Source organism: Tenacibaculum geojense (assembly GCF_042676005.1).
GTDB classification, from domain to species: Bacteria; Bacteroidota; Bacteroidia; order Flavobacteriales; family Flavobacteriaceae; genus Polaribacter; species Polaribacter geojense.
Genome location: NZ_JBHTJR010000022.1, coordinates 58,311 through 115,981, shown reverse-complemented (window position 1 = coordinate 115,981; position 57,671 = coordinate 58,311). Strand labels below are relative to the sequence as shown.

The window sequence follows — 57,671 nt, the reverse complement described above, 5'->3', positions numbered from 1 at the left end:
AGTTTGCCCCTTTTTGGTTAAAAGATCATCCTAATTTATCAGCGGAAGATATGTACACAAATAAAAGTCCAATTTTTTCACATTTAGGAGTTTCATTAGCTACAGTATCCTCAGATACTTTAACTTTTATTTCAAGTGGAATTAGAACTCGTATTTTTCAATCATATGGAAAAAACAAAAAAAAGTTAAGTACCATAAAGGCTAACTTAGAAAATGCACTTTCGTCAGACCTCTCAAATCCAGAAACTATAGAAACCATAGAAACATTAAGAAAACAATATGTAGATTTAATTGAAAAACCTTTATTTAATATTGATATAGCTGCAGCAATAGGAGCTAGTGCAACTAATAATTCATACAGCAATCTTTCTTTAAATAGATGGGCCATTTGGACTTCTTTTAATTTTAGGCCAAAGGGTGATGATTTCTATTTTACTGCAGTAACTAGATATATTAATAGTGATAATTTTGAAGGAGCTGAAAAATCGGTTGATATTGTTGATTTAGGCTCTCGATTTAATTATGATATTTCAAAATTTACAGTATCTCTGGAATATATTCAAAGATTTAATACCACTTTTAACCGTAATGATAATTTTAGGATTGCTACAATTGGAAGCTATAAATTATCCGACAATGTATTCATAACCGCAACCTTTGGTAAAAACTTCAATGAGGTAAATAATATTATTGCTTTAGCTGGTGTAAACTTTGGCTTTTCTAAAAAGAAAGTACGTGCATTTTAATTACTAATCTACTATGAAAAATATACTAATTACTGGTGGGTTTGGTAAAATTGCTCAACATTTTATTAAAAACAACCATCAAAAATATCAAATAACTGCTGCAGATATATCAACACAAAACAATTTTTATGATGAAAATGTAATTGTAAAAAATGCCGATTTAAATAATTATAATTCTTGTCTAGAACTTTGTAAAAACATAGATACTATAATTCATTTGGCAGGTATTGTAGATCCAATTTCTGAATCTGAAGACGTTTTATACACCAATATTAAAACTACTCAAAATATATTTAAAGCTGCTGTTGCTACTAACTGTAAAAAAATAATTTTTGCGAGTAGTGCACAAACTATAGAGAGCTATGCTACTGACCTACAAATACGAAATAACATGATGGTTAAACCTAAAAACATTTATGGAGTATCTAAATGTTTTGGGGAAGCTTTGGCTGCATATCATGCATATAACAATGGAATAACTGCTATTTGCTTACGTATTGGTGCCTATGAATTTCCTGAAGACTTTACTGAAATGAACGCACGAGATTTAAGCGCTTATTTACACCCCGATGATTGCAATCAACTTTTAAATAAATGCATTAATACTGATGGTTTACAATATGAGATATTTAACGCCATTTCTAACAACCTATATAAACGCTTGGATCTATCAGAAACCATCAGTAAACTTGGATATAATCCAAAAGCAGATGCATTCACTCTTTTTAAGTTATTAAAAGAATAACTAAGTAATTTAATTATTCATTAAAAAAACTTTTATGTAATTAGTACTCAAAACAGGATATTGAAAATGAACAGCATGTCCAGAATCTGGTAAAATAATATGCTGAATTGTTTTTGCTTTATTTAAAAGTGGAAACCAATTTTCTGTAGCATATGAAATATCATTATCTCCAGAAATTACTAAAATTGGTGTTTTGGTTGTTATCAACTTACTTCTGTAATTTTTAACATCTTCTGTTACAGCTGGTGCTGCTGCAAAGTATCTTTGAAACTGTTCTTGAGTATTAGGTATTTTGGAAACATCTAATTGCTCCTGAATTCTTTGATAAGATATCAAAGCTGCTTTTTTACTTTGTTTTGATGTAGGCTTATAAAACAAAACCAATTCATCATCAAAGTCATTATAAGGCTTTAAAGCTCGCTCAAAAAATTCAGCTTGAATTGGAATTTCATTTTTACCTACCGGATTACTTCCAATAATTACTGTTTTCAAAACGTTTTCATTGTACATATGCATAAAATACTGAGCAACCCAACCTCCATATGACCATCCTAGTAAATGAAATTGATTTAACTGTAACGCATCAGTTAAAGCTTTAATTTGATGAACTATTATTGAAAGATCTTCTGATAATACACCCTCTGAATACCCTATTCCTACATAGTCAAATGTAATTACTGTATTTGTTTGAGATAATAGGTTTATAAATAATGGATCCCACGTATCTAAGGTACCGCGAAATCTATTTGCTAATACAATAGGAGTTCCATTTCCTTGTTTTCGATACCCAATTTTGTAACCATTAACTAAAACATAATTCGTTAAATCTTTTTTACTTTTTTCCATAATATAAATTTTAAATTGTAATTTCACTTGCAAAACACAAGTGTAAATATATAAATTCACTTGCATTTTACAAGTAAAAAACAAAACAATGAATACTAATAAAAAAAGATCTACATGCCCTGTAAGTTCTTCATTAGATATTTGGGGAGATAAATGGTCACTCCTAATCATTAGAGACTTAATGTTTAGTGGAGAATGTACTTATGGTGATTTTTTGAAATCGGAAGAAAAAATTTCAACCAATATTTTAGCGGCTAGACTAAAACATTTGGAACAACATGATATTATAAAAAAATTAGAGCATCCAAAAAGTAAATCTAAAGTGTTATACAGACTTACTAATAAAGGAATTTCTTTAGTTCCAGTTATTGTTGAAATTAATATATGGTGGCACTCGTTTAACGAAGACGTTTCTGAAAAGTCAGAATTAATATTAAAAAAGGTAGCTAATGATAAACTAGCCTTTATTGAAAACACCATGAATAAACTCGAACAACTTAATAATAATAATGAACAAAAATAAATCTGAGCTAAACAACTATTTTCATTCTTTATTTCCTATTGACGAAAATGTTGTTTTAGAAATTACGAAAACATTTGAGCCTTTTGACTTAGCTAAAAACGCTGTTCTTTTAAGTGAAAATAGCATCAGTACTCAAACATATTTTTTGGAAAAAGGCTTCATGCGTTCATACATTTTAAATGAAGATAATGAGGAGGTTACAACTAATATTTATGCGGCTCCTTGTTTTGTAAATGATTTCTTGTCGTTTTTTAAAAAACAACCCACAACAGAAATATACGAAACCTTAACAGCGTGTAGTTTTTGGCAAACTAGTTTAGAAAACGTTCAGAAGAATTTTCATAATATTCCAGAGTTTAGAGAGTTTAGTAGATTACTATTTGTTATAAACTACTATAAATTAAATGATAGATTGATTGAAACGGTTAGTAAAAAAGCGGAAACTAGATACATCAACTTACTTAAAAAACAACCTCATATTTTTCAACATGTACCGTTAAAAATAATAGCTTCTTACTTAGGAATTACCGACAGTACTTTGAGCAGAATTAGAAAAGATATTGCCAATTTATAATTTCTTGACATTTATCAAGTAGAAGAAATACTAAAACCCCTCATTTTTGTATTAAAAACTAAATATGACTACTAAGAATATAGCAATAATTGGCTTAGGCGGCGTTGGAGGTTACTTTGGATTTAAAATTAACCAAGCCAATCAGCAATTAAATATGAACAATCATATTACTTTTGTGGCTCGTAATGAAACTTTTAAACAAGTTTCTAAAAACGGTTTAACACTTCTATCTCCTGAACACTCTGAAAACACAACACATCCTAATGAAATTGTTTTTGAAATTAGTGAATTAAAAAATCCTGATTTAGTTCTTATTTGTGTAAAAGAATATGATTTAGAAAATGTTTGTCAACAACTGGCTAACGTAATTACACCTAACACCATTTTACTACCAATGATGAACGGTGCAGATATTTATGATAGAATTAGAACTAAAATCCCTTTAAATACCATTTTACCTTCTTGCGTATATGTTGCTTCTCATATTAAACAGAAAGGAATAATTGAACATAAAGGAAATTCTGGCAAACTGTTATTTGGTAAAGACTCTAAAAATCCATCAACAGATATTAATTGGATAATTGATCTTTTTAAATTAAGTAAAATCAATTTTGAATGTAAAGAAAATGCTGATGTTGCCATTTGGACAAAATTCATTTTTATTGCAAGCTTTGGAATGATTACGGCAAAATACAATTCATCAATCGGAGCTGTTTGCACTGACAAATCACAAAAAGAGGAAGCTAAAGAGATAATGATGGAAATTCAAAATATTGCATTCAAAAAAGGTATTGAATTACCACAAAATATTATTGAACTTACTTTTAAAAAAGCTGCCACTTTTCCTCCATCCACACCTACCTCTTTACAGATAGATTTAAACTCAAACAAAAGTAATAGTGAATTAGAGCTATTTGCAGGTGCCATCATTAACTATGGCAAACAAACTAAAACATCAACTCCTAATACACAAAAACAATATCAGTACTTAAAAAGCAAACTTAACTAAAAGCAATAAAAACAACATTAACAAGTGTTTAGCTAAATTCTTTTTCTATATTTATATGTAAAATAGGATTTGCAATGGAAAACCTAAAAAAACTAGAACTCTTTACAAAAGCTTTTGAAGATTTACCAATTGGCGTTGGAATTTTTCACGTACCCGATTTAGAAGATATCAGAAGTATTGAATATGTATTTATGAATAAAATCATATTACATGAAATGCAAAAAAGTAAAGAAGAAGTTTTTGGTAAAAGAATCATAGAGGTTGCTCCCGAAGCTTATCAACATGAAGGCGGTCTATTAGTTATTAAAACCTATCAAAGAATAGCAAAAGAAGGCGGAAATGTTAACTTAGGTTTGGTTGAATATTCCAATCATTTAACTGAAGGAACTTATGAATGCTCAATACATCATTTAATAGACAATTATGTGTATATAATGCTAAGGAATGTTACCGACCTTGAACAGGCTAAAAATGAACTTGAGTTAAAAAATAAAGAGTTAAAACAATTCGCGTACGTTGCTTCACACGATTTAAAACAACCATTAGTTACCATTTCAAACTTTGTTAATGTACTCCAAAAAAAGTACGAAAACACATTCGATGATAATGCTACACAAATGTTCAGTTTTATAACGGATGCTACTGAACGTATGAATCAATTAATAAATGATTTACTAGACTATGGGAGTTTAGGACAAAAAGAAAAAATGACATTTATAGATTGTAATGAAATTTTAAAAGAAGTTCAACAAGATTTATCGGTAGCAATTAAGCAATCTAACAGCACTATAATTATTGATCAATTACCCACCATTAAAGGTTATAAAACTTCTATACGTTTACTTTTTCAAAACTTAATTAGTAACGCAATTAAATTTAAAAAACCTGATACACATCCTATTGTTAAAATTAGCGCTAGCGAAGATATCTATTGGACATTTAGTATTGAAGATAACGGAATTGGTATTGCAGAAGAGAATACTCAGAAAATATTTAATGTTTTTAAAAGGTTACATAATAGAAGCGAATATAAAGGTACTGGGATTGGTTTAGCGCATTGTAAAAAAATTATTGATTTGCATAAGGGTAAAATTTGGGTAACCTCTACAGTTGGTAAAGGAAGTACTTTTGTTTTCACCATACCAAAAAATAAATAAAGAAACTCATCTAAAACAATAAATTAACCTACTACTATAAACAAGTTGAAACTATATTTATATATTTAAAAACTTTATATAAAAACGCAATAAAATGTATCAAAAAATTGATGAAGAACTCAGGCAGTATAAACTTTTTAAAATTCAAGAAACTGAAAATAAACTAAAAAAATATAACAAGGTTTATAATGAAATTAAACAAAATAATATACTTAAACTTTCAAAAAACGCCTCTTCTAATATAATAGTATTACTAAGTTATGGAGTTGCTCTTTTTACTTTAATTCTTGCTATTTGTTTTCTTTTTCCAGACGCTATTATGGAAGCATTAGAAATAGAATTTTATAATGAATATGAAAGAAAAGAAGCTTACATGGTATTTAAAATCTTAGCTATTACATTATTTTTTACATGTCTCATTTTTTCAATTGTTGGTATATTATTAAGAAAAAACAACAAAAAAAGAAATCATATATTTAACCTTTCTGTATTGTTAGAAGACGTAATGGCTTTCATGGAAAAATCGTCTTACGAAGACAAAAGAAAGTACGAATATTTTGTGGACAGCATTGCTGAAAGAGAAAAAGTAGCTAATCAAAATTAAAAACATACTATTCGAAAAAAAATTACCTTATGAAAAATTGGATTATTGATGAAAATGAGAATTCACAAACCTATTTAATTGCATCAGAGAAAGCTTTTAGGATTTCCGAACAACCTAAAAACACAGATATTCAACAACTTATTCAGAACAACAACCTAAGTAATGTTAAAAGTATTCCGTACAAAGAACTTAAAGAAATTGTATTAATCGATACTACTAATACCCTACAACTTAATTACAAGGACGCTAAAAAAAACGATAAAGAATTTATATTAACTGAAAGTATTTACACTGAAATTCGATCTTATTTAAAAAATAATTTAAAAGGTGTTCAGCTAAAAAACTATTCTGTTTTAAAACAAGTAACATCGCAATTACTAATTTTATTTATTGCATCAGTTTTATCTGTAGTAACTTATATTACAGCAACTAATATAGAAGCTGGAAAAACTATTAATTTTTCTGGTAGAAGAGCTTGGTTGAAAAAACTAATTGCAACTATCGCCGAAATGTTAGGTAGCACCGGATCATTAATTGTTGGTACTTTATTGGTAGGAGGAATTAGCTATTTAGTTATTAAAAAAATACAAAACCCTTTAAAAGGTGAAGTTTTAAAGATTAGTAAATCACCTCAACTAAGTATTCATTAAAATTACTTATAAAAAATCATAAAAAAACCGTCCGAATTATCAGACGGTTTTTATTTTAATTATGTTTATTATTGTTTTACTAAGCGTTGCTTTAAAACTAATTTATCTTTTTGTTTTAACGTAACTATGTAAATACCAGACGCAATGGTAGGATTAAATAACTTTGCTTCTCCAGTATTGGATACAAAATAAGAAGTGTACACCTCTTTTCCGTTAGTATCTAAAATTTGTAATTGTAAAAACTTTCCATAATACTCAGCTCCTACTTTTACTTTTAAATTTTCAACAAACGGATTAGGAAACATTACAGAACTGTTTGCCTTTGTATTTGGTGGATAGTTAATTTTTGAACTTTTAGCTGATGAACTTCCACAAGTACCTATAAAATCCCAATTATCTACTGTTTTTTCAAATAAATTACCATTATACACTACTCTATCTCCTGCATAATATGTAACACCACTTTGCCAATTTGCTTCACCGTCACATATATCATCAGAAGTACCTCCACCATTTGTTGTATAATTAACAATTAAACGAGGTGCTTTACTTGCTCCACCTTCATAAGAATCTGCTACCCTTTTTGCAGATGTACTACTTGCACTTGTACCTCTTCCTGTAATAATAAAAGCAGCGCTATTTCCTGAATTCCATCCAGAAGAATTTACTAAACTTTGCACCATATTTTTTAAACTAGGTGTTCTTTGTGAACTTCCAGATTGCCCACTACTCCATGAACCTGGTTGCCATCTTACTTTTGAAGAAAAGGTAGCTCTACTAGATACGTTATTACTGTTAGAAAATGCAGAAGCATTTGCACTGTTTTGTAAACTAATTTCTAAATCTGTTGCAGCACTATTACTTTCATCTGCTGTAAATTGAATATAAGCATTAGTAATTGTAGCATTTTTAGGTAAAGTAACATTAGTAAAACGTAAGCCTATGGTTTGAAAACTATTATTATTACTAGAGTCATAAACCAACTCTAAATCACTACTATTTTCATACAATGTTCCGTTTTTATCTTCCTCTACATCGTCGCCTCCCTCAGCAATAGCTATATCAATACTACCACTTCCAGTATCTCCTCCATCTCCATTATCATTACTATTGGTGATGGTAACAACACTTCCGTTAGAAGGATTCCAGATATCTAAGTTAGCAGGAATTTGAAATACGTTATTGTTAGAAACCTCTCCAACAGATGAAGCATTATCTACTTGAATCGTGCGAGTTTCAATTTTATTTTCATCAACAAAAATCCATTTAAACTGATTAAAACTTCCTGAGTTTCGAGTCCAATTTTTATTATCGCTGTTAGAACGAAGAGGAGCACCCCAACATCCTTCTCCTACATAAACAGTTCCGTTAGCATTGTCTCTAACAAAACCCTCATCACTACCTGAACTGTATGACGGACGAACAGGCCAAGTAGTTTTTACAGTGTGAGCATCACATTCTACCACTAACTGAACTTTATTATCATAAAAAGTTTGTGCCCAATTACTGTATTGACTATTTCCTTCAGATTTATAAGAAACATGCGGACGCATTGGTTTATGGTACTGTGCAATTTTCCATGTAGTATTTGCATTGGCACTTAAATCACTACGTAACCAACTCGTTTGATTACCAGAAATTGAAACTTCTGTATTTAACGTGTACGTTCTTATTAAATTATTTCCAAAAGTTATAGCATAATACACGCTTGAAGAAGGTGTGTCAAATAAATTATAAATACTGTAATTACTTCCTTCATGATTACCTCTTGCTGCAATGATAGGAAACATTCTTCCGTCATCAGCAATTGTTAATTGCCAATCATTAAACCAAGTTTGCCATTGGCTATTTGTGTCATCATCAGTCATATCCCCACCAAATAAAACAGCATGTGGTTTTAATTTAGAAACAAGTAAGTTAGCGTTTCTTCTTGGCGTACGATTATTTCTAGAGTCTCCTCCTGCAATAAAAGAAAGCCTGCTTTTGTCGTTCGGTGCTGTTTTAAACCACAAACGTCTGCTAGTTCCTTGGCTATCTCTAATAACAAAATAGTAAGCTGTACTAGGTTGTAAACCTGTTAATCTTACAAAATTGTTATTCATTCCTTTGTAAGATGATGTTCTGCTAGGTGCTGCAGAGTTCGGATAACTGTTATAGTTAGTTCCATAATCAGTAGTACCATAATACACTCTTGTATTAGAACCAGAAACTTGGTTCCATCCAATTACAATAGAAGTTGCAGGATTTCCGCGTAGTGATAAACGGTACTTGTCGGTTGTTGCATTTATGTTCATGCTAAAAATAAGCACAAACATTAATAGTAAGTAGTTTTTCATAATTCGGGGGAATTAGTTAGTTTAAATTTTGATGTAAATGTAAAAATAAAACCTATTAACTTCATAAAAATCAAAATGGTAACTATAAAATAAAGTTCTTAACAATTCGTTCAAGTAAACATAACTTTATATCCTTTTTAATCTAACATTCTTTACAGTTTTTTGCACGTATGAAAACAACTAATCTCCTTAAACTTTCTGTATTTTTAATATTTATTGGTCGTGCATGGCAACACATATTTTGGGATGCTCCGTTTCGTACCTTTTTTTGGAATGAATCTTTACTGAAACCATTTGTAGAAAAATATTTAAACATTTCTTGGACTAACTATGTAACCAGTCCACAAACAGATGCTTTTATACAAACTTGCATTCAAGCTAACGGTATACTTTATGCTATTGCCGCCTTTTGTGCTATCATTATTACCAAGAATAATAAAAAAGCTGTACAAATACCCATTTTTTTAGGAGGACTTGGATTAGTATTCTTATCGGTTTTATTGGCTAAAGAAAAATTTTATCATATAGCTCAGTTTTTTGAGCATAGTATTCAATTTGGATTACCTTTTTTATTGCTATACAGCTTGCATCATAACTTTGAAGTTAAAAAACTAGTACTAACCCTAAAAATACTAATCGCTATTACTTTTATATCTCACGGTTTGTATGCATTTGGTGTATATCCTGTTCCTGGAAAGTTTATAGATATGGTTATTAATATTTTTGGCTGTACAGAAAGTGTTGCTATAAGCTTTTTATACATTGCAGGAATACTTGATTTTTTACTAGCTATTTTAATTTTTGTACCAATCACCGCAAAATATGCATTGATGTATGCGGTTTTATGGGGAATATTAACTGCCATTGCCAGAATTGCAGCTAACTTTTATTGGGAATTTCCGTTGCAATCTTTACATCAACATGTATATGAAGTAGTGTATAGAATTCCCCATGGCTTAACACCATTAATGGTATTAACTGGTATTGTAATCTACTGGAAACAAAATAAGTTAGTTTCTAATGTAACTTAATGATAGTTGTTAAAAATGCAGTGTTTTATTACACATATATACTTATAAACCTAAACTGCTTTATAAATAAAAAAAAACAAAACGATTAAAGTAAGAAATTGCAAAAAACCTATTATTTTCAATTAAAAACTGTTTTTATAAAGGCTACATATTATTCTATGAAAATAATTATTCCAACAGAAAACAATATTTAAAACCATTTTATGTTATATTAAAACTAACTAAACAAAATACTAAACTATGGCATCACTTACCCCCCTCAGTGGTAACCTAGATTTAAGAAAAGCTAAACACTTACTTAGACGTGCTACCTTTAATTACACTAAAAATCAACTAGATGTATTTACAAGCATGTCTGCAACTGAAGCTGTTGATACTTTAACTATTGACGCTCCCTACGCACTTCAAGAACCTTACGACCCTCTTCCTGAAGGAAGTCCAGATGGATTTTGGACCTCCGCAACAACATTGCCTAGAGATTTTGAGGGACAGACTAGAAAACGTGCCCTAGTTGCAGGATGGTGGTGGTACAATGCCATAAATCAAGTTAGCTTAAAACATAAATTATCATTTTTCTTACACACTTGTTTTACCGTTTCAAAAGATGGCGGTTCTGGTGCTGCTACCTATTTTTATGATTATTTACGATTACTAGATTTTTATGCTTTAGGAAATATAAAAACTTTAGCAAAAAAAATCACCTTAGATAGTTCTATGCTGTACTATTTAGATAATCATAGAAATAATAAATACAACCCTAATGAAAATTACGCTAGAGAATATTTAGAGCTTTTTACTATTTTAAGAGGAGAGCAAATTGGTCCTGGAAATTACACTAACTACACAGAAGAAGATATACAAGAGGCCGCAAAAGTATTTTCTGGATTTAAAATAGAAGAAAACAGAAGTATCATTGACCCAGACACAGGAATTCCAATGGGTTATGTGAACTTTGAACAACATAATTCTGATAATAAAACATTTAGTAACGCTTTTAACAATCAAACTATTATTGGTAGAGAAACTACCACCGAAATATTTGAAGAACTAGATGATTTTGTTGAAATGGTTTTTGCTCAACAAGAAACTGCGAAAGCTTACTGTAGAAAATTATATCGTTATTTTGTAAAAAGTAAATGGGATGATGAGGTTGAAGCAGATATTATTACTCCTTTAGCAGACTTGTTAATTGCAAATGATTTTGAAATAGTTCCTGTGGTAAGAACCCTACTTTCTAGCCAACATTTTTACGATGCTGACGATAGTATTGCTACAGATGAAACGATTGGAAGCATCATTAAAAGTCCACTACAATTAGTATCTGAAATATGTTCATTATTTAATGCATCCATTCCAAATTCCAGCAATAATCCTTTAGAATATTATCATATTTTTTTCAAAAGGTTTATACATGATAACTATTTTGTTACATCAGGTATGGATCTTTTCAGTCCTTTTGATGTAGCTGGTTACCATGCATATTTTCAAGAACCCGATTTTGATAGATATTGGTTTTCGTCCAATACAATTATAGGTAGGTATAGTCTTATTGAAAGTTTAATTCAAGGAGTAAACACCATTAGTTCGGGTGAAATTTCCGCAACCATAGACACCGTTTTATTTGTAAGAAATAACATTACAGGCGCTCAAGACCCTAATGTATTAGTCTCTGAAATGGCCAATTTATTGTACCCAGAAGCTATTGATGCTGATAGAGTAAACTATTTTAAACAGTTTTTGGTAGAAGATGGCTTTCCAGATTATTATTGGACTGGTATATGGAATAGATATTTAAATGATAACGACAATTTTACTGTAAAAACACGTATTGATGCTTTAGTTACTGCCATGATTAATGCAGCTGAATTTCAATTAATGTAATTATGAAAAGAAGAAATTTTATAAAACTTTCGGCAACAGCTTCAGCAATTAGTTTAACACCATTCCAACTGCAGGCTGCATTAAAAACATTTATGCCATATGTAGATTGTCCAGATATTTCTAACAGAAAACTAGTACTCGTAAATTTATCTGGAGGAAATGATGGTTTAAACACCATTGTACCGCTAAATCAATATGATATTTACAGTAACCTAAGACCCAAAATAAAAGTTCCGGTTACAGGGAGTAATCAATACATTACATTAGACAGAACACTTGTAAATAATCAACAAATAGGGTTACATCCTGCACTTACAGGTATTAAAAGTTTATACGATAGAGGTTGGGTACGAATCATGCAATCTGTAGGATATCCATCACAAAATAAAAGTCATTTTAGGTCTAATGATTTATATTTAACAGGAAACGATGGAAATAGTGTTTTAAACGGATCTACCACAGGTTGGATGGGACGCTTTATGGAGCGTTATTATTCAAATTTAGTTACGCAAAACTTCCCTATTGCCATTGAAATTGGTGCGGTTAATAGATCGCTAGGTTTCCATTCTCAAGAAGCACATAATTTATCTTTAAACCTTTCGAGGCAAGATCCAAATAACTTTTATTCAATTGTTAATGGATTACTAGGTGAGCCTCCTGCTAATTATCCAGATTCAGACTACGGAGACCAATTACGATTTTTAACAGGAATCGACTCGTCTACAGACACGTATTCAGAGGCTATTTCTGCTGCCTTTGGAAGAGGTACCAATGCTACAACTTATCCAGATAATGACTTATCTAATCAATTAAAAACGGTAGCTCGATTAATTAGTGGCGATTTAAAAACCAAAATATACATGGTGCATATTCATGGTTTTGACACACATGATTCACAAGTACAAGGAGGTGGAGAAGTTATTGGCTCGCATTATAGTTTACTTTCAGAATTATCTGGTGCCATAGAAGCTTTTATGAATGATTTAAACAGCCAAAGTTTAGCAGACGATGTAGTTGGACTTACCTTTTCTGAGTTTGGTAGAAAAGCAGCAGAAAATGGAAATTTAGGGACAGACCATGGTGAAATTGCTCCTATGTTTATTTTTGGTAAACCTGTAAAAGGAGGTGTATCAGGAACCAATCCTGATTTGTCAGAAGCTACAAGCGCTAATAATTTTCAACTTACAACGGTTCAGTATGACTATAGGCAAACATTTGCAACGCTACTCCAAAACTTTTTAGGTGCAAGTGATGCAATTATCGATGAAACCTTTTTCAATCATACCTTAAACGACAGTTTTGTTAATTTAAAAGTAGGTGATATTTTAAAATCTGAGTTTGATATTTCACTAGGTTGTATTCCGAATCAAGATGATAAATTTCAAGAAAATAAAAAATGGTTACTATATCCAAATCCTTTTAAAAATACCATTAATTTATCGAGTATTGAATATCTAGAATCTGTTTCATATAAAATTTATGATAGCTCTGGAGCCTTTTTAATGAGCAGAACAGACCATTTAGTTAACGGTAAAGCAACTATTGATTTATTTAACCTAAGTAGTGGTGTATATTTCTTTGAAATTATGCTATCTAATGGTAGTAATGAAGTTCATAAAGCCATTAAAATATAATTGATTAATGATTATGAAAGCAATAAAAGTACTAGTAAAGTCAATCATTCTTATATTTTTAATATCCTCATGTAATGATCCGTATCTTCAATTTCCAAGTAATAGTCAAGTAGTAAATGATACTATTGATAAAAAATTATGGTTATTAAAACATAGAAGGTATCAAGAACCAGGAATATACCTATACAACGAAACTAATGGTTTATTAGAAAGGGAACTTGAGCTCCCGGAAAACCTTGAATCTCCACATGCAATGGCATACGATGGTGAGTTTTTATGGGTTGGTGGTATTGGTGAAGAAGAATCAATATACCAAATCGATCCGCAAACAGGTGCAATAATTTCTGAAATCCCAAACATTCGAACAGAAGGTATCGCGGTTGATAATGATTATATATATTATTCGGTCTATGAAACTAATATTATTAACAAGATTGAAAAAAACGGAACTTTTGTTGAAGAAATAGTAACACAAAATGCCTCACTTAGCATCCCTGATATAGCTATTCATGGTAATTATTTATACTATTTACGATATACAGTAACAAACCCTGTAGTAAAACTAAATTTATCTAATAAAAATGAAAGTGTTATTCCACTGGCTGGAAGTGTAGATACCTATTGTTTAACTACTTTTAATAATGAGCTAGTGGGAGTAACTTTAGTTAATGGTATTAGCCGATTTGAACAAAACTCTGGAAACTTAATTTCTTCTAACTTTACAGGTATTGAAGGATGGATAACCGCAATTGCACCGTATTATGAAACAATAGAATCGGAGTAATAAGTAAACTCTCAATAGTAAACCCTAATTAAATGACACAATCAGAACTTATTGTCGTAAATTTTAAAGAGATTAGGAGAAGAAGTATTAAACTTTGGGAGGGTTTACCTAAAGAATACTACCATTGGAAGCCCGATAATAAAGCAATGAGTGCTTCTGAAATGATAAGACATGTTTTAGAGGCAGATTATGGTTGGAATTTTATTATCAATAAAAAAGATGTATCAAACTTAAACTCTCCTTGGAAAAATAAACCTTTTATAAATTTAAAAGAAGAACTTGAGTTTGCTAAACCTTTCAGAGAAGCATTTCTAAAAACTGTTCTTAAGTTTTCTGATTCAGACTTAAAAAAAACCGAAATTATACACCCAGGAAATGGAGATAAGAAAAACCTTGCAAAATATTTATATCGTATTGGGTATCATGAATCTGTGCATACAGGACAGTTTTTAGCCTATTTAAGAACTATGAATGTAGATAGACCTTTGATTTGGGATTAAAAAATTATAATCCTTACTTAATAAGTAACTGGTTCCCTCTCCTACTACCGTAATATTTATTAAATTTACTAAACAATACAACTAAAAAAACATGCCACATTTTGTTATTGACTGTTCAAAAAATATTATTCAGTTAAAATCACCAGAAGAAATTATTCAAAAAGTACATGATACAGTTGAAGCTACCGAGCTTTTTGAAAAAGGAGATATTAAAGTGAGAATAAATCCTTTTGAATATTATACCATTGGTAATACTAAAAACGATTTTATTCACATATTTGGAAATATCATGGAAGGTAGAACCGCAACTCAAAAAAAGAACTTATCAGAAAGAATTATTACTGAATTAAAATTGATGTTTCCTCAAGTTCCTATTATTTCTATAAATATTAGAGATTTTGAAAAAGCAACCTACTGTAATAAATCAATGATTTAATAGTAAGTTATACACTCAGTAAACTTTATGATGTTTAACATCAAAAAACATAGATTACACTAAACCGTTAGTTAATAAAAATTGTAGTGAAAAATATAGAGAACCACAGAAATGATTTTACCATTTCTACAGATAAAAATAAGTTAGATATTAAACGTATTCATCAGTTTTTAGCTAATGAAACCGACTGGGCTTACGGAATACCCATTGAAACTTTAAAAACATCTATAGAGAACTCGTTAAACTTTGGTCTTTATCATCAAAATAAACAAATTGGCTTTGCCAGAGTAATATCGGATTACGCGACCATCGCATATTTAGGCGATGTATATGTTTTGGATGAATACCGAGGAAAAGGATTAAGCAAATGGTTAATTGAAGAAATAATGGAACACCCTAACCTTCAAGGTTTAAGACGTTGGATTTTATTAACCAATACTGCTGAATGGCTTTATAAAAAGTTTGGCTTTACTGAAGTAGCAAACCCAGAGTTTTATATGGAAAAACATAATCCAAGTGTGTACAAAGGAGTTCATAACAATAATTGAATTTATACTATTTATTTCTTTAAATTTATTGGATAGTTTAAAACAAAATTTATTTTAAAACAGATAAAAAAAATGGTTTTGAGCAACTCAATTATTAAAAAATGTGATAACTAAATATATTTAAATTTAACTAAATGCAGAATAAAGTTGAAACCATATGGATTGATTTAAATGAAGAATTGTATTACTTTATTTTTGCTAAGGTTAAAGATGAAAATTTGGCGCATGATATTTTACAAGATGTTTTTTTAAAAATACAATTAAACCTTGATCAACTCAAACAAACGTCAAAATTAACTTCTTGGGTCTATCAAATTACAAGAAATACCATTGTAGATCATTACAGGAGCCAAAAAAAGGTTTTAAGGCTATCTAAAAACAACAATTTAGCAGAAAATGATGTTGATGATTTTGAATATGCTAAACTCACCAATTGTATAAATGATAAAATTAAAGGGCTTACCAAAGAGTATCAAGAAGCTATTGTATTAACGTATTTAAAAATGCTATCACAGAAACAATACGCTGAACGAATACAACTTCCTTATTCTAGTGCAAAATCAAGAGTACAAAAGGCAAGAAATATTCTCAAGAAAAACATTCTCGATTGTCCAAATGTAGAATCAGATACTACTGGAACTGTAATCGATTTTCATAAAAAAATCAATTAAACTTCGTCTTTTTTTAAACTTTTTCGTCCATCTGCTAAACAATCTAAATTATTTACAATGGATAAAACAAAATCAATAAAAGTGAAAATCATTAATGCTTTTGCAGCAAATGATTTAGGTGGTAATCCTGCAGGAGTTGTACTTGATGCAGACCATCTTTCAAACGTAAACAAACTTGAAATTGCAAAAAAAGTAGGACTTTCAGAAACTGCATTTGTATCGAAATCTAAAACTGCCGATTTTAAGTTAGACTTTTTTACTCCGAAAAAACAAATTGCTCATTGCGGACATGCTACCGTGGCAACATTCTCATATTTAAAACAAATAGGTAAGCTTACTAAAAATGAATCCTCTAAAGAAACTATTGATGGTAACCGACTAATCAAACTTTCTGGAGAATTAGCGTTTATGGAACAGTCTGCACCTAAATACACAACAGTAAAAAATCATGAAAAACAAATTTTAAAATCGTTGGGAATTACTAATAAGCAACTAATAAAAAACGCTCCTATTCGATTGGTTAACACCGGGAATTCATTTATCATAATTCCTGTAAAATCAAGTAAAATACTAGCCTCAATACAACCAAACCATAAACTCATAAATAAAATTAGTGAAGATTTAGATTTAATTGGCTTCTATATATTTACTAACCAAATAGAAAATGAAAGTCTAGACGCTACCACAAGAATGTTTGCTCCTCGTTATGGTATTTTAGAAGAATCTGCAACTGGAATGGCTGCAGGGCCATTAGCTTGTTACCTATATGATATACTAAACAAAAAGAAAAATAAATTTAAAATTCAACAAGGAAAGTATATGAAAAAACCATCTAATAGTTTAATTATAGTAGATTTACATTTAAAAAATAGTAAAATAAAAAGCCTTATGGCTGGTGGAAAAGGTATACTTAAAGGTCAAAAAACACTTGAAATCACTTTATTTAACCCTGTAGATAACTTATAAACAAAAATTATAAAAAATTACACAAACTATTTATTTTGTTTTACAACTAACCCTTTTCTGAAATTACTTTTTGAGAAATCTTTTCCCAACTTTTAAAATTATTATATGCTTCTACGTAATGTATTTAATAACAAATAACCTACATTTTAACACAAAAACTCTATAACTATTAAAAAACACAATGTAGAAGCCTGTAATAGTATAAAATTAAAGATCTTACAACAAAAAAAATATTAATAATTAATTAAACCTAAATAAAATTTTTTTGTTTAATTATTATTAAAAAAACAATCACACAAAACAATCAAAACGCTGATTTACAATTAAATAAATATTGTTTTTTACTTATATATTCTATAAATTAGTTAACTTACTTATCAATTAAACTACTTTATTAAATTCTTTAATAGTGGTTTGTCTAACTAATGATTATGAATAATGAAACTTCCAAATTAAATTTAGAAAAACAAGCAATTGATAATTGTGAAAAACAAGTAATTAATGATGTTGGATATATACAGCCTTTTGGCTATTTGTTTGGTATTACACCAAATAATTTTGTAATTACACATGTATCTGACAACTGTTCTGAATGGTGTAATTCTCCTGTTGAAGCTATTTTAGGTAAAAAATTAAATTCTTTTTTTTCTGAAGAATTTATTCATCAATGTAATAATACTCTAGCACACAGCACCATAAAAATTCAAAGAGAATATGTAGGAAGAATTGAAGCTAACAATTTAAAGTGTGATGCTTTTGTACATATCAAAAATAATCGGTTAATTTTAGAACTACAAAAAACCAATTCTAACCAAGAAACTGGAATAAAATCTTTAGACTATGTACAACATGTGTTGTATAGAATATCGTCTCATCAAAAAATACAATCATTACTAGAACATGTTGTTGAAGAACTTAGAGCTATATCTGGTTTTGACAGGGTTAAGGCCTATAAGTTTTTATCTGACGGTGCTGGTGAAGTTATTGCAGAATCTAAAAGCCCTTTGATAGAATCTTATTTAGGTTTGCGTTTTCCTGCATTTGATATTCCACAAGCGGCGAGAAAATTATATACTCAAACCCCAATTAGAATTATACCTGCCGTAGCAGCAGATCAAATAAAAATTCACACTTTAGATGATAATCAAAAACCTTTAGATCTTTCTTTAGCCATATTTAGAGGTGTTGTTCCTGTTCATGCTATGTATTTAAGTAACATGAATATTAAAGGTTCTCTAAGTATACCAATTGTTATTAATGGGAAAATGTGGGGGCTATTTGCCTTTCATCATCTTAAAGAAAAAATGCTTGATTCTGAAATCTTGACAACTCTAGAAATTCTAGGACGATCTATTTCATTGATGTTAGGTGCTATTTTACAAAAACAACAATTAGCAATCACCCAAGAATCATCAAGAATTGTTTCAAGTCTATTTATATCAGATGATAGTGTATTAGGGTTTAAATCTTATTGGGAATCTGTTGGTCCAGAATTAGCTACTTTATTAGAATGTGATGGTGTAGCATTGCTTGGTAACAACTCATACGATACTTATGGTACATGCTTGGGAAAAAATAGTGCAATAAAGTTAGCAACCTACATTAATAACGATTTTACAATAAATAAAGATACTACAACTCCCATAGCTATTAATTCTATAGCTTCTAATTATCCAGATTTACAAATTGATGAAATTGCAGGAGTTTTTGCGATTCCTGTACCTGTAAAATCATATCAATACGTTTTTTATTTTAGAAAACAAATAGAAAAGCAAGTACAATGGGCAGGAAACCCTACTAAAAAAATTGAAAAAACTGAAGATGGATTTCGACTTAACCCACGAGCTTCATTTAGTGAATATGTCTCATCTAAACATCAACAGTCTGATCCTTTTGATGATTTTGATTTTAGTATTGGTGTTGCGCTTGGAGAAGCTTTAACTAAAATCATGTCATCCATAAACATTCAGAATGAACATCGAGAACGGCTTGGACTGGTAATAAGAGAACTTAACCATAGAGTAAGAAACACCCTAGCATTGGTTAGTTCTATTGTATCACAATCTCAATACAAAGCTCATTCGATAGAATCATATATAATAACATTAAAGCAAAGAATATTAGCTTTATCTGAAACTCAAAAACTTCTTACCGAGCAAAATTGGAAACCAATAAATATCCGTACTTTTTTTGATCGTTCATTAGTTTCCTATCGTGAATATATTGGTTCAAGAATATTATTAAAAGGAAAAGAATATGCATTACCTGCTAATTTAGCATCCTTATTCTCATTAATTATTCATGAACTTGCCTCAAATTCGTCAAAATATGGTGCTTTATCAAACTCTAATGGTTTTATAAAAATTGAATGGAAATTTAAAAATGAAAATTTATCTATTCACTGGAAAGAAACTGATGGCCCTATTGTTAAAAAACCTTCTCGATTTGGTTTCGGCTATACTTTAATTACAGAAGCATTACCCTATGAGTTTAAGGGAACCTCTGACATTAAATTTTTACCAAAAGGCATTGAAGCCTTCTTTAAAATTCCTATAGCAACTTCAGAAATTTTATTAAACAAAAATAATACAAACAATGATGACTCTTTAAATACTGGATTACAAAACTTTAAGGCATTAATATTAGAAGATGATTACATTATAGCAAAAGAAACCACTGCGCTATTAAAGCAATTAGGAGCTAAAGAAGTGGATACTATTCCCGCAATTGAAACTGCAATTAACTGTATAAATACTAAATGGTATGATATTGCCATTTTAGATGCTAATATTAGAGGGGAATTTAGTGGAAAAGTAGCTGATTTACTCCATCAAAAAAAAATCCCTTTTGTTTTTGCCACTGGTTATGGAAGCAAGGACCAAAACCTTAAAAGTTATCATAGTATAGCTATTTTAACAAAACCTGTTAGTAAAGCTAAACTAGCTAACGCAATAAAAAATATTAATCAAAATATAACATGAAAAAAAAGAGTTCTATTTTAATATATGAAGATGATATTGACTTAACCTTACAGTGGCGAAAAGCACTTGAAGAAAAAGGCTTTTATGTTGACATTACATCGGATTTTAAAGAAGCAATGAATTTATGCTTATTTTGTGAATATGACTTAATTATATGTGACATATTTATTAAAAATGAAGATGGTAATTACAACGGAATTGGTGGGATTACTTTTTTAAATTTTTTAAAAAAAAGAGATGTTAAAAGGTTAAACTGGGTAAAAAATGCTCCTATAATAATTGTATCTGGCTCATTATCTGCAAAAAAAAATAATGGTTCTTATTACACTAATAAATTTGATATTAATGAAACTCTAATTAAACCCTTTACAACAAGTTATTTACTAGAAAAAGTAAATTATTATATAAATAAAACAAACTAAATTTATGGAATCTTTATTAAACTCATTAAGGTACTCCACCTCAAAAGTTCATAGTGCAATTCACAACAACCATATTCTAAATGCCTGTCAAGAAAAAAAAATAACTTTAAATGAATATAAACAAATGCTATGGGCTTTTTACAAACCATGGAGAGACCTGATTCCTAATATAAATAAATTGAAAATACCTGAGCTTAAACCTAAGTTAGTGATAAGACACCATAAAATTTATGATGATCTTATTCATTTAAATATAAATCCTTCAAACTTGGTTTTAAATAATGAATCTCAGCTATCTGAAAAGGAAATTTTAGGTATTTTATATGTAGTATTAGGTTCTTCTATGGGTTCAAAACAGTTAGCAACAAATTTAAAACAAACACTTAAAAATATTCCATATACATATTTAGCTATGAGTCCAAAAGAAGCTGGTTGGGATATCCTAACTAACTACTTAAAAAGTCAAACCGATAGCGATTATTCTGTTTCTAATAAAGCTGCAATTACTACTTTTAAAATAATAGATTTAGAATTATCTAATACCAAAAATATGATCTAGATTTAACAAAAAACTATTTTAAGTACCGTAATGACCACTATTAATTATTATTTAGTTGATGTATTTACTTCAAAAAAATACGGAGGAAATCAGCTAGCAGTTTTTATCGATTTTGAAAATGCTTTATGCTCAAACACCATGTTAACAATTGCCAGGGAATTGGGATTTGCAGAAATTACTTTTATCAAAAAAAACAATGATAACAACTGTTTTGAGGTTCGTATTTTCACACCCGAATATGAAGTTCCGTTTGCGGGACATCCGTCTTTAGGCACAGCTTATATTATAGCTAAGCACCTACTATCATCAGCACCAAAAAAAATTATCTTACAGCTAAAACATGCTGATATTGAAATTGAAATATCTAATCCAAAAAATCTTGAAGCCAGTAATTTTATTATGAAACAAGCCGCTCCAGAGTTCATTACTAATTACAGTCATCAAACTATTGCTGGGGGCTTAGGTATAAATTTGACTACATTAGATTTACGTAAACCTATTGAAGAAATTAGCACAGGCTTACCTTACATCATCATACCAATTGCTAAAAAGCAACATATGCAAAACCTTCAATTAGATGCACAAAAAGTAATTGCCTTTTTAAAACAGCATAAGAAATACAAAACAAATAGTATAAACGGTTTGACCACTTCACTATTTTTCACTTGCGAAGAAACACATGAAAGCCAAAACCAATACAATACTAGAATGTTTTTAATAGAAAACAACAATCTTATTGAAGATGCTGCTACCGGTAGTGCTAATGGGTGTTTTTTAGCATATTTATTAAAAAATCAAACATCATTTATAAATGCTACTGTAGAACAAGGTTTTGAAATGGGAAGAAAGTCTTATATTCAATTAAACGGAAACATAATTGACGACACATACCAAATAAAAGTTGGCGGCCAAGTAGTTCCTGTAGGAATTGGTAAATGGTGCATATGATTTAATTAGTTAATTCAGTAAAAACTATATTTAAAGTAGTTTTTAATATTAAAAAATAAATTTCACACAAAATATAAAAAATAAACCTCCAAATATGGAGGTTTATTAAAAGTATTTGTAAATTATATTACTCAAATACAGCTTCTGTATCAACATCTAATTTATCTGCAACTATTGAAAAGATTTCAGTATTACTTGTAGAACTTATAACTATTACACCGTTTGTTAAAATTGCCGAATCTAACTGCTCCGCTGTAACTGTAGAGAACCAGCTTATTGCATCAAAAGTTATTTTTCCAACAATATCTGCATTATTATTAATCATTACTGTTTGTGCATTTGCTTCAAAAACTTCGCCTGAATTAAACTCAAACCTAATTGGCAGTTCTTCATTGTTTGAATTAGTATAAGATCCCTCAATAACTACAGATGGATTACTTGTATCATCTTGTAATTCAATACCTAAATTCACATTTGAATATAAACCTCCAGGTACCGTAACTATTAATTCGGGAGAGATAGCTCCCGTTTGGTAATTTACGCTTGCGATTTGCTCATGTGACCTCGATATTGATTGATTTGTTGATTGATTCTCGCCATCAAAAACTACTTCTCTAATAGTAATGTATCCTGATGAAAAATTTAATTGATTTTGAATAGATGATCTTAACTGAGTGCCTGAAGTATTACTTGTTGTATTAACTACTAATTTCACTCTAGCATTAGTGCTTACCTCATCTTCACTACAGCTTGTTAATAAAAGAAAAAAAGACGCTAATAATAGCATATTTACAAACTTGGTGTTTATTTTTTTTTTCATGATAAAATATTTTTAATTAATAAACTCTGATATTTTCATATATATAACAGTTAAATTGGAAAAACTCCTACCTTAAAAACTATTTTTTTTTAAATATTGTTTGTAATTTTTAATAAGCTATCAACTCTCTGTAATATACAATAAACTCTATTTTATAAAATGGTACTTTTTTCTGAAATTTATTTACAATTGTAAATTCTTTCTAAATTATGCTTGTACTATTAGATTTTTATGTAACATTATTTGTTTGCAAATGTCCTTTTGTTTTTCCCTAATTTTAAAAGAAAAAATAATACCTTACTGATAAAAAAAAGAGCCTTTTTAAAAGGCTCTTTTTTTAGTGATTGTGACTTGAGTGATCTTCAGCTTTTAATTCACCTGACTGATTCATCTCCATTTCATGATCATATTTACAACAACCCGGTAAATTTTTATAGGCTTCTTCACTACCGCTAACTTTTTCAGTATCATATCCCGAAGCTGCTATGGCTTTATGAATTGTCATTTCATCTGTTTTACTAGCATCAAAAGAAACATCAATTTTCTTTTTATTAACATCCCAATTAGCATTGGTAACACCTGCTACACCATTCGCTGCAGTTTCAATTGTATTTTTACACATGCTACAGTTTCCTCTTACGCCAAATGACGCATTAGTAATCGCTACTTTTTCAGTTACTTCTGTTTTAGTTGTTTCTTGTGTTTCTTTCTTAGCTTCACTTTTACAACTTACAAAACTCATTGTAGCAATAATTGCTACGTTTAAAATTACTCTCTTCATTTTTTAAAAATTTACTTGTTATTTATTACTTGTTTTACTTCGCCACATTTCAACATCATATCGCCGAAATACGGATTTAATACTTGTTTTTCTTTACTTAACCAATATCCACCCTTATCGTTGTCTGCCATTGGGCAATATTGCTTATAACTAATTTCATTTATACCAAATGATTGCACAGCCAAAATAAAATGCTCTGATAATATCTTAAATTGTTTACGCTGTACTTTAATATCTTCGGAATTAGCAATAGCCTTACTATTCGATTTCAAAGTTTTATTTAATACCATCCATTGTGTGTGAGCCTCATTATCAGCTAACAATTTCATATTGATATTTTGTAATGCCTTGTATAAAGTTGATGCGCTGTTTTTTGCTAATTCAGCATCCGATTTTATGAGATTATCTTTTAGTTTGATATACGCATCATAGGCAGTTTGTAATTGCGATGTGAATTGTTTACCCACTTCAAACTGTTCGCTAATTGTTTTTTTATGGTTCATCATCGACCTTTTGCCTTGTAACTGTGCTGATGCATCAATTGTAAATACGCCATTGGTTACCACTTCGTCGCCTGATTGTAAGCCCCTTTTCACTTCGTAATTGTCGCCTAACTTACTACCTAATACTATTTCTTTCATTTCAAAAATAGGATTGTCGACATCTGGTTTTACATATACTATTGAGCGTTTTCCTGTCCATAAAACAGCCGATGCAGGTATCAATAATTGCGCTTTTTCATCTTTTACTTTTGCATCTACTATACCTGTTACAAACATTTCTGGTTTAAACAGTTCTTTGCGATTGTTTAAAATTGCTCGAACAGTTACGGTACGTGTTTGCGGATTTAAAACAGGATTGATAAACGAAATCTTCGTATTAAAAACCTCGTTAGGATACGCATTAGTGGTAATAGCAATAGCTTGCCCAACTTTAAAATTAGGGATTTGATTTTCGTACACGTCAAAGTTTGCCCAAACCGTATTCAAATTGGCGATTTTTAATAAGGGCTGTCCTTGTTTTATATAATCGCCTTGTTCTACTAATTTTTCTGAAACTGTTCCTGATACAGTAGCATACACAGGAAAGTTTTCTTTTACCTTTTTTGAACTTTCAATTTGATTGATTTGATCATCTGACAGCTTCCATAATTTTAACTTATTACGTACTGCTTTATACAATGGAGGTTGCGTTTCTTTTAAGGTAGATGCAGTTAATAATTCTTGTTGTGCCTTAACCAATTCGGGCGAATAAATAGTGGCTAAAAGTTGTCCTTTTTTAACGCTTTCGCCTGTAAAATTGATATTCAAACGCTCTATGCGTCCTGCAAAATAACTTACTTGTACTGCGTTGGCTTCTTCGTTTTCGGCAATTTTTCCAGATAAAGTTATTATATTATCTGCATTTGCAGTAGCGTTACCAATAATGGTGGTTTGCACATTTGACAATGCCATTGCATTTTTTGTAAGTTTAAATTGATTAGGTGATAAACCATCTGCACCAGCTTCGGCAGGAATTAAATCCATACCACAAATTGGGCAGTCGCCCGCTTCGGGTTGCATAATTTGTGGGTGCATAGAACAAGTCCACATTTGATTAGTTTGTGTAACTTCATTATGATTATGGTCTGCTTCTTCCTTTAATGAACCACCAAATAGTAACCAACCTAATAACAATCCAATAGCAAGTATGCCGATATAAATTATTATTTTGTTATTTTTCATTTTCTAATCGTTTAATCATTGCTTTCATTTCGGCAATTTCTTTTTTTTGTGCTTTAATAATATCTTCTGCCAGTTTTTTTACTTCTGGATCTTTAATATCTGCTCTTTCACTAGTTAAAATTGCGATAGAATGATGTGGTATCATTGCTTTCATCCAAAGCACATCTCCAATTATTGGTGCTTGCGTCCTAACTAATCCTAAAGCCCCTACAAAGAGGATAAAACTACCTGCAAGTATGACTATATTCTTTTTTTTGTTATTATACATTTTTCGCATAAAAACCCACATTATGACTGCCATTGTAGAAACTCCTAAACAGGTCATATAAAAGCGTGTTAAACTAAAATACACGTGGTCAAATTTATAGGTATTTAAATACATTGTAATGTACATTGCTATAAATGAGCAAGCCAACATTAAAAAGAATTTTGTGTAGTTGCTCATACCTTTTTTATCGTGTTTGTGTTTTTCCATAATTTTTTAATTTTATTGGTTATAATTTTCTTTTTAATAATTTTCTAATTGATGGTGATGATGTGAACCACAATAAAAATCCACTTAATACAGTAATTAATCCTAATAGAGAAAAAACTCTTAAAATAGTGGTATTAAAATTGTCTCTTCCTTCATAATCCATTGTGTGCGTCATCCATAAAAAATCGAACCAACGCCAGCTAAGATGTCTTACGGTTTGAAATTTACCATCGTTTACAGATACATAGGCTTTCAATGCTTCATCAGATTTATAGGAAATTATATAAGCAGGCAATAAACGTTCTCTGTATTCATGGTGTTTACCCACCTCATTAATTTTCTCAATTGATTCTACTTCCAGACCACTTTTCATATATTTATTTGCGATGTAAAGTGCTTCTTCTTTTGATATAAAATTCTTTTTTATTCCGTTTAAAGCGTTATATAATTGCTCATTATTTATCCAATAGTAAGGTGTGTTATTAATGTCTCTTAGTTCAATAGTATTGATACCACTAGCAATATTGAGTTGTGATGGACTAATTAATTTATTGAACGTTTGTGGTTGATAATCCAAATTCTTGAAATGATCACCGTGTATATGGTCAATATCTGTCCAACTGAAGTACAAACCACTAATTGTCCAAAACAGGAATTGAATGCCTAAAAAGAGACCTAAATAGCGATGTGTTTTTCTGATTTTTAAAGCTGTATGTCTGTTTACCATGATGATTAATTTATTAACATTGCTATTGCCATAACTAACATAATCGTGTTTTCTATAAAGGTTGCTTCGGTCATTGGTAGTTTTAAAGCCGTACCTAAACACGCACAACGAATTGCCTTTTTATCAAGTAATGCTTTGGTCACACCTACGGTGGTTATTCCCAATACGATTATGGTAATAATTAGTGCTATGTTAATTTCAAATCGTATTAAAAATAGCAATCCTAAAATGGTTTCTATAAATGGATAAATTTTAGCATATACGGGCACTCGTTTTGCTAACGGGTCGTACATTCTAAAACTATCTGGAAAACCTTTTAAATCTAACATTTTAAAAAAGCTGAATACGATAAAAAACAAACCCATGAAATCGAGCATAAACTCTCGCCAACTCCAATCTTTGTAGTGTAACAATATACTTGCAACCGTGATGTATAATAAGATTAAAAACAAGGGTTTTAATTGCTTGAATTTACTTTTTTCTTGCGCCATTTCAAAGTCTGAAAAGGCATTTGTAGCTACCTTTTTAACAACTGGTTTTTCAGAAATGGTATATTTTTCTTGCAATGCATTTTGTAATTTAAATAAACCAATATGTTTACTCATCGTAATTTCAGCTTCTTTATTTTCAAGATTTACCTTTACATCGGTAACGTTATCTAAACTACCTAAACTCTTTTCTACGTTAGCTTTACAACTACCGCAGGTCATTCCGTCAATTTTATATATGTGTTTCATTTTTTACTGAATTAAATAGTTAATAATGGCACTTTGTACATAATAATTTTGCACCGCCTTAATTTGGTTTAACTGAAATTTTAACTGCAATTCTTGAATATCGAGAACATCGTTAAAATCAATCATACCTGTTTCGTAGCTTTTAACAAGAATAGTTTCGGCATTTTTAGCTTGTTTCAAGTTTTTACTTTGGGTATTGTAGCGTATTCTTGCTGATGTGCGCTCGTTAATTGCTTTATCTAACAAGGTTTCCAACTTGTTAAATCGTTCTTGTTTTTGCGTGTTAAATTCTTCTTGCTGAATTTCGTTTTGCTTGGTTTTCGACTTATATTTTTTATTGAAAATTGGAATAGAAAACGATACCATTGGCATTATAATATCTTTTCCGTTATCGTTAAAATTCATATCTGGTCGCTCTACAACATTAATATAGTCCAAACCAAAGCCAATCATTGGACTACGTTCTTTTTGGTTTAATAACTCCGATTTTTCAACTGATCGATACAACTTATCATACTTTAGTATTTCAGGATGAAATTGTAAACTATCTGTATTTATCGTGCTGTCATCCAACGGAATTTCTAATTCTGAAACCACATTTACTATTGTATTTTTATCTCTGTTTAATAGCTTATTAAAGGCTGTTTGTTCGGCTAAAAACTGTTGCTGTAAAACGGCTTTAGATTGGTTTAAATCGTTTTGTCGCATTTGCAAACGCAACACATCTACGGCAGATGCTTTACCAACTTCAACCGACGTTAACGCCATAGTTTCATAGGTTTTTAGCAAGTTGATATTTTCGGTTAAAACCTGCTGTTTAGCCTTAATTGCATACAAGTTGTAATATGAAGTTGATACCGATGTGATCAATTGTCGTTTGGCAATGATAATATCTTCAAACTTGGCATCGGCTAACGAGCTCACATAATCTTCTCTCGAACTAATTGTACCAAACCAAGGCAACATTTGATTTACCGATACTTTAAAACGTTGTGCACCTGTTCTTGTTTCGGGTTCGCTTACAAAATAACCTACGCCAATGTTGGTATTGGGTAAGGTATTTACTTCATTTACCTTTTCTGAAACACGCTTGTATTGCAGTTCAAACTGTTTAATTTTTGGATTGTTTGCCAAGGCTTCATCAATAAGTGGTTGCAGTTCTTGAGCATTAGAAAATCCGCTAAAAACAAGAATGAATAGTATAGATAATATGTTTTTAGTTTTCATTTATTGTCTTTCTTTTTAATAAAAATTCTTCTCGTAAACTGTACAACACAGGTAGTAAAAAGTAGGATGTAACGTCGATAATCATACCACCAAAGGCAGGAATTGCCATTGGTATCATAATATCACTTCCTCGTCCTGTGGATGTTAGTACAGGCAGTAATGCTAAAACGGTTGTTGCCGTTGTCATTAAACACGGTCTAATACGTTTTTCGCCTGCTTCTACAACCGATTTTCGTATATCGGCTTTTGTAATTGGTTGATTTTTGGCAAAGGTTTGTTTTAAATAGGTTGCCATAACCACGCCGTCATCAGTAGCAATACCAAACAAGGCAATAAAACCTACCCAAACCGCCACACTTAAATTAATTGGATGCATTTGGAATAATTCTCGAATGTTTTGCCCAAAAACGCTAAAGTTTAAAAACCACGATTGTCCGTATAGCCACATCATTATAAATCCGCCTGCAAAGGCTACAATAATTGCGGTAAACACCATTAAAGAAGTAGTTGTTGAACGGAATTGAAAATATAGAATAATGAAAATGATAAGCAATGCCAATGGTACAACTACTGACAAGGTTTTTTCGGCTCGTATCTGATTTTCATACGTTCCTGTAAATTCAAAATTAATTCCTTTTGGCACAATCAATTCGCCACTTTCTATTCTTTGCTGAATGGCTTTTTGCGCATTTTTAACTACGGTTACTTCGGCAAAATCATTGAGCTTATCAAACAACACGTAGCCAATTAAAAAGGTGTCTTCACTTTTAATTACTTGTGCGCCTTGTTCATAACGAATGGTTGCCAACTCACTTAACGGTACAGAGTTTCCTTTGTTTATTGGTACATAAATTTGTTCTAAATCGGTTGGCGTGGTACGTAGTTCTCTTGGATAACGAACACGCACGCCATAACGCTCTCGTCCTTCGACGGTTTGGGTTAATGGAATACCACCAACAGCAACTTTTAAAACATCTTGTACCTCTTGAATAGAAACGCCGTAACGTGCTATTCTTTCTCTGTCGATGTCAATTAATAAATATGGTTTCCCAACAATTCTATCAGCAAAAACAGCTTCTTTTTTAACACCAGTAACTGTTTTTAATATGGTTTCTAATTGAATGCCAAAAGCTTCAATTTCTTTTAAATTTTGTCCTTTTACTTTGATACCCATTGGCGCTCGCATTCCTGTTTGTAGCATTACCAATCGAGTTTCGATAGGTTGTAATTTTGGTGCAGATGTAACGCCTGGTATTTTAGTTGCCTTAACGATTTCGTTCCAAATATCGTCGGTAGATTTTATGTTAGGTCGCCAATTTCGGTAAAACTCGCCATCGTTATCTTCAATTAATTCATCGGTAGAAACATCAGAAAAAATAATTTTAGAAGTCCCATCAGTTGTATTTGGATTTGCTACTATTTTGCCGTTTTTCAACACAAATAATCCGTCGTTATTTACTTGATAACGCTGGCGTTCGCCGTGGGCATTAAGAGCATATTCTGGCTTGTAAATAATTACATTTTCGTACATTGAAAGTGGCGCAGGGTCTAAAGCCGATTCTGTTCGTCCTGCTTTACCAACTACCGTTTTTATTTCAGGAATATTGGCAACACCCATATCTAACTGCTGTAAAACACGTTTGTTTTCTTCAACCCCCGAATGCGGCATTGAGGTTGGCATTAGTAAAAACGAACCTTCATTCAAAGACGGCATAAACTCTTTGCCTGTGTTTTTGAAAATTAAAAATCCTAGAATGGTAATCGTTGTTGGAATTGCCAAAAAGAGCATTTTGTTTGCTAATGCCCATTGTAAAATTTGACCATAATATTTTCGTAATAACGAGAATGCGCCTAACAACCCGAAACAAATAATCCCCACAAACAACAAGTTTAACAATAAACTTTTGCCTACGCCCAAAGGTCGCCAATATTCAGCCAATAAAAAGACAATAGCTAATGATGCAATAGCTATATTAATTAGGTTTACTTGTTTGTCTGAAACTTTTTGTTGTAGTTTTAAAATGTCTGTACTACCGAAAGCAATTAAAAGTATTCCTAACCAATTTCCGAAGACAATAGAAACAACACCCAAACCAATTAATACAGCATTGATAATGTACGATAGTTTTTTGGTAATACTTCTTCGTTTAAAAATGATAGTTGCAAATGGCGGAATTAAAAACAATGCCACCACCAATGCCATAATAAGTGCAAAGGTTTTGGTAAACGCCAACGGACTAAATAATTTACCTTCTGCGCCAACCATTGTAAATACTGGTAAAAAGCTAATAATAGTGGTCATTACTGCGGTAATAATTGCGCCCGAAACTTCAGCAGTTGCATTGTAAACTATGGCATTAATTGGTAAATCATTTTCGTTCTTTTCTAAATGATTTAAGATATTTTCTGATAGAATTACACCTACATCTACCATTGTTCCGATGGCGATTGCAATTCCAGATAAAGCTACGATATTGGCATCTATTCCAAAGGCTTTCATTGCAATAAATACCATTAAAACCGCCACAGGTAATAAGCTCGAAATTAATATGGATGCTCGTAAATTATACACCATTACAATAATTACTAAAATGGTAATGAGTATTTCTAATGTGAGCGCTTCGTTAAGTGTTCCTAATGTTTCTTGTATCAATTCTGAACGGTCGTAAAACGGTACAATGGTTAATTGAGATGTTGTACCGTCTGCCAATACTTTTGAGGGTAAACCTGCGCTTAATTCTTTAATTTTTTCTTTGGCATTATTAATAACCTCTAACGGATTTGCACCATAACGTGCCACCACAACACCGCCCACAACTTCTGCGCCCTCTTTGTCTAAAATCCCTCTACGAGTTTTTGCGCCGAGCGATACTTTGGCAATGTCTTGTATTTTTATTGGTGTGTAATTTGCTGATGAAACTACCGCATTTTCAATATCTTTTATAGATGTTATATAACCCAAACCACGCACCAAATATTCTACTTGGTTAATTTCTGTGGTTTGCGCTCCGATGTCTTGGTTACTTTGCTTTACAGCTTTTACAATTTGTTGCAGATTGATGTTGTATTGACGCATTAATTCAGGGTTTACGTCAATTTGATATTCTTGAACATATCCACCAATTGATGCTACTTCAGACACACCTCCCGCCGATGATAAAGCGTATTTTACATAGTAATCTTGTATGCTTCGTAGTTCGTGTAAATCCCACCCACCTGTTACGTTACCGTCTTTATCTCTGCCTTCTAATGTGTACCAATATACTTGTCCTAAACCTGTGGCATCGGGTCCTAAAGTTGGATTAACCCCCTCTGGCAATAAGCCACTTGGTAACGAGTTGAGTTTTTCGAGTATGCGTGAACGACTCCAGTAAAATTCGACGTCTTCTTCAAAAATCACATAGATACTCGAAAACCCAAACATTGAGGAACTACGAATGGTTTTTACGCCTGGTATACCTAACAACGAAGTGGTTAACGGATAAGTTATTTGATCTTCTATATTTTGTGGGGAACGTCCGTCCCATTTTGTAAATACAATTTGTTGGTTTTCGCCGATATCTGGAATGGCATCTACGGCTACAGGGGCGCTTGGTAAAAAGCCCGTGTTCCAATTAAAAGGTGCATTTACAATTCCCCATCCTACAAAAAGGACTAATAAGAGAACTGATACGAGTTTGTTTTCTATTAAAAATTTGATGCTTTTATTTAGCATAAAAAATAATTTTAAATAATTAGACATTGGTATATAAATACCGTGTACAGCAATATAACCTCTGAATTTTCAGTGGATAACGTGGTCTAATATTTTAAAATCAAATTAAATATACTTCGTCGAGAACGTGAATATCTTTGACGACGAGTGGTGGAGAATAATTTTTAAAAGGTATTACTTTATCGTGCAACCCTTCAAATAAATTAATATATGAATAATAAAATGTTGCTAAAAAAAGTTGTTGGTCTAGTGATAATGAATCTGAAGAGTTTTTTTTCAAATTATCTTGACCTTCTATAACTTTTATAACGTCTTTACAGCAGTTCTTTTTAGTAATAGAACACTTTTTGTTATTGATATCTTGCTTCATTTCCATTCCGCAAGTTTTTGCTTCACTAAAATAGCTTTTACTTACCAATGTATCACCACAAAAGTGACTATTGATAGTATACGACATTGTAGAAAAAACAACTACTAATGCCATTGAAAAGGTTACTATTTTATAAAACAACTGACTCATATTAAAATACGAAGATACAAAATAAAATAATAGCTTTGCGAAAAATATCATAAAAGAGCTCTACAATAAGAATATAAAAATCTTATAAACAGTGAATTAAAAACAATATTGTTTTACATCTACAAATAGTAAAAACATTCTTAAATTTTGAAGTTTTATTATCGAAAAAAAATGAATTATTGTTGTCTTTTTAATTTTTCTTACAACCTGAAGTTATCATATTGAACTTGATATGATTTTTTTTTAATTGAACTAATATCTTAATTAAATCCTGACTATTTCGATACATTGATACTTTAACAACAGTATCTTTTTCTAACTTTGATTTTGAGAAAAAAACATCTAAATATCTAAAAAGCAGAACCTAAAAACAACTTACTAATAGAATCATATCTGATTAATATTTAGAAATTTAAAACTTCTTTCATTTTTAGAATTGGATAATGATCATATTAAATAAAATAATCGCGAATGACTAGAGCTAGTATATAACTAAAAAACTTTTAGCTACCTTAGTCCAGTTCTTACGGATTATAAACTGTTGTAATTAATAATAATTAACACCATGAAATATAAAATTTTATTTTTTTTATTCTTTGTAACTCTTTCTATAATTAGTCAGAAAATAAAATTTGACAAATCTGACATATACGGCTGCTGGACAGACTCTTTTGAAGAATACAGTGATGAATCTAGTTTTAAAATATTTAGACAATGTAGTTATGACAAAATTCCACCAACACGGTTTCGCTATAGATATGAAATAAAGAAAAATGGTGAATTTCATTGGTTAGAAATGAGCAAAAACGATGGACATTTTATAAGAAAAGGCCATTGGACATTTGATTCAAAGTCAAAAACACTATCTGTTTTTAATAAAAAGAAAAATAAAATTAAAGAATTGATTATCATTAATATGGCTGAAGGTATGATGAAGATAGAAAGAAACTAGATACAACATAGTATGTAATTATTTCTTACGGGATTTCCTTGGCAGAAATTAAACTTTACTAATTATTCCATCGCAGCTTCGGAAAAGAACTCGCGTAATTTTAACACAAAAACCTACAAAAATAGGTATTAAATAAATACTAGCAATGAATATTATTTTAGGAATAGGTATTGGTGTAAATCTTTTTGCAATTTTTCAATTATTAAAAAGGAAAAATTCTAAGCCTATTCCTATTAAAATAGCTCTTTTAATTAATATTATTTGGACTGTAAGACTTGTTTTTTTTCTGTTAAAAGACTCTGAAATAGCTTTAAAATACCCCATATTGTTAATGTTAGATCAGAACTTGTTATTATTAGACAGCATATTTTTATGGCTTTATTCAAAATCTTTGTTAAATACAATTAAGTTTAAGCTTCAAACATATCTTAATTTTCTTCCATTTCTATTAGGATTGTTCTTGTCAATAATTAGTTATTCAGCTGTTCCTAATGAGTTAATTATAGAGCAATACATAAAAAACAATGAAAATATTAACAACAACAAATCTCTTTTCTCTGGTGAGGTTTTAATTTTTATCCTTGTAGTAATTACAGTATCGACTGTTTATTTTGGTATGAGTATAAGAGAGATAAAAAAAATTAATATTATTCTTTATAATCATTTTTCTAACCTAAAAAATATAAGTGCAAATTGGATTTTGAAGTTTCATGGCCTATGGGTTTTACTTTTCTTAGTTCCAATTATACTTTATTTTCTTAATTACATATATCCAATAATTAACATTAGACTTTTATTAAGTGTTATGGTTGTTATTCAGATTTTATTATCATTTATTTTTAATTCGAACGTATTATCACAAAGCTATGTTAGTATTCCTAAAAAAGGGATATCTAAACAAAATAAGAAATCAATAAAACAATTTAAAGATAAATTAAATGAATTAAAAAAGGCTTTAGAAAAAAATCAATATTATCAGGATGAAGAACTTTCATTAGTTAAACTTTCAAATCATCTAAAAATCAAATCCATTGAATTAACTGAAATAATCAAATATAGTGAGTTTGATAATTTTTACGATTTAATCAACACATATAGAGTTGAAGCTATAAAAAAAGAACTCATATCATCTAAAGATCAAATTATGATTATTGCTTACAATAACGGTTTTAATAGTAAATCCGCTTTTAATAGAATATTTAAAGAAAAAACAGGAAAAACACCAAGTGCTTTTAGAAATTTAAACAAAAATACGTCCTAACAATATTAAAAGTACTCGTATGTTTTTAACTACCAATACTTTTGTTTCAAACTAAAAATTTATACTATTATGAAAAAAGTTTGGCAAAAAACTCCTGCATTATTAAAAGCATTATTATTAAATATTGTTTTACTATATCCAATTATTACTATTAATCAAACAATTATACAACTTAACCTTAAATATATCCCAAAGTTTGGTATTGGATTAATACCAATTTTAATTATGCTTTACATATTTTGGAAGATTATAATAAAATGGAATCCATTTACTGAAGAGAATGACATTAAAATAAGCTTAAAGTTTACTATTACAGACAGAAAAAATATGCTTACAATTCTAGGTTTGGTAATATTTACTTTACTAACTATATACTTTAGTTATGTAAATTTTAATATAAAGAACTCAGCGCAATTAGAATTTTTAAAATCCTTTTCAAATTATAATATAGTAACAGCCTTTCCTCTTTTACTTGGATTATCACTTACAGCAGGAATTGTAGAGGAAGTTACTTACAGAGGTTTTATGCAAAATACTGTACGCAAAAAATACTCCAAAACTTTTAGTTACTTAATTATTGGTATTCTATTCTCAATCATTCATTTTTTACCCTTAGCTTTAATACTTCCTTACATTATAATTTCAATGGTTTACAGTTATATCACAGACCAGAAGAAATCAACTAGTTTGGTAATATTTGCGCATTTTGTTTCTGATTTTGTTTTGTTTTTATTGATTTATTTCAACGTACTAACGTAGAGTTAAATTCATTATTAAAGTCCGTTTAATTTATTAACAAAGTACATTAGTTAAATCATAAACGCAAAATAACTTTTTTACAACAAGATACATAAAAACCTTCATACGAATACTTCTACTCTTATAAATTAGGAATATCAAAATTTTCTTCAAGTTTAATTAAATGAAAGAAGTAATACTAAATCCCTACTTTAAAAATAAAATCCTAAAACAAAATAATTAATAGTAAAATAAAACTATATATTTACAAAAACTATAAATACTTATCTAGTAATTAGCTTTTAAAGTTTAATAAAAGTTCTGTTTTAACTACTAATTTTTTAAAATTTATGAGAACCAAAAAAAATAAAACCAAATTATAATGGAAAAAAAGATAAAATATTTATTCTTAGTAGCAGGAATAATAAATATTGGATACTTAATCGGAACTTTTTTTGATGGTCAAAGTTCTCTATTTAATAATATGAATATTTGGATTCAAAGGGTGCTTTTAGCAATATTAGCAGCAGGATTTTTTAGTTTATATTCAAAGAAAAGCAAAGCTGAATGATTTTATAAAAAATCACTTCAGATTTTGAGAAATTTTGTAGAACCTAATTCTGAATTGAGTACCAAAAAACAAAACTGAGAGTAAAATTATCCTCTCAGTTAGTCCTAAAAATAGTTATTGAAATAAAACGTTGACTGAATTCTCCCAAACACTTAAAAACAATGAAATTACAATAATATAACCGAAATTATGCCGGATTCGACTACGTCCGAATCTACTCAGAATTGCTAACGCTAGTGAACAAAAGAAAATAATAACTAATTTAAGCCGCAAATGAAGGTTATACGGTATCGTTAACTACAAAAAACTAAACAATGCATTATATACTTATAATACTAGGAGTTGTTTTTATAATCTTATCGTTAAAAACGATGATTGAAAATATTCTAATTAAAAAAAACGGAATTCTAACTAATGCTCGAGTGATATCTTATGTAACAGAAATAAGAAAAGATACAGAGCCAGGAAACTATAATGAAGTAAAACTAAAATTCCCAATTCTAACTTTTGAGCATTTAGAAGATGGAATAACTAAAAATATACGAATTAAAGGTAAGAGTAATTCAAAGTTTAAAATTGGAGAAATAACTCCAATATATTACAATCCAAATAATCCTGAAAAAAAATTTTATTTACCGAAAAAAGATTTTTTTGTAAAATATTTATTCTTATTGTTTGGAATTATGTTTTTATATTTTGGAATTAATGAACTATAAATTAAACTGTTGTTAACAGTGTATAAAATTAACTATTGATTTTAAATCCTTTACGAAATTTTTCGCAGATTTTAAATCTGTATTTCATTTACTAACTTTAGTACTTAAAACACGTAGTAATCTTGTTCAACACACATTAAACCTCTACTCTTTCATATTTAATTTCCTCTAGTATACCAGCAGTATCACTTATTTACTTTGCGCTAAACAGCTCTTTAATTACGGTATAAGTCGAAAGCTGTTGTTCAAAAAAATCTAAATTGATTATAGTATAATTTTTTAATATTGATCTCAGTAAACAATCGTTAAATAGATTTTGTAAGGATTAATCATAATGAAAGTTTATAAAACAAAAAAGCCTTACTAAATTAGTAAGGCTTATTGTGATCGCGACAGGATTCGAACCTGTGACCGTCTGCTTAGAAGTAATTTTACATTTAGCACTTAATAAGTTAATAATAAACCACTTACAACTACCCAAAAAATCTTCCTGCCTAAAAAATGCCTAACTTTAAAAAGTTACTTTAATTATACTTTTTTTCTTTAAAAACAGCTTGTATAGAATAAAATGCAAATTATTGAGTTTATAACCAAAATATAGCTTATTAAAGCTAACTATACATTTTCACAAATATTTGTGAAACAAATTTCTATTTTTATAAAATTGCTATTTCTGATTTTAAAAAACTATGATAAAAGCTAAGTTAATTGTTGACGATAAAGAAATTAATGTACTTCGATTTAATTTAAGTTTCAAACAAGGTGCTGATAAAACTGGTAAACCTTCTCAAATACCAGTATTCCAAAACTTAAACCTGACAGTTGAAACTAGAAAAGATATAAATTTTACGGAATGGGCTTCCAGTGAAAATCAAACAAAACAAATTGAACTTCATATATACCCTGTAGTAATTGGTGGAAGAATACGTAAAATAAAACTTTATGATGCTCATTTAGTTTATTGGGACAATAACTTTTCTTCAACTGATAATCAACCAATAAGTGAAAGATTAAAAATTACATCAGCAGGCTTTGAAGATTCTAATTCAAACGGTGTATATTCTTCTAAATGGAGAGTTACTTTTCCAGAAAATCAAAATAATAATAGTATTTCTGTACAAGAAGATGCTCCCTCAATTTCTTTTCTTAAATGGATACATAATGATACCAAAGAAAAAATTCAAGAAAGTAGCTATTCAGAAAGTGTTGGTATATCAGGAAAAGTAATCAATCAAAGTGGAAACGCTATTAGTATTACAATTACCAAAAAAGATGGAACTGAATTTGAACAAGGTAAAAAACAAATAACTCTTAATGAAACTATTCAAGAAGATGGTTTATTTGAAATAACTCCTTTTGAGTTAAAAGAACAATGGGAAGATTTTAAGGTAGCTGAAATAGATGAATTAATTGCTAAAGCTACTCACAGTGGCTCAACTCTTAAAAGCCAAGCATTAAAAATTGTTCCTCCACCTAAAGTATTAGTAAGTTTTAGACCTTATGACAATTGGAAAGGTGAATTTGGTTTTGATTGGATTAGGAAAGATGACACAACTTTATTTATGGATAATAAGTTTGAAGATATTGTAGGTAAACAATTCACCGATAGCACCTACACTACTTTAGAGACAAACCCTAATAAAAGTAAAGGAAGTTTCAAAAAAGATCCTATTTCACTGGATAGTTTAAAAGCTAAATACAAACCATTTGAGGTTGCTTGGAAAAAAATTACTGATGAAAGCGGTAATGAAGTAAACGATAAACATTATACAGAATGGTTAAGTCTAAAAAAAGGAAAAGAAGCTAAGCTTAAAATACATATAGATGTAACAGAAAAAGCAGATTTTTTAAAATTTGAAGACAGTGATAGCTTCACTTTTACACCCAAAAAAATAGATATTAAAAACAAAACAGGAACTAAAAAGTTAAATGATATTATTACAATAAAATGTATTAAAGAATTTACTGTTGACCAAGAAATTGTAATAAATGCCTATAATGAGGGACAAGAAGTAGGTAAACTTGCTGGTAAGATCAATGTTTGGGCAAATGATGTAGCAAAGCATAAACAGAAAAAAGTAGTATTTGTTCAATTAAAGTCTAAAATATCAAGAACTGCAAGACCTAAAAAAGCTAATGCTTTAGATGAAAAAGACAGAATTAATAAATATTTAGAACAAGCCTACATTGAATTACATCCTGATTCTGAAATTATAGATTTAGATTTAACTTCTGATAATGATTTTTCAAGATTTGTAAAAAACGGAAAAATTCAAAAAATAAGTACCTTAATTCCTGCTCAAACAGCTACAGCTACTAGACCTGCTAGACCTGCTATACCACGAGAAAAACTAGTTGATTATTTAGAAAAGAAATTATTTGATATTGACTCAAAATACAATAACTACTTTAGAGCCTTTTATTTTGAAGAAAATGGCATGCCATCAGGAGGTGTAGGTAATTTAAGCGGTTATTCAGCACCAGGAGCAAATTATGTTGTTGTTTTTAAATCAGCTAATGAACAAACTGCTGCACACGAGTTCTTACATTCTTTTAATTTAGCACATACTTTTACTAATAGCGTAGCTTCTTCAAATGCGGAGTTTACATATCAAGCTAAGAAAACAGACAACCTATTAGATTATTCACATAATATAACAAGTGATCCAAATAACAACAATCGTTGTAGTTTATTTTATTGGCAATGGATAAGGGCAAATAACTCAATATAATTGATAATGAAAAAATTAATATATATCGTAATTACACTATTAACATTAAACAGTTGTAAGGCACAAGAAAATACAGTGATGAATAATAAAATAATCATACCAGAAGTAACAAAAGAATTTGAAACATTTGATATTAACAAATTCAATAAACAAAAAATTAACGGACAAGTAATTATTAATACAGATGATGAGCTTCAAATGTTTATTGACTATGCTAATGGTTATAATAAGACTACCTACATTGTGAATAGTAGTTTTTCTGTTGTTAAAAACTTCTATTTAAATGGTAATATAGAAATTAAAGGAGTTAGATTTAACAATGGATCAGAGTATGGAATATGGTATGAATTTAATGAGGAAGGTAAACTTATTAAAGAAATAAATATGGATCAAGGGTATATTTTTGGATGGGATAAAGTATTAGAATATTGTGAAAACAATAGTATTATCCTAGATAGAGGATATCCCAAAAAAGGGGGAATTAAAACTGAAATCTTTAAAAATGAAGAAGAAGGAAATAAAGTTTGGAATATTACTTACTACAACTATAAGAAAGAACAATATTTATCTTTAACCCTTGATGGTATAACTGGGGAACTTACTAAAGAGCAAATGATTGATTTTGAAGGAAATTAAAATTTAATTTATCTTGGTTTAAAAACTAAAAATTGTCACATATTAAAAACTGAATTAATTATTTAACATACAATAAATTAGACTTTAATTTCAATTATTTCATTAATATTGGTTGAATATCTTGGGGATAATTTTTCTTGTTTCATTTTAAATTGTCGACCTAAAGACTGGCTTCCTAGTTTTATTTTGTTGTTACCGTACGCCTGGTTTAAACGGTCCACAATTTTCATTAAGGGTTCATGTTTAGGGTTTTCCTTACTAAACAACGTATATTGTTTCGCTTCTGTAGGTGTTAATCCCATTACCATAACTCCTGCTTTTTTATAGTGATACCCTTCTTTAAAAATTACTTCTAGCCCTTTTTTTGCTTGTTTTACCAACTCGATACTTGAATTGGTTGGATAGGCTGTTTTTACCACAATACTTTTATAATATTGCGGTAAGTCTTTTCTAAATCGGTTGGTATGTAAAAACACCATTAACAAACTACATTGAGAGTTTTGCTTTCTCATTTTTTCGGCACAAGAAACTGCAAAAGTACTTACACGCTCTTTGATATCGTCATAACTGGTTAGCATTTTATCAAAAGAACGTGTTGTAGCAATCATTTTTTTATTTGCTACGCTCTCCAAGTCTAATGAAGGTTTGGCTTCTAAATCGTGTTTTAATCTTAAACCCACTACTGTCATTTTTGTACGAACCCATTGGTCTGACAATTGTGTAAATTGGTATGCTGTATTTATATTTATGGCTCGTAATCTTTTAGCGTGCTTTCTTCCAATTCCCCACACATCTTCTATAGCTAACCACTTTAAAGCTTTAACACGTTTTTCTTCAGAATCTATAATATAAACTCCGTTTGTTTTTTCTGGAAACTTTTTAGCAATTCTATTGGCTACTTTTGCTAATGCTTTTGTGGGGGCAAATCCGATACTAATAGGTATTCCAGTACCTTTAGTTACTTGATTTTTCATTTCCTCTCCAATGGTTTGCAATGTAAATAGCTCAAAGCCATCAAACTTTAAAAAAGCTTCGTCAATACTATAAATTTCAATATCAGGTGTAAACGTAGCTAACAAGTTCATTACTCTGCTACTCATATCGCCATATAAGGCATAATTAGAAGAGTACACCTGTACATTGTTTTTAATAAATACATTTCGGTATTCAAAAGCAGCTGCTCCCATTGGTATTCCCAATGCTTTTGCCTCATTAGAACGCGCAATAACACACCCATCATTATTAGATAATACCACTACAGGCTTATTATTTAATAATGGATTGAATACACGCTCACAAGAAGCGTAGAAATTATTACAATCTACTAAAGCAAACATTATAACGATTTAATGACGTTGGTAACCATTCCCCAAATTACAAAGTCATTGTCTTGGGTTACTTTTATGGGTTTGTATTTTTCATTCTCTGCTACCAACCAAACAATATCTTTTTCTATTTTAATACGTTTGACCGTGAATTCACCATCTACAAAACAAACGGCTATTTTACCATCTTTAGGTTCTAAGCTTTTATCAATAATTAACAAATCACCATCATGCATACCTGCATTAATCATAGAATCACCACGAACTCTGCCATAAAAGGTAGTACTTGGGTTTTTGATAAGGTGTTTATTAAGATCTATATTGATATCTAAGAAATCATCAGCAGGAGAAGGAAACCCAGCACTAATACCATTTACAACAAAAGGTAACTCTAAGCTAGTAGTGGTATCTGCTCTGTAAAAAGTTAGGTTTTCTGATTTGTATAATTTTCTTAGTTGCATTTTGCAAAGTTATTGAAGTTTGAGGATTATTAATAGTATGGTTGATAACTTTAATTTGATAATGAAATGTAACTAGTAAGATAATACCTGTTAATCGCTTATAAAACACACACACTTTTTAGAGTTACTTTTTTGTTGAATTTCTTAAACTATGATAATTGATTTATATAACTAGTTATAAAATAATGTTTTATATTTAAGCAAAAAACAAATTGCTATCTGATAATATATTAATAGGACTTAAATTTCTATATTAAAAGTTCAGTTTAACCACTAGTTGTTAGCAAGCTGACCAAAAAAAAACTATGAAACTAAGCAAACTTAAATTAAAGAATTTTAGAAGTTACTCTCAAGAAACTGAAATACATATTTCCGACTTGAATGTAATAATTGGAAAAAATGACATCGGTAAATCTACAATCCTTGAAGCGTTAGATATTTTTTTCAATGGAAAACCTGATAAAAACGATTTATGCATTGAAAATGATAACAGTAAAATTGAAATTACGTGCGTTTTCACCGACTTCCCGGATGAACTTATTTTAGATGATACTATCGCTACAAGTCTTTCCAACGAATACCTTCTAAATCCGGATGGACAACTTGAAATAAAGAAAATATTTCCAGTTTCAGGTTCCGGAAGTGTTTCAGAAGAATCAGTTATTATTTGTGATTATCCTGACAACGAAAACCTTACAGACTTACTTTCCAAAAAAAGAACAACACTAAAACTACAATTTAAAGAATTAGGAATTAATCCCGAAGGTGTTAATAGATCAAAAAGTAAAGAATTAAGAAGTGCCATTAGAAATCATTTTTATGAGGATGGCCAAATAACAACTCAAATAACACAAATAAAAATTGACGGAAGATTAGACAATGAAGATAATAGAAAGAAAATTTGGGTAAATCTTAAAAAGTATTTACCACTATACTCTTTATTCTTTGTTGATAAGCCGTTAAATGATCAAGATTCCGATATTCAAGACCCAATGAAGGAAATTATAAAAGAAGTTCTTAAACGTGATAATATTACTCCATTACTACAACAACTTAAAGAAGCTGTTCAAGATGCATCTACTAATCTAGCTGATGAAACAATTAATAAATTAAATGATTTGGATTCGGAATTAGCGGAAACCTTACGTTCTAATTTCCCTAAAGAACCAACTTGGAATTCAATATTCAAACTAACTTTAGAAGATCATAGAGGTGTTCCTCTAAATAAACGAGGGAGTGGAATGCGAAGGCTTGTTCTATTAAGTTTCTTTAGAGCTCAAGTCGAGAATAGAAGAACAGCAAATGCACCAAATATAATATATGCTTTAGAAGAACCTGAAACATCTCAGCATCCAGATTTTCAATTAATGATTGTTAATGCCCTAAAAGAACTTTCTGAAACTGATAATGCACAAGTATTTTTCACAACTCATAACTCTAACTTGGCTAAAGAGATACCTAAAAGCTCGTTAAGATATGTTTATTCAGAAAATGGTCGAGTAAATGTAGAGAGCGGTCTTAATGCTGACGGAACAGATAATGAACAAATAATTGACCGAATTATTGAAACGCTTGGAGCATTACCTGACCCTAAAAATAAAGTTAAAGTTCTAATTTTTGTAGAAGGAGAGAATGATATCAATGCTTTAATAGGTTTAAGTAAGATATTAAATACAGCAGATAACAATGTAATTAATTTAGAAAACAACGAAGCTGTCGCATTTATCCCAACAGGTGGTTCGCAACTTAAATTTTATATTGAGAAAAAATATTTAGACGGTTTATTACAATCACAAGTTCATATTTATGACTCTGATATTCCTGCGTATGTGCAAAGTGTAGAAAACTTAAACGCAGAAGGAGTACATACCAAAATAGGATTTAATACCACAAAAATTGAATTAGAGAATTACCTTCATCACGAAGCAATAATTGAATGTTATAGAGACTTAAATATCAATATAACTTTAACTGAGATTATAGATGATGAAGATGTTCCAAAAAAAGTGGCTATAGCAGTTCATCAAGAAACGAGTAATACAGATTGGAATACAATAAATCCTGATCCAGTTAAAACTGAAGAGAAGCAAAAGAAAAAAATATCAAAAGCTAAGCGTCAGTTGAATAATCTAGCAATTGAAAAAATGACAGTTGAGCGATTAACCGAACGAGGTGGATTTGAAGAAATTAAAAGTTGGTTAGATACAATAAAAGCATTTGTGGAATAAATTCAGTGCGCAATAAAGTATAAAAATAATAATAAAAAAGGTCTGTTATAGTCCGAAAAGTTAGTGTATAAAAATCCGCTACTATTCTTATACGAGACCGTTGCCAGTAATTTGAAAATACCTGTTAATGGGTATTTAACTAATAGAAGTTTTCGAATAATTTTAAAACCAAAACCAACCATATTATGAAAAAACATTTCTTTGCATTAGTCCTTTTGATAATGACTTTAAACAGTTACGGACAAAAAACTAAATTTTTACTTGAGGAAAACTTCAAAGATTATATCCCTATTTCTCCAATAGAATATGAAAGTCCTGTTGTTATTGCAGATACAATTGGTGTTTTTGATACTTTGACTGTAAGAGAATTAGCGACCAATCGAATTAAACTTGACAAGTTTTTAACTGACCAGTCTGTATTTGTAACTATTGAGAAAATTGATGAAAATGGAAGTATCTCATATGCTGGAGCAAGTGCCACAGTCGAAAAAGGAAGTTATACAGTAAATGTAGACTTCGTTAAATTCAATACTATTGATATGATTCAAGAAAATGGAAATTGTGGTGGATTGGCGAAAGTTGGTGTTGGATTAAGAATCAGAGCGAATATTGAAACAAGAAAAGCTGGTTTAAATATTGGAAATTTATTTGGACTTGCTGTTGCGGCAGAAAAAGGAAAGCTAACAGGAACTTTAAGTTTTGATGTAATTGGAATAGACTCTAAAGAAGTTACAACATTACTTCCTATTCCTTCTGAAATTAGCCAATCGTCTATCCAAAGTGCCTTACAGGCTATGGCCACTATAAAATCAAAACTATATGATAACGACACGCAATTACACCCAAAAATAGTCGCAATAAAATTAACTGACGGATGTGGAATTGATGGTTTGATTGCAAAAATGAAGGAAGAAGCGGAAACAATTAATAAAAACATTCAGCAACAACAACAACAACAACAACAACAACAACAACAACAAAGAGGATAAAAACTGCTGACAACAACTGCTATAATAAGTAATTGCTAGTTTTCGCCAACTTCTTAAAATCTTATATATAGGTCTATATTTCTATTTTTTTACTCATTAGACTACTTAGCAGATTACATGCATAACCATAATTTAAAAATCAATGAATCAAGATAAAATTAACGATCTGCTTTTTAACAGTTTAGAGCTCCATCAAAAAAAGCAACATAGGTATTTTTTGTTATTGTTTGTTTTTCCTTTAATTTATTTTTTATTAAACAACTCTTTTGTTTCAGAAGTTAAAACACCTTTAATTTCGGTAGAAAAAAACGAAATTATTTTACTTTGTTTTCCATTTATTTATGCAATACTGTTACTTATATCTATTTTACAAACTGACAAAGTCAATAAAATTAGAAAAGAGATTGAGAATATAGGTAATTCTTTACTAACTGAAAAAATATTGGATTTATTAACTCCAATTTCAATTATAAGAGAAATACTAAGTGAAGTGTATTCAAATAAAGTATTTGGTAAATTTGGAATGATAGTGATTTTCGTTCCAGTTCAAGCCTTCTGTTTATTATTTCCATTTATATTTCTTGGTTGTATAATTTACAATAATTTCATGTACAATGGTGAATTTAATGGAATAGCAGTATTGTGTGGGATTATGGGATCATGGGCATTTATTCCTACTTTAATTAAATTAAGTTCAATTATAAAGAAATAAATTGCTCTAAAAAGTTAATAAATTAAATTTTTCTAATCATGATTGTTCTTGTTTATTAAATAATCTCTTCATAACTAAATATTATTAAGAACTTTTATTCCCTGATCCAAATCATAAAACACATATTATTTTGTCTATTGTATCGTTTAATTAATAGATTTACTTTGGGTTAACTAAATATATTTATTTAGTCTTCAAAAAATGATTCATCAAGTTCTAAATAATAACTTGATTTAGCATTTGAGTTATCCATCTCTTTCTTCCACAATTCTTTTATTATTGGTTTACTATACCAATATTTCATTCCCTCTTTCCAACTATTCCATACTTTTTTATTTATTCTATTTTTCTTATACCAATAATATTCTTCTGCACAAAGATTAAAATAATCGTAAACTTTGTCTTTTTCTTTAAATGATAAATTCTCTAATGTTTTATTAGACTCTGTAATTTTATAAAGGCATTCATTTAATTCTGAATACCTCAAATTAAAGTCGCGAAACAGCTCTTTAAAAAGTTTATCATTTTCCATCTCTGTTTTAGTTATACCAAAATAAATAGTAACAATCACACCTAAAGAACCAAGGAATAATTTGTCATCATATTCAAAATATAAATACGTACTGAATGCAACTAAAACTAATATTAGAGCTACAATTGGAAGTTTATAAATATTAAAAAATCTCTTCATAACTAACTATTCTCAACAATTTTAATTTCTTCTTCGGTTAAGCCATACAGCTCATACACCATTTGGTCTATTTCTTTGTCTGTTTGGTTGATTTGCGTTTGTAGCTCTTGCGCTTTTTGTTTGTTTTCTTCAAATAGGTCTAACCATTCAAACTCGTCTTTTTTGGTTAGGATTGGTATCTCGACTGCGCTCGATATGACACCCTCTGCAACTTGTTTAGCACGTAGTTTGTTATTTGCTTTTATGGCTTTGTTTAGCTCTTTTATAAAGTCTCCAAAGGCTAACTCGTGCCAGTTTTGAAGTTTTTTGGATAGTTTTTCTAACTGGAATTGTGAGGTTAGATATTTTTGGAACTTGTTTGAAATTTGTTTTAAATCTTTAGTGAGTTTTAAAATTTTATCTGCAAAATCAATAAAGTTATTTTGTTCAATCAATTTTAAATCAGGAATTCTAAACTCTTTTATATACTGAGGTCTGTATCTTAAGTATCCTCCTCTTATTGAATTACTATTATTAATTACAAAATATTCAAAAAGAGTAGAGTTAAAAATTAATAAAAGTGTCTTATAATTTATAAAGTTAAAATCTTCTTTAATCTCAAGACTACATACAGTTCTAACATGCCAATTTTTATTTTCATCGATACTAAACTGGGGTCTAATTGAAATATCAGACCAAATTAATCGAGTATTATCATATTTATATAGGTTTTTTGGATAAACATACGAATACCAAAAATCGCCTTTCATTTTCCCTTTATTTCTTTCCTCTAAACTAATTTTATTTTCAATTAAATATTCATACAAATTTTGATTTTCTAATTTAATTTCCCTTTCAAGCTTAAACAAAGTCTTATTATCTTTATAAGGCACAATTACATATTGATTATTAGCTTCATAATAATAACGCTCTAAGTCTGCACCTTTAAGAACTGGATAAATTAGTTTATTATTTGAAAAATTGAAAGTGTCTAAATACTTATTATTTGAGCTTAAAATATAAATTGAATCTGCACCTGTCTCAATTCCTGTGAAAATTTTTGCAATATCATTTATTGAATATTCACCTTTTATATCAATTGTTTTTTGAAACTGCCAGCCAATACCACTAGAAGACATTTCAATTTCAATAAAATCTTCTTTATAGCTATAAATATCTCTAGGATTATTATCATTGATAAGTAAATAATGAGTACCACAATTAGAGCCATTGGTATATGTTATAACACAACAATAAGTCGTGGCATCTTCAAATATTTGATAATCCTTAAAATCTACATATTCAATTATATTGCAATTTTTATCAAGAAAATTTCTAATTCCTTCTCCTGTTTTTGTAGAGGTAAATTTTGACGGGTTTATAAATGAAATAATCCCCTTTGTATTAATAAGAAATGATGCCTTTTCTAAAAATAAGATGTATAAATCAAAATTATAAGTTGCACTAGAATATTTTTTCTCTAAATATGAAATTTCATTCTCATTACTAATATTTTGCCTTTTAACATAAGGTGGATTACCAATAACCACATCAAAACCACCTTTTGCAAACACTTGTGGGAACTCGGTTTCCCAGTTAAACGCTTTATCGCCTGCTACAGCTTTGCTATCTATTAAAGAGTTACCACATTTAATATTACTACTTAAATCGTTTAGTTTGCGTCGTGGTTGGGCGGTACGCAACCATAACGATAGTTTCGCAATTTCTACACTTTCTTCGTTCAAATCCACCCCGTAAATATTGTTTTCTAAAATGGTATTTTCAATATCTGGAAATTGGAATCCGCCACCCAAAACTTTTGTTTTTAATTCATCAATATATTGGTGTTCGGCTATTAAAAAATTTAAGGCTTGGTTTAAAAACGCACCCGAACCGCAAGCGGGGTCGCAAATGGTAAGTTGCAATAACCAATCACGATAAACATCTAAGGTATCTACTAACTTTTGTAATGTAGCTTTTTGGCGTCCTTTACGTCCTTTGTAGTATTCTTCTTCTTTAAAACCTAATTCGGTTTTCTTTTCGGCACATAGTTTACCAACCGTATTTTCTACAATGTATTTGGTAATGTATTTAGGTGTGTAAAAAACACCGTCTTTTTTACGTTTGCTTTTTTGCTTGTCAAACTCACCGCCTTCTATTTCTGCATTTACACTTTCAATTTCATTTAACGAATTTTCAAAAATATGCCCTAGAATATTAACATCTACTTGACTTTCAAAATCATAAGCAGCTAATTTACTAGTGTGTTTGTATAGCAGTTCACTGTCAATATCTAAACTATCTAAGGTTTTATCTTCTTTAAATAAACCACCGTTATAGGCGTATATTTCGGCTCTGTTAGTTGTGCCTGCTCTACCTTGGTCTAAAAATTTAAAATATTGTTTAAATAGTACGTAAAGTGGTCTATCGTCCCCAAAATCTACATCTGCCTTCCATTTATCTAATATTTGTTGGGTACTGTTTGGGGGTAGTAAACCTCTATCTTCTGCAAAGAAAATAAATAGGTAACGGTCTATTAGTTTTTGTGATTTTTTAAAGAGTGTTAGCTTAACGTTTTTTTCAAGCTTTATTAATTCTGCTTTTTCTGTTTCAGTTAAATCATCTGCCTGTTTAGTAGCTATTTGTATAGATGCATTATTTTTTAAAGATTTTGCATTTCGTTTAACTAAATCTCTATACAGTTCACGTTTAAATAACGAATAATCTTTATAGAATTGCTTGGTAATTTGTTCTTCTTCAACTACCGAAGCTTCTTTTATTTTTAAAGGAGTATTGCTTAGTATGTTGTCTTTTTGCAAGCAAACGTATAATAGTTCAAATCGTTCTGGTGTTAGTTCAAATAAGTTAAACTCCTCAAATTCTGTGGCATCGTTAATGTAAAACCTTAGTTTTTCAAAGTTTGAAGTAATTACATATACGCATCCTTTCTGGTTGGCTTTATAATCGAATGCTTGTTTACGAATGCTTTCTAAATCTTTAGTTTTAGTACCTTTTAATTCAATTACCCCAACAGCAACATCATCATTTAAAATAGCACCATCTGCTTTACGTGCATTGTTTTGGTTTTTGTATTCAGCTACTAAATTATAATCTGCTTTAGGTTTAAGCGTGTAGTCTAAAATATTAACAAATAACTCTGTTAAGAATATACCTTGGTATTCTTCTTCTTTAGAACTACGTATATTGTCTTGTATGGTTGGGTTTAAAAAGTACTTAGTGTATTTTTTATATGCTTTGTTTATGGCATCACTATTTTGTAACTTTTGATAATGTTTTAATACTGATGGTTGAAATAATGACATTAATAGCTAATTTTTAGATTTCTAAAAATATAAATATTAATGTAAAAGAATGGTGTTTACTAAACTAAAACTTAAATATATTATATCATGTTAATTGCTACCGTATCACAACATCACAAAACTCTTCTTCCATTTTAGAAGTTAACCTACCATGTAAAATATTGTATTGAAGCTGATCTAAAGATTTATTTTGATAACGGTTTTTATTGGCATACACGTAGTTTTCTTCAAAACGCTCAAACTTTTCGGTAAGTAATACGATATCGGCATCAAATTGAGATTTGGTACCACCACGCATTTTTCCATCACTAGTTTGTTGAAAAATTACAATAAATAATTTGCCATTGTATTTTTTACGTAGGTCTTTATCAATTTCAAAACCGCGTTCAATTTCTTGCATTTTCGCAAAACTATCAATTACAATAACTTCATTGTTTTCAATGAGTTTATGTAAGTCTGAAGTACTATTAATTTTTGGAGCTTCAATATTATGCAAACGTTCAGGAGCAATGTATTTATCTGCTTTTTGCCAGTATAAATTACTATCAGGAGCTTCTTCAATACTAGCATGCCCAACGGTGTAATGTTTGGCAAAAGCATTAATTAATCGAAAGGCAAAGGTTGTTTTTCCAGAACCTTGTCCACCTGCGGAAGTAATCACCACACTTTCGGTTTGTTTAATTTCAATATGTCCTAAAAACTCATTGATATCAGCATCATCAATATTGTAAAATTCTACCTTTCTATTTTTAAATTCTTGCCGTTTTTCAGCTAAAGAGTTTCTTCTTGTTTTTGGTTGATTATTGGTTTTTAATGGTTTAGGGGTTTCTTTTTCCGTTTTATTCCTGGTAACTGAAGGTGCAATAACGGGCTTTTTTTCTTCCGTAATTTTAATAGGTTCTATTACTACATCAATAAAACCATCTGCATTACTATCAGGCTTTTTTCCAAACAAAGCCAATTGAGTAGCTTCTTGTTTTTCTTCTTCATTTTTAGGTTTGTTTTGCTTGAATGGTTTTTCTAAAAATACGGTAATTGTATTTACACCTGTAGGCTTAAATGAGCTTTTAAAACTACCTGAAGGATTTACTTTAAACCATCCATACTTATTAATAAAGTCGTTAAACTGTTGACGTTTTTTAATTCGGCTACCTTCTTTATTATTTGCCATAATAGCCATTAATCGACCACCATCCTTCAATAATGAAAATGCGTGTAATACATGATCGATGTCTTGATTTTTTTCAAACGGTGGATTCATTATAATTACATCATACTTTTGTTGATGTTTTAAAAAATCCATGTTGATAGAATCAAACCCTTTTAATTCACAGATTTCATGTAAAGTGGTAACTTTTTCTAGTAAAGTAAGCTTATTGTCAGGGTATTCTTTTTTAATTACTTCAGCCATTAATCCAATTCCTGCTGAAGGTTCTAAAATAGTGTCTCCTTTTTCAATAGTAAGATTTTCCAGTAATTTAGCTGTTAACTTTTTAGGAGTTGGAAAAAAGCCATCTATTTTAGTTAGTTGAACTTCCTGTAATAATTTTTTCAGTTTATTTTCTTGCTCTTGATCTTTGTTATAAATATCAACTTCTTTGTAGGCTGTTAATACCTCTCTAGCTGCCTGTCTTAGTAGTTTAAAGTTATTACTCCCAATAATATTTAATAAGCGTTTATGCCTTTTGTAACCATCCAATACAAATACATCCTTTGATTTTTCTTCTTGCATTATTTTATCAAAGTCAGGCATTAATGTAGCAGGGATGTAGGCTATGTATTTTTTGTCGGCGTTTACAAATAAGTTCTTCAGTAACCTTTTAGCAAGCAACTTGAATCCTTTTTTATTTTCGTATCGCTTTAATAAACTAACCACTACTTCCTTATTAAGGCTTAATAAGGTAGGTTGTAAATATGGTTTGATATCTGAAAACTCAATTTCGTTTTTAATGATATCTTCTTTTTTAGGAGCATTAGAAGTAAAGAAATTACGATCTTTTTGATTTCGCATCCAGTCAAAAGCAGCTCTTTCGATTACTTGTATTAAACTATCAACTTCCGTTAAATATGCTAGATTTTTAACTGCTACAATTTCATTGTTTTCGATACGGTTAATTAAGTTGATAGCAATTTTATTGGTTCTGATAATTTCTTCTTGGTCATAAATTACCGAACTACTAATAGATTGCCTTCTTCTTGTATTGGTGAGCCTTGGTCTTTCAATATTGTTATAAGCTTCAGTAATTCTATCATAACAGGCTTCTTTTAACTTTTTTAAACGCTCTTTTTGTTTAGCTTCTTTAGCTTTAAAATAGTGCTCTGGATCATATTCTTTAGTACCCTTTTTAATTGCAGTTTCAAAAGCTTCACTTTGTTCTTTTGTTTTAAATATAAAGCCTGCAATCGCACCGTTTTTATTATACGAGCTATAATACCCACCATTAGACTTGGCTAATGAGTTTAACTTTTTAAAAACATCTCTTTCAACTCTATCTACTATTGATAATACATGAATAATATCACCTGTTTTAGTATGGGTATTTTCATTGTATTCTAACTCAACATCATTAATCTCAACATTGTTATTTATGCGTTGTTGATAGTTAAGTCTTTCAATTTTTTGCTTTTTTTGTTTTTGATGATAATCAATTACAAAAAGTTTATCGTAGGCTGCTAATTGTTTGTCTGTTAGTTTATCTTCTCCTTTTAATCGGATAAAATTTTGAAATTCCTCTAAAGTCTCTGGATTTTTAAAGGATTTTTTTAAAGTATCTATTTTCTTTTTTCGTTGGGCTTCTTTCTCTCGTAGTCTATCTAATAACTCCTGCAAATATTTTTCATCCGCTTTATTTACAATTTCTCCTACTTTCTCTTCAAAAGTATTTTGATACCCAACCATTACCGAACTATTGATAAATAGAAACAGTAAATTATCATAGTAGGCATTTACATAATTATCTTTTTTACCTGAAGCATAGACCAATCTTTTCAGTTTGTCAAGCGTATAGGTTTTAGCAATGCTTTCCTTTAACTCTTTTTTACTGTTTATGGTTGTTTTATAAGCAGCTTTGTAATAGGCTAACGAAACGTTATTTTTGTAAAAAGGCTGTACCATTTCTTGCCATGCTGCATAGTCGTTGATTTTTGCAGGTGGTAGTTTTTCATCCGAATTTTTCTGAAGTTCTTTTTTTAGTTCCTGATAAAATTTAGGTTCACCATGCTCATTTACTTGCAGTAAGTAATCCGCTGCTTTTTGCGCAGCCGAAGCAGCACGCATCAGTAAACGGTTGTCCTTTTCCATAAAAGAAATAGCAAGCATCCAGTTTTTAATGTATTCCGCATGATTTTTATTGGTTTTCCATAAAATCCCCGCTTGTGCCGATAAAAATACCGAGCCAAATTCTGCTACCAATTCTTCTTTGGCATAGGATAACGAACCAAACTTACCGCTTAAATCCCTGTGTAATCTTTTTTTATGAGCCGTAGAATGTGTAAGCTCATGGAATAGCACACGGTAATAATCTTGTGAGTTTTTAAACGAGGAGAAATCAGGTACAAAAACAAGATCTTTATTCCCATCATAATACGCTTGTCCATTAGGACTTACTTTAATTGGTGCAGCATCTTTAGGCAAATGTTTTATGATGCTTTCTGCAAAAGCAATGGTTTCTCCTTGGTTGGGTTTGGGAGCTAAATAGCCAAGCTTGGCTTTTTGAAGGTCTGATAATTTTTCCAATTCAAAATCGATTCCTTCAATATCCGCTCCGTTAAAAACCTTGTAATATTTTAAAATAGGAATGATTTTCACCAAGGTATCAAACTGTTTGATATCATAGCCCTTAGATTTTAAAAACGCCACCATTTTCTCTTTTTGATACGTGCCAAAGTTGAGTTTCTTCTTTTTATCTTCAAATTGATACAGTCTGGTAAAATAGACTACAGGCAATCCTTTAGCTCCTTTGTTAAGCTTTCCTTTTAAGTCTTTAATCTGATTGAAGGTTAAGAAATAAGGATTGCTAAAAACGCTGAATAAATCCGAGTTTTTAAGTAAGATATAATTGATTCCTCGATACGGTTTTTTAGATACAAAATTGGTAGGTGTTAAATACCCACCGTTTGTCAGGGTATCATCCCATTCTTGGGTATATTCAAAACCTGAAGCCTTATCAATGGCTTGTATCATGCTATCGGTAATCATTTGATAAATGGCATCAGGTGATACAGGCGCGTTTAAGGCTTCAGGACTGTCTTTTTCTTCTATACATTCCAATCCTGCTAACAGTTCTTCAGGAATTTCTGAAGGCGGAGTTCTTACGATATTTCCTCCAACAAATTGCCAGCCTGCTTTTAAGTTTCCGTTACTGTCTAAAGCATCATTGATGCTCACGGAACTATTGGCAGACTGGTTGTATTTTTTGATTTCAAGCGCAAAGTAATCTTCATCAGGATAGGTATTTAATAGTTTAGCTATCCTGTACACAACATGGGTATTGTTTTCTTTTTTAGCCTCTTCTAACAGTTGTTGTAAAGTTGCTTTATGAACGTTGGTATTGTGTAATTGTTGAAATTTACGTGTTGTAATCATTAACTGTCAGTAGTTTTATAAAGTAGGTAAAGAGAAATTCCTGCGGTTACTATTCCGAGGCTTGTTAGTAGGCTTGTTTTTTTTTTAGTTGTACGCCAAATTTTTGAGCAAGATCCACCACACGCTTTGTCCAACTTCTTCCAAAGTATTGGTAATCGCTTAGGCTTTTGTAATACGCAATTCTAGCATCGGCAATTTTCTCAAAAAACAAGGTGGGATTAACAGCATTGATGGCAGCCAAGGTTTGATTGCCTACTACACCATCTACCACTAATGATTTTCCAAAGTGTTTGTTTAAGGTTCTTTGTACAATTTTACCAGTAACTCTTGGATTGGCATTGATGGCATGATCTACTATCACTTCAGCAATACCTTGGTTGTGTATTTCATCAGCTCGCATTTTATCCCAAAACTCATTTTTAAAAAGCAAATGGGATTCTGCCTTGGTAATGTTTTTCATATCCTCAACTGATGGAGGAAAACCAATCACACGTTCATAAAACTTTGCAGAAACCCCATGATTAGTTCCCACACGTTCTCCGTTTGAATTATAATTGCCTTTGTCGTTTTTAAGATTTTGATAGCCACCTTCTGCCAGTTCGATAGAAGGTTTGAATACATTATAATTAGCCATTATTTTTTTAGAATTTGATTGTTTGGGTTGCTCCTAATGCTTTTACATCCAGTTCAAAAGAAAACTTATCTAGTAAGTCTTGTTTATCCTTACCACTAAGCTCATTAAGCAAGTATTGCGCACCTGTAAGCGAAGGGATTTCAATGTGTATGGTAGGCAAATCATAATACCCACCACTTGGTAGTTTTATCACAGAAGTATCCAAATTTGAAAACGCTAAGAGTTTGCCTGTTTTCTTTTCAAACACACGGATTACTTTAGCTTTTATAAATCCTGTATTGATATGTACATCTTCCACAGTAGGATTGATAATGCGAATGCCTAAATCCATGGAAAACTGTTTTAAAGAAAACTGCAAGTTTTTCAAACTGATAACCTGAAAATCCAAGTGATTTAGTACATGCTCAATAGCTGCTCTTTTTTTAGTTACAAAAGCAGATAAGGAAAAAAAAGCAATACCAGTTCCAATAAGTAAAAGCGTTTTTTTAGCCATGATTAAATCACTTTTAATTTTACGAGTAGGTACACAGCCACAAGGCTAATAGCAAAGAAGATTAAAAACCATTTGGGGATTCGGTACTTGATAATGGTTTGTATTTCCACCTTCTTTGCCTGTTGTTTTGTTACCTTTTGAATACTGTCTGATTTTTGTACCAGGGAATTTTCAATTCCTGCAATTTTACTAGTAATATCAAAGCCTTTAGCGGTGGTGTTATAGCGAATAGTATAACTATTTTGTCCGCTTTTTTTAAAGGTTTTAAAGTGCCATAGTTTTTGATGAATTACACTATCTACCAAACTATCACCTGTGGTGATGGGTAAAAAAATAGCATCATCAATAGCTTTGTGTATTTCGGTACTAACTACACTACGCGATTGTTGGTGTACTGAATCCTTTTTGTGCATGGTTGTTTCCACAAGCCTGTGCTTCGAGGAAGCACAAGCCATGAAAACCAAACAAACAAGGACAGCAGCGATTAATAAGTTAATAGGTTTCAAGAGTTCCAAATTTTTGTTCGTATTGCGTTATTTTTTGTTTTTGTGAGGCAATAATGATGTTTTGCCTTTTTATGATATCCTCTTGTTGTTCAATGATAGCATCCAATTGTTTGTTGATTTTTTCCACTTCAGCTACGTGGTCTTTCAAAAAATCAGTTCTACCATGGTAATCTTTTTTGAGGTTTTCTAACATTTGAGACTTGATCTCAAATTCGAGCCTGTAGTTTTCTAGCTTCTTTTCATAGGCTAAAAACTCTGCTTCGCGTTGATGGGTTACTCTTGTTTTTTTACCTAGAAAAAACATAAGAATAGATCCCAAAGTGCCTGCGATGGGTTGCCAGTTTTGAAGGAGGTAATCCAAAATCATTAGCTTTTCTTTTTCTCATCATCAGCACTTGCATAAATAATGGCTAAAGTAGCTGCCAGTCCAAGTAAGGCTAATCCAGTTTTTCGTTTGGGTTTAATCACCACTTCATCCAAAGCATCAAAGCTTTCATTCATTTGTACCTTATCGGTTAAATCACTTGCTTTAATGGTTATTTTACCATAGCCAACATGGGTGATCTCTAACATATCATCTGCTTGGGCAGGGATGATAAAACGTCCATCTTTTTCAGTAACAGTTGTAGCTCCGTTACTTAAATTATGAATGTGTACCGTTTCAGGTTTAAAAGGATTTCCTGTAACTCCATCTATGATTTGAGAGCCAAAGGCAGATTGCTTTTTAGTTTCAGTAAAAGGCATTGCTGCATATTGCCTAGTTTTACAACCGCATTTTTTTTCATTAGGACTTAATACCGTTGTTTTAATAAGTTGTTGTTCAGGACATGCCAGTCCGTAAATTGGTAAACCGTTATTTTTC

The 57,671-nt window shown here is 30.2% G+C and carries 52 protein-coding genes (2 of these 52 cut by a window edge); 31 read left to right on the top strand and 21 right to left on the bottom strand.

All coding sequences use genetic code 11. The annotated features are described in order from the left end of the window. Positions 1-746: the 3' portion of a hypothetical protein gene (locus tag ACFQ1U_RS04340; RefSeq protein ID WP_386105708.1), read on the top strand. The gene continues 574 nt to the left of window position 1, outside the view; only the last 746 of its 1,320 coding nucleotides appear in the window; its start codon lies off the left edge, out of view; the stop codon is at positions 744-746. 13 nt (positions 747-759) lie between these two features. Next, positions 760-1,491, top strand: a complete 732-nt coding sequence (locus tag ACFQ1U_RS04335) for an NAD-dependent epimerase/dehydratase family protein (protein ID WP_386105706.1) — start codon at positions 760-762, stop codon at positions 1,489-1,491. Between the two features lie 9 nt (positions 1,492-1,500). On the opposite strand, the gene ACFQ1U_RS04330 is transcribed toward ACFQ1U_RS04335, so the two are convergent. Continuing rightward, a complete protein-coding gene (locus ACFQ1U_RS04330) occupies positions 1,501-2,337 on the bottom strand; it encodes an alpha/beta fold hydrolase (RefSeq protein ID WP_386105704.1) in 837 nt (278 codons plus the stop codon). Positions 2,338-2,425: 88 nt separating this feature from the next. Between ACFQ1U_RS04330 and ACFQ1U_RS04325 the strand changes: the two genes are divergently transcribed. From ACFQ1U_RS04325 to ACFQ1U_RS04300, 6 genes are all read left to right on the top strand, one after another. After that, positions 2,426-2,860 (top strand): winged helix-turn-helix transcriptional regulator, encoded by a 435-nt coding sequence (locus ACFQ1U_RS04325; RefSeq protein WP_386105702.1) that lies wholly within the window; start codon positions 2,426-2,428, stop codon positions 2,858-2,860. Beyond that, positions 2,847-3,434: a Crp/Fnr family transcriptional regulator gene (locus ACFQ1U_RS04320; RefSeq protein ID WP_386105700.1), complete on the top strand. Its 588-nt coding sequence runs from the start codon at positions 2,847-2,849 to the stop codon at positions 3,432-3,434. The genes ACFQ1U_RS04325 and ACFQ1U_RS04320 overlap by 14 nt, the downstream gene beginning before the upstream one ends. Positions 3,435-3,498: 64 nt before the next feature. Further along, positions 3,499-4,443, top strand: a complete 945-nt coding sequence (locus ACFQ1U_RS04315; protein ID WP_386105698.1) for a ketopantoate reductase family protein — start codon at positions 3,499-3,501, stop codon at positions 4,441-4,443. Between the two features lie 74 nt (positions 4,444-4,517). Then, positions 4,518-5,600, top strand: coding sequence for a sensor histidine kinase (locus tag ACFQ1U_RS04310; RefSeq protein WP_386105696.1), 1,083 nt, complete (start codon positions 4,518-4,520; stop codon positions 5,598-5,600). A 94-nt stretch (positions 5,601-5,694) separates the two neighbouring features. Next, complete coding sequence (locus tag ACFQ1U_RS04305) at positions 5,695-6,204, top strand: hypothetical protein (RefSeq protein ID WP_386105694.1); 510 nt, start codon at positions 5,695-5,697, stop codon at positions 6,202-6,204. Between the two features lie 29 nt (positions 6,205-6,233). Further along, on the top strand, positions 6,234-6,854 hold the full coding sequence (locus ACFQ1U_RS04300; RefSeq protein WP_386105692.1) for a hypothetical protein: 621 nt from the start codon (positions 6,234-6,236) through the stop codon (positions 6,852-6,854). 68 nt (positions 6,855-6,922) lie between these two features. Here ACFQ1U_RS04300 and ACFQ1U_RS04295 read toward each other — a convergent pair whose 3' ends face one another. Beyond that, positions 6,923-9,190 carry a fibronectin type III domain-containing protein gene (locus ACFQ1U_RS04295; RefSeq protein ID WP_386105690.1) on the bottom strand — a complete coding sequence of 756 codons (2,268 nt, stop codon included), beginning with the start codon at positions 9,188-9,190 and terminating at the stop codon, positions 6,923-6,925. Between the two features lie 170 nt (positions 9,191-9,360). On the opposite strand from ACFQ1U_RS04295, the gene ACFQ1U_RS04290 reads away from it, so the two are divergent. The 13 genes from ACFQ1U_RS04290 (at position 9,361) to ACFQ1U_RS04230 (ending at position 22,551) form a co-directional block, all read left to right on the top strand. Continuing rightward, a complete protein-coding gene (locus ACFQ1U_RS04290; RefSeq protein WP_386105688.1) occupies positions 9,361-10,221 on the top strand; it encodes a DoxX-like family protein in 861 nt (286 codons plus the stop codon). Positions 10,222-10,461: 240 nt separating this feature from the next. Further along, on the top strand, positions 10,462-12,102 hold the full coding sequence (locus tag ACFQ1U_RS04285) for a DUF1800 domain-containing protein (protein WP_386105687.1): 1,641 nt from the start codon (positions 10,462-10,464) through the stop codon (positions 12,100-12,102). Positions 12,103-12,104: 2 nt separating this feature from the next. Then, complete coding sequence (locus ACFQ1U_RS04280) at positions 12,105-13,736, top strand: DUF1501 domain-containing protein (protein ID WP_386105685.1); 1,632 nt, start codon at positions 12,105-12,107, stop codon at positions 13,734-13,736. Positions 13,737-13,749: 13 nt separating this feature from the next. Continuing rightward, a complete protein-coding gene (locus tag ACFQ1U_RS04275; protein WP_386105683.1) occupies positions 13,750-14,520 on the top strand; it encodes a DUF5050 domain-containing protein in 771 nt (256 codons plus the stop codon). A 32-nt stretch (positions 14,521-14,552) separates the two neighbouring features. Beyond that, the gene (locus ACFQ1U_RS04270; protein WP_386105680.1) at positions 14,553-15,020 is read left to right on the top strand and encodes a DinB family protein; all 468 of its coding nucleotides are present in this window, start codon (positions 14,553-14,555) and stop codon (positions 15,018-15,020) included. Between the two features lie 91 nt (positions 15,021-15,111). Then, positions 15,112-15,456 (top strand): 5-carboxymethyl-2-hydroxymuconate Delta-isomerase, encoded by a 345-nt coding sequence (locus tag ACFQ1U_RS04265; protein WP_386105678.1) that lies wholly within the window; start codon positions 15,112-15,114, stop codon positions 15,454-15,456. An 86-nt stretch (positions 15,457-15,542) separates the two neighbouring features. Continuing rightward, the gene (locus tag ACFQ1U_RS04260) at positions 15,543-16,004 is read left to right on the top strand and encodes a GNAT family N-acetyltransferase (RefSeq protein ID WP_386105675.1); all 462 of its coding nucleotides are present in this window, start codon (positions 15,543-15,545) and stop codon (positions 16,002-16,004) included. 134 nt (positions 16,005-16,138) lie between these two features. After that, positions 16,139-16,675 (top strand): sigma-70 family RNA polymerase sigma factor, encoded by a 537-nt coding sequence (locus ACFQ1U_RS04255; protein ID WP_386105672.1) that lies wholly within the window; start codon positions 16,139-16,141, stop codon positions 16,673-16,675. 57 nt (positions 16,676-16,732) lie between these two features. Then, a complete protein-coding gene (locus tag ACFQ1U_RS04250; protein WP_386105669.1) occupies positions 16,733-17,641 on the top strand; it encodes a PhzF family phenazine biosynthesis protein in 909 nt (302 codons plus the stop codon). A gap of 431 nt (positions 17,642-18,072) precedes the next feature. Continuing rightward, the gene (locus ACFQ1U_RS04245) at positions 18,073-20,622 is read left to right on the top strand and encodes an HWE histidine kinase domain-containing protein (RefSeq protein WP_386105666.1); all 2,550 of its coding nucleotides are present in this window, start codon (positions 18,073-18,075) and stop codon (positions 20,620-20,622) included. After that, the gene (locus ACFQ1U_RS04240) at positions 20,619-21,044 is read left to right on the top strand and encodes a response regulator (protein WP_386105663.1); all 426 of its coding nucleotides are present in this window, start codon (positions 20,619-20,621) and stop codon (positions 21,042-21,044) included. Before ACFQ1U_RS04245 ends, ACFQ1U_RS04240 begins: the two co-directional genes overlap by 4 nt. A gap of 4 nt (positions 21,045-21,048) precedes the next feature. Continuing rightward, entirely contained in the window at positions 21,049-21,603 is a 555-nt protein-coding gene (locus tag ACFQ1U_RS04235) for a hypothetical protein (protein ID WP_386105660.1), read from the top strand. 30 nt (positions 21,604-21,633) lie between these two features. Further along, positions 21,634-22,551: a PhzF family phenazine biosynthesis protein gene (locus ACFQ1U_RS04230; RefSeq protein ID WP_386105657.1), complete on the top strand. Its 918-nt coding sequence runs from the start codon at positions 21,634-21,636 to the stop codon at positions 22,549-22,551. 127 nt (positions 22,552-22,678) lie between these two features. Here ACFQ1U_RS04230 and ACFQ1U_RS04225 read toward each other — a convergent pair whose 3' ends face one another. The 9 genes from ACFQ1U_RS04225 to ACFQ1U_RS04185 form a co-directional block, all read right to left on the bottom strand. Then, positions 22,679-23,371 carry a hypothetical protein gene (locus tag ACFQ1U_RS04225; protein WP_386105654.1) on the bottom strand — a complete coding sequence of 231 codons (693 nt, stop codon included), beginning with the start codon at positions 23,369-23,371 and terminating at the stop codon, positions 22,679-22,681. Between the two features lie 337 nt (positions 23,372-23,708). Then, positions 23,709-24,152, bottom strand: a complete 444-nt coding sequence (locus tag ACFQ1U_RS04220) for a heavy-metal-associated domain-containing protein (protein ID WP_386105651.1) — start codon at positions 24,150-24,152, stop codon at positions 23,709-23,711. Between the two features lie 11 nt (positions 24,153-24,163). After that, positions 24,164-25,876, bottom strand: coding sequence for an efflux RND transporter periplasmic adaptor subunit (locus ACFQ1U_RS04215; protein WP_386105648.1), 1,713 nt, complete (start codon positions 25,874-25,876; stop codon positions 24,164-24,166). After that, positions 25,866-26,351: a DUF305 domain-containing protein gene (locus tag ACFQ1U_RS04210; protein WP_386105645.1), complete on the bottom strand. Its 486-nt coding sequence runs from the start codon at positions 26,349-26,351 to the stop codon at positions 25,866-25,868. Before ACFQ1U_RS04210 ends, ACFQ1U_RS04215 begins: the two co-directional genes overlap by 11 nt. A 19-nt stretch (positions 26,352-26,370) precedes the next feature. Further along, positions 26,371-27,078 (bottom strand): PepSY domain-containing protein, encoded by a 708-nt coding sequence (locus ACFQ1U_RS04205; protein WP_386105642.1) that lies wholly within the window; start codon positions 27,076-27,078, stop codon positions 26,371-26,373. Between the two features lie 5 nt (positions 27,079-27,083). Further along, the gene (locus ACFQ1U_RS04200; RefSeq protein ID WP_386105639.1) at positions 27,084-27,815 is read right to left on the bottom strand and encodes a heavy-metal-associated domain-containing protein; all 732 of its coding nucleotides are present in this window, start codon (positions 27,813-27,815) and stop codon (positions 27,084-27,086) included. Positions 27,816-27,818: 3 nt separating this feature from the next. After that, positions 27,819-29,042, bottom strand: coding sequence for a TolC family protein (locus ACFQ1U_RS04195; RefSeq protein WP_386105636.1), 1,224 nt, complete (start codon positions 29,040-29,042; stop codon positions 27,819-27,821). Next, positions 29,032-32,757 (bottom strand): efflux RND transporter permease subunit, encoded by a 3,726-nt coding sequence (locus ACFQ1U_RS04190; protein ID WP_386105634.1) that lies wholly within the window; start codon positions 32,755-32,757, stop codon positions 29,032-29,034. Before ACFQ1U_RS04190 ends, ACFQ1U_RS04195 begins: the two co-directional genes overlap by 11 nt. 100 nt (positions 32,758-32,857) lie before the next feature. Beyond that, entirely contained in the window at positions 32,858-33,277 is a 420-nt protein-coding gene (locus ACFQ1U_RS04185) for an HYC_CC_PP family protein (RefSeq protein ID WP_449343021.1), read from the bottom strand. 565 nt (positions 33,278-33,842) lie between these two features. On the opposite strand from ACFQ1U_RS04185, the gene ACFQ1U_RS04180 reads away from it, so the two are divergent. The 7 genes from ACFQ1U_RS04180 (at position 33,843) to ACFQ1U_RS04150 (ending at position 40,883) form a co-directional block, all read left to right on the top strand. Beyond that, positions 33,843-34,229: a hypothetical protein gene (locus ACFQ1U_RS04180; RefSeq protein ID WP_386105631.1), complete on the top strand. Its 387-nt coding sequence runs from the start codon at positions 33,843-33,845 to the stop codon at positions 34,227-34,229. 145 nt (positions 34,230-34,374) lie between these two features. Further along, positions 34,375-35,490, top strand: a complete 1,116-nt coding sequence (locus ACFQ1U_RS04175) for a helix-turn-helix domain-containing protein (RefSeq protein WP_386105629.1) — start codon at positions 34,375-34,377, stop codon at positions 35,488-35,490. A 69-nt stretch (positions 35,491-35,559) separates the two neighbouring features. Beyond that, complete coding sequence (locus ACFQ1U_RS04170; RefSeq protein WP_386105627.1) at positions 35,560-36,249, top strand: CPBP family intramembrane glutamic endopeptidase; 690 nt, start codon at positions 35,560-35,562, stop codon at positions 36,247-36,249. A 361-nt stretch (positions 36,250-36,610) separates the two neighbouring features. Further along, complete coding sequence (locus tag ACFQ1U_RS04165; protein ID WP_386105625.1) at positions 36,611-36,799, top strand: hypothetical protein; 189 nt, start codon at positions 36,611-36,613, stop codon at positions 36,797-36,799. A gap of 314 nt (positions 36,800-37,113) precedes the next feature. Next, entirely contained in the window at positions 37,114-37,515 is a 402-nt protein-coding gene (locus tag ACFQ1U_RS04160) for a DUF3592 domain-containing protein (RefSeq protein WP_386105623.1), read from the top strand. A gap of 689 nt (positions 37,516-38,204) precedes the next feature. Beyond that, entirely contained in the window at positions 38,205-40,247 is a 2,043-nt protein-coding gene (gene tssD, locus ACFQ1U_RS04155) for a type VI secretion system tube protein TssD (RefSeq protein ID WP_386105621.1), read from the top strand. Between the two features lie 6 nt (positions 40,248-40,253). Then, positions 40,254-40,883 carry a hypothetical protein gene (locus tag ACFQ1U_RS04150; protein WP_386105619.1) on the top strand — a complete coding sequence of 210 codons (630 nt, stop codon included), beginning with the start codon at positions 40,254-40,256 and terminating at the stop codon, positions 40,881-40,883. Positions 40,884-40,960: 77 nt separating this feature from the next. Here the strand turns inward: ACFQ1U_RS04150 and ACFQ1U_RS04145 are convergent, their stop codons facing one another. Further along, entirely contained in the window at positions 40,961-42,220 is a 1,260-nt protein-coding gene (locus ACFQ1U_RS04145; RefSeq protein WP_386105617.1) for a Y-family DNA polymerase, read from the bottom strand. Beyond that, complete coding sequence (locus ACFQ1U_RS04140; protein ID WP_386105616.1) at positions 42,220-42,669, bottom strand: LexA family protein; 450 nt, start codon at positions 42,667-42,669, stop codon at positions 42,220-42,222. The genes ACFQ1U_RS04145 and ACFQ1U_RS04140 overlap by 1 nt, the downstream gene beginning before the upstream one ends. Positions 42,670-42,974: 305 nt before the next feature. On the opposite strand from ACFQ1U_RS04140, the gene ACFQ1U_RS04135 reads away from it, so the two are divergent. The 3 genes from ACFQ1U_RS04135 (at position 42,975) to ACFQ1U_RS04125 (ending at position 46,598) form a co-directional block, all read left to right on the top strand. After that, on the top strand, positions 42,975-44,897 hold the full coding sequence (locus ACFQ1U_RS04135) for an ATP-binding protein (RefSeq protein ID WP_386105614.1): 1,923 nt from the start codon (positions 42,975-42,977) through the stop codon (positions 44,895-44,897). A 185-nt stretch (positions 44,898-45,082) separates the two neighbouring features. Continuing rightward, positions 45,083-45,886 carry a hypothetical protein gene (locus ACFQ1U_RS04130; protein ID WP_386105612.1) on the top strand — a complete coding sequence of 268 codons (804 nt, stop codon included), beginning with the start codon at positions 45,083-45,085 and terminating at the stop codon, positions 45,884-45,886. Positions 45,887-46,028: 142 nt separating this feature from the next. Then, entirely contained in the window at positions 46,029-46,598 is a 570-nt protein-coding gene (locus tag ACFQ1U_RS04125) for a hypothetical protein (protein WP_386105610.1), read from the top strand. 187 nt (positions 46,599-46,785) lie between these two features. Here ACFQ1U_RS04125 and ACFQ1U_RS04120 read toward each other — a convergent pair whose 3' ends face one another. The 8 genes from ACFQ1U_RS04120 to ACFQ1U_RS04085 all read right to left on the bottom strand — a co-directional run. After that, the gene (locus tag ACFQ1U_RS04120) at positions 46,786-47,289 is read right to left on the bottom strand and encodes a hypothetical protein (RefSeq protein ID WP_386105608.1); all 504 of its coding nucleotides are present in this window, start codon (positions 47,287-47,289) and stop codon (positions 46,786-46,788) included. Positions 47,290-47,291: 2 nt separating this feature from the next. Beyond that, positions 47,292-50,591, bottom strand: coding sequence for an Eco57I restriction-modification methylase domain-containing protein (locus ACFQ1U_RS04115; RefSeq protein WP_386105606.1), 3,300 nt, complete (start codon positions 50,589-50,591; stop codon positions 47,292-47,294). A 97-nt stretch (positions 50,592-50,688) separates the two neighbouring features. Continuing rightward, the gene (locus ACFQ1U_RS04110; protein WP_386105604.1) at positions 50,689-55,176 is read right to left on the bottom strand and encodes a zincin-like metallopeptidase domain-containing protein; all 4,488 of its coding nucleotides are present in this window, start codon (positions 55,174-55,176) and stop codon (positions 50,689-50,691) included. A gap of 64 nt (positions 55,177-55,240) precedes the next feature. Beyond that, positions 55,241-55,810 carry a glycoside hydrolase family 108 protein gene (locus ACFQ1U_RS04105; RefSeq protein WP_386105602.1) on the bottom strand — a complete coding sequence of 190 codons (570 nt, stop codon included), beginning with the start codon at positions 55,808-55,810 and terminating at the stop codon, positions 55,241-55,243. Positions 55,811-55,817: 7 nt separating this feature from the next. After that, complete coding sequence (locus ACFQ1U_RS04100) at positions 55,818-56,303, bottom strand: hypothetical protein (RefSeq protein ID WP_348721721.1); 486 nt, start codon at positions 56,301-56,303, stop codon at positions 55,818-55,820. 2 nt (positions 56,304-56,305) lie between these two features. After that, complete coding sequence (locus ACFQ1U_RS04095) at positions 56,306-56,809, bottom strand: hypothetical protein (protein ID WP_386105600.1); 504 nt, start codon at positions 56,807-56,809, stop codon at positions 56,306-56,308. Beyond that, positions 56,796-57,176: a hypothetical protein gene (locus ACFQ1U_RS04090; RefSeq protein WP_386105598.1), complete on the bottom strand. Its 381-nt coding sequence runs from the start codon at positions 57,174-57,176 to the stop codon at positions 56,796-56,798. The genes ACFQ1U_RS04095 and ACFQ1U_RS04090 overlap by 14 nt, the downstream gene beginning before the upstream one ends. Continuing rightward, positions 57,176-57,671, bottom strand: the 3' portion of a protein-coding gene (locus ACFQ1U_RS04085; protein WP_386105596.1) for a hypothetical protein. 2 nt of this gene lie beyond the right edge of the window; 496 of the gene's 498 nt are visible here — the last part of the coding sequence; only part of the start codon is in view: it crosses the right edge, with 1 base visible at position 57,671; it ends in the stop codon at positions 57,176-57,178. Before ACFQ1U_RS04085 ends, ACFQ1U_RS04090 begins: the two co-directional genes overlap by 1 nt.

Bases quoted from the DNA above. Each gene is read 5' to 3' on its own strand.
- ACFQ1U_RS04335 (WP_386105706.1), top strand. From the start codon at position 760: ATGAAAAATATACTAATTACTGGTGGGTTTGGTAAAATTGCTCAACAT.
- ACFQ1U_RS04330 (WP_386105704.1), bottom strand. From the start codon at position 2,337: ATGGAAAAAAGTAAAAAAGATTTAACGAATTATGTTTTAGTTAATGGT.
- ACFQ1U_RS04325 (WP_386105702.1), top strand. From the start codon at position 2,426: ATGAATACTAATAAAAAAAGATCTACATGCCCTGTAAGTTCTTCATTA.
- ACFQ1U_RS04320 (WP_386105700.1), top strand. From the start codon at position 2,847: ATGAACAAAAATAAATCTGAGCTAAACAACTATTTTCATTCTTTATTT.
- ACFQ1U_RS04315 (WP_386105698.1), top strand. From the start codon at position 3,499: ATGACTACTAAGAATATAGCAATAATTGGCTTAGGCGGCGTTGGAGGT.
- ACFQ1U_RS04310 (WP_386105696.1), top strand. From the start codon at position 4,518: ATGGAAAACCTAAAAAAACTAGAACTCTTTACAAAAGCTTTTGAAGAT.
- ACFQ1U_RS04305 (WP_386105694.1), top strand. From the start codon at position 5,695: ATGTATCAAAAAATTGATGAAGAACTCAGGCAGTATAAACTTTTTAAA.
- ACFQ1U_RS04300 (WP_386105692.1), top strand. From the start codon at position 6,234: ATGAAAAATTGGATTATTGATGAAAATGAGAATTCACAAACCTATTTA.
- ACFQ1U_RS04295 (WP_386105690.1), bottom strand. From the start codon at position 9,190: ATGAAAAACTACTTACTATTAATGTTTGTGCTTATTTTTAGCATGAAC.
- ACFQ1U_RS04290 (WP_386105688.1), top strand. From the start codon at position 9,361: ATGAAAACAACTAATCTCCTTAAACTTTCTGTATTTTTAATATTTATT.
- ACFQ1U_RS04285 (WP_386105687.1), top strand. From the start codon at position 10,462: ATGGCATCACTTACCCCCCTCAGTGGTAACCTAGATTTAAGAAAAGCT.
- ACFQ1U_RS04280 (WP_386105685.1), top strand. From the start codon at position 12,105: ATGAAAAGAAGAAATTTTATAAAACTTTCGGCAACAGCTTCAGCAATT.
- ACFQ1U_RS04275 (WP_386105683.1), top strand. From the start codon at position 13,750: ATGAAAGCAATAAAAGTACTAGTAAAGTCAATCATTCTTATATTTTTA.
- ACFQ1U_RS04270 (WP_386105680.1), top strand. From the start codon at position 14,553: ATGACACAATCAGAACTTATTGTCGTAAATTTTAAAGAGATTAGGAGA.
- ACFQ1U_RS04265 (WP_386105678.1), top strand. From the start codon at position 15,112: ATGCCACATTTTGTTATTGACTGTTCAAAAAATATTATTCAGTTAAAA.
- ACFQ1U_RS04255 (WP_386105672.1), top strand. From the start codon at position 16,139: ATGCAGAATAAAGTTGAAACCATATGGATTGATTTAAATGAAGAATTG.
- ACFQ1U_RS04250 (WP_386105669.1), top strand. From the start codon at position 16,733: ATGGATAAAACAAAATCAATAAAAGTGAAAATCATTAATGCTTTTGCA.
- ACFQ1U_RS04245 (WP_386105666.1), top strand. From the start codon at position 18,073: ATGAATAATGAAACTTCCAAATTAAATTTAGAAAAACAAGCAATTGAT.
- ACFQ1U_RS04240 (WP_386105663.1), top strand. From the start codon at position 20,619: ATGAAAAAAAAGAGTTCTATTTTAATATATGAAGATGATATTGACTTA.
- ACFQ1U_RS04235 (WP_386105660.1), top strand. From the start codon at position 21,049: ATGGAATCTTTATTAAACTCATTAAGGTACTCCACCTCAAAAGTTCAT.
- ACFQ1U_RS04230 (WP_386105657.1), top strand. From the start codon at position 21,634: ATGACCACTATTAATTATTATTTAGTTGATGTATTTACTTCAAAAAAA.
- ACFQ1U_RS04225 (WP_386105654.1), bottom strand. From the start codon at position 23,371: ATGAAAAAAAAAATAAACACCAAGTTTGTAAATATGCTATTATTAGCG.
- ACFQ1U_RS04220 (WP_386105651.1), bottom strand. From the start codon at position 24,152: ATGAAGAGAGTAATTTTAAACGTAGCAATTATTGCTACAATGAGTTTT.
- ACFQ1U_RS04215 (WP_386105648.1), bottom strand. From the start codon at position 25,876: ATGAAAAATAACAAAATAATAATTTATATCGGCATACTTGCTATTGGA.
- ACFQ1U_RS04210 (WP_386105645.1), bottom strand. From the start codon at position 26,351: ATGGAAAAACACAAACACGATAAAAAAGGTATGAGCAACTACACAAAA.
- ACFQ1U_RS04205 (WP_386105642.1), bottom strand. From the start codon at position 27,078: ATGGTAAACAGACATACAGCTTTAAAAATCAGAAAAACACATCGCTAT.
- ACFQ1U_RS04200 (WP_386105639.1), bottom strand. From the start codon at position 27,815: ATGAAACACATATATAAAATTGACGGAATGACCTGCGGTAGTTGTAAA.
- ACFQ1U_RS04195 (WP_386105636.1), bottom strand. From the start codon at position 29,042: ATGAAAACTAAAAACATATTATCTATACTATTCATTCTTGTTTTTAGC.
- ACFQ1U_RS04190 (WP_386105634.1), bottom strand. From the start codon at position 32,757: ATGCTAAATAAAAGCATCAAATTTTTAATAGAAAACAAACTCGTATCA.
- ACFQ1U_RS04185 (WP_449343021.1), bottom strand. From the start codon at position 33,277: ATGAGTCAGTTGTTTTATAAAATAGTAACCTTTTCAATGGCATTAGTA.
- ACFQ1U_RS04180 (WP_386105631.1), top strand. From the start codon at position 33,843: ATGAAATATAAAATTTTATTTTTTTTATTCTTTGTAACTCTTTCTATA.
- ACFQ1U_RS04175 (WP_386105629.1), top strand. From the start codon at position 34,375: ATGAATATTATTTTAGGAATAGGTATTGGTGTAAATCTTTTTGCAATT.
- ACFQ1U_RS04170 (WP_386105627.1), top strand. From the start codon at position 35,560: ATGAAAAAAGTTTGGCAAAAAACTCCTGCATTATTAAAAGCATTATTA.
- ACFQ1U_RS04165 (WP_386105625.1), top strand. From the start codon at position 36,611: ATGGAAAAAAAGATAAAATATTTATTCTTAGTAGCAGGAATAATAAAT.
- ACFQ1U_RS04160 (WP_386105623.1), top strand. From the start codon at position 37,114: ATGCATTATATACTTATAATACTAGGAGTTGTTTTTATAATCTTATCG.
- tssD (WP_386105621.1), top strand. From the start codon at position 38,205: ATGATAAAAGCTAAGTTAATTGTTGACGATAAAGAAATTAATGTACTT.
- ACFQ1U_RS04150 (WP_386105619.1), top strand. From the start codon at position 40,254: ATGAAAAAATTAATATATATCGTAATTACACTATTAACATTAAACAGT.
- ACFQ1U_RS04145 (WP_386105617.1), bottom strand. From the start codon at position 42,220: ATGTTTGCTTTAGTAGATTGTAATAATTTCTACGCTTCTTGTGAGCGT.
- ACFQ1U_RS04140 (WP_386105616.1), bottom strand. From the start codon at position 42,669: ATGCAACTAAGAAAATTATACAAATCAGAAAACCTAACTTTTTACAGA.
- ACFQ1U_RS04135 (WP_386105614.1), top strand. From the start codon at position 42,975: ATGAAACTAAGCAAACTTAAATTAAAGAATTTTAGAAGTTACTCTCAA.
- ACFQ1U_RS04130 (WP_386105612.1), top strand. From the start codon at position 45,083: ATGAAAAAACATTTCTTTGCATTAGTCCTTTTGATAATGACTTTAAAC.
- ACFQ1U_RS04125 (WP_386105610.1), top strand. From the start codon at position 46,029: ATGAATCAAGATAAAATTAACGATCTGCTTTTTAACAGTTTAGAGCTC.
- ACFQ1U_RS04120 (WP_386105608.1), bottom strand. From the start codon at position 47,289: ATGAAGAGATTTTTTAATATTTATAAACTTCCAATTGTAGCTCTAATA.
- ACFQ1U_RS04115 (WP_386105606.1), bottom strand. From the start codon at position 50,591: ATGTCATTATTTCAACCATCAGTATTAAAACATTATCAAAAGTTACAA.
- ACFQ1U_RS04110 (WP_386105604.1), bottom strand. From the start codon at position 55,176: ATGATTACAACACGTAAATTTCAACAATTACACAATACCAACGTTCAT.
- ACFQ1U_RS04105 (WP_386105602.1), bottom strand. From the start codon at position 55,810: ATGGCTAATTATAATGTATTCAAACCTTCTATCGAACTGGCAGAAGGT.
- ACFQ1U_RS04100 (WP_348721721.1), bottom strand. From the start codon at position 56,303: ATGGCTAAAAAAACGCTTTTACTTATTGGAACTGGTATTGCTTTTTTT.
- ACFQ1U_RS04090 (WP_386105598.1), bottom strand. From the start codon at position 57,176: ATGATTTTGGATTACCTCCTTCAAAACTGGCAACCCATCGCAGGCACT.